The following is a 56,628-nucleotide window of genomic DNA, read 5'->3' on the forward strand; positions in this document are numbered from 1 at the left end:
GAGAAGCCTGCAACACAACACACAACACAATACATAATAAAATCACGGTACTTGAGGGTAAATGTATGAAGAAGACGGTTCTGGCTCTGTCTTTGCTGGTGGGGTTAAGTGCGGCGGCAGGTAGCTACGCAGCGCTTCCACAGACGGTTCGTATCGGTACAGACGCAACCTACGCGCCATTCTCTTCCAAGGATGCGAAAGGCGATTTCGTGGGGTTTGATATCGATCTGGGAAATGAAATGTGCAAACGTATGGAAGTGAAATGCACATGGGTGGGCAGCGACTTCGACGCGTTAATCCCGTCGCTGAAGGCAAAGAAAATCGACGCCATTATCTCTTCTCTCTCCATCACCGAAAAACGCCAGCAGGAGATTGCCTTCTCTGACAAGCTCTACGCTGCGGATTCGCGTCTGATTGCCGCGAAAGGTTCCCCGATCCAGCCGACCATCGACTCGCTGAAAGGCAAGCATGTGGGCGTGCTCCAGGGCTCGACCCAGGAAGGTTACGCGAATGCCAACTGGCGCGAGAAGGGCGTCGACGTGGTGGCTTACCAGAACCAGGATCTGATCTACTCTGACCTGGCGGCAGGCCGTCTGGATGCCGCGTTCCAGGATGAAGTCGCGGCGAGCGAAGGCTTCCTGAAGCAGCCGGCCGGTAAAGATTACGCCTTTGCGGGCCCGTCCGTGAAAGACAAAAAATACTTTGGTGATGGCACCGGCATCGGCCTGCGTAAGGACGATAAAGAGCTGAAAGCCGCCTTTGACAAAGCATTCACGGAGCTGCGCAAAGACGGTACCTACGACAAACTGGCGAAGAAATACTTCGACTTCAACGTCTACGGTGACTAACGCACCAGCGTGGTGCGTCGCGGGTGTGGATGATTCAATATGGTGCAATTTGCGCACCATATTGGGTCGCTACGTGCATACTTAAGCATTTATAATGCAAAAATTCCCGTCTGATAGGCATTATTCTTTGCCTGACAGCGTGGATTAATGGCACATTAACCCCACCCCGTCGTCGTAAAAAAACCGTATGAAGACAGTTTGTTGAGGACAAATATGAAAAAACTCGTGTTGTCATTATCTCTGGTACTGGCCTTTTCCAGCGCCACCGCGGCCTTCGCAGCCATTCCGCAGAAAATTCGTATTGGCACCGATCCAACCTACGCGCCGTTTGAATCGAAGAATTCAAAGGGTGAACTGGTGGGTTTTGACATCGATCTGGCCAATGAGCTGTGCAAACGCATCAAAGCACAGTGTACTTATGTAGAGAACCCGCTGGATGCGCTGATCCCTTCACTGAAAGCTAAAAAAATAGACGTGATTATGTCCTCGCTTTCCATCACCGAGAAACGTCAGCAAGAGATTGCCTTCACCGACAAGCTCTATGCGGCCGATTCACGTCTGGTAGTGGCTAAGTCTTCTGACATTCAACCGACCCTCGAGTCGCTGAAGGGGAAACGCGTAGGCGTGCTGCAGGGCACCACGCAGGAAACCTACGGTAACGAACACTGGGCGCCGAAGGGGATTGAAATCGTCTCCTATCAGGGCCAGGAAAATATTTACGCAGACCTGACGGCAGGCCGTATTGATGCGGCATTCCAGGATGAAGTCGCGGCAAGCGAAGGTTTCCTGAAAACGCCGGTGGGTAAAGATTACAAGTTCGGCGGTCCGTCCATTAAGGATGAGAAGCTCTTTGGCGTGGGTACCGGTATGGGCCTGCGTAAGGAAGACAACGAACTGCGTGAGGCGCTGAACAAAGCGTTTGCTGAAATGCGCGCTGACGGTACCTACGATAAGCTGGCGAAAAAGTACTTCGATTTCAATGTGTACGGCGGCTAATCGCTCCGTCAAATAACGTGCGGCCCCTCCCGCTGGGGGAGGGGATAAGACACGGTTTACCACTCACGATACGACAGGGCTCGCGGTATGCTGTACGGATTTTCTGGCGTTATTTTACAGGGCGCGCTTGTCACCCTTGAGCTGGCTATCAGCTCCGTGGTGCTGGCGGTGCTGATAGGTCTGGCGGGCGCAGGGGCGAAGCTTTCGGCTAACAAACCGCTGGCGCTCATTTTCGAAGGCTATACCACGCTCATTCGCGGCGTACCCGATCTGGTGCTGATGCTGCTTATTTTTTACGGCCTGCAGATTGCCCTGAACAGCGTGACGGATGCGATGGGCATGGGACAAATTGATATCGACCCGATGGTGGCCGGTATTATCACCCTCGGTTTTATCTACGGTGCCTACTTCACGGAAACCTTCCGTGGCGCTTATATGGCGGTTCCCAGAGGACACATTGAAGCGGCAACCGCATTTGGTTTTACCTCTTCACAAACGTTTCGCCGGATTATGTTCCCGGCCATGATGCGCTATGCGCTGCCGGGCATCGGTAACAACTGGCAGGTTATCCTCAAAGCGACGGCGCTGGTCTCGCTGCTCGGTCTGGAAGACGTCGTGAAAGCGACTCAGCTGGCGGGCAAGAGCACCTGGGAGCCGTTCTACTTTGCGGTGGTCTGCGGCGCGATCTATCTGGTCTTTACGACCGTCTCCAATGGTGTGCTGCTTCTGCTCGAGCGTCGCTACTCCGTGGGTGTGAAGAGGGCTGACCTGTGATTGAGATTATTCAGGAATACTGGAAATCCCTGCTGTGGACGGATGGCTACCGCTTTACCGGCGTGGCGATCACGCTCTGGCTGCTGATTTCTTCCGTGGTGATGGGCGGCATTCTGGCGGTGTTTCTCGCCATCGGTCGCGTGTCGAACAATAAATTTATTCAGTTCCCGATTTGGCTGTTTACCTATGTGTTTCGCGGCACGCCGCTGTACGTGCAGCTGCTGGTGTTCTATTCGGGGATGTATACGCTGGAGATCGTAAAAGGCACGGAAATGCTGAATGCGTTCTTCCGCAGTGGCTTGAACTGTACGGTGCTGGCGCTAACGCTCAATACCTGCGCCTATACCACCGAGATTTTCGCCGGGGCCATTCGTTCCGTGCCGCACGGTGAGATCGAGGCCGCGCGCGCGTACGGCTTCTCCTCGGTGAAGCTTTACCGCTGCATTATTCTGCCGTCGGCGCTGCGCATTGCGCTACCGGCCTACAGCAACGAAGTGATTTTGATGCTGCACTCCACCGCGCTCGCCTTTACCGCCACGGTGCCGGACCTGCTCAAAATCGCGCGCGATATCAACTCCGCGACCTATCAGCCGTTTACCGCGTTTGGCATTGCGGCGGTGCTCTATTTAATTATCTCTTATGTTCTGATTAGCCTGTTCCGTAAGGCTGAAAAACGCTGGTTGCAGCATATAAAACCTTCTTCGACGCACTGAGAAAGATGATGGCTGAGAACAAATTAAACGTTATTGATTTGCACAAACGCTACGGCGAACATGAAGTGCTGAAAGGGGTGTCGCTGCAGGCTAACGCAGGCGACGTAATCAGTATCATCGGTTCATCCGGCTCGGGTAAAAGTACCTTCCTGCGCTGCATTAACTTCCTCGAAAAGCCGAGCGAAGGCTCGATTGTGGTGAGCGGGCAGAACATCAACCTGGTGCGTGACAAAGACGGCCAGCTGAAGGTGGCGGATAAGAATCAGCTGCGCCTGCTGCGTACGCGCCTGACGATGGTGTTCCAGCATTTCAACCTCTGGAGCCACATGACGGTGCTGGAGAACGTGATGGAAGCGCCGGTTCAGGTGCTCGGCCTAAGCAAGCAGGAAGCCCGGGAACGCGCGGTGAAATACCTGGCGAAAGTGGGGATCGATGAGCGCCAGCAGATGAAGTATCCGGTACACCTCTCCGGCGGCCAGCAGCAGCGTGTCTCCATCGCCCGCGCGCTGGCGATGGAGCCGGAAGTGCTGCTGTTCGACGAACCGACCTCCGCGCTGGACCCGGAACTCGTAGGCGAAGTGCTGCGCATCATGCAGAAGCTGGCCGAAGAGGGCAAAACGATGGTGGTGGTGACGCACGAGATGGGCTTCGCCCGTAACGTCTCGAACCACGTGATTTTCCTGCATCAGGGGAAAATTGAAGAGCAGGGGCACCCTGACGAGGTGCTGGCAAACCCGCAGAGCCCGCGTTTGCAGCAGTTCCTTAAAGGCTCCCTGAAGTAACGGGAGTTCTCCCTCTCCCTGTGGGAGAGGGGTGGGGTGAGGGCAATCAGATCGCAGTATAGCCCAATCGCCCGGTGGCGCTTCGCTTACCGGGCCTACGGGCCGGGTGAGGGCATCAGGCCGCACCACACTCCAGCCGATAGACCCAGTCGTCATAGCGCACGCCGTCAATCTCATACGCCTTTTCCAGCACCTGCGTACGCACAAACCCGGCTTTCTCCAGCACGCGCACCGACCCGCCGTTGTCCGCCAGTACGTACGCGTTAATCGCCTTCACGCCGGTCTGGTTGAACGCATAATCACACACCGCGCGCAGCGCCTCGCTGGCAATCCCTTTTCCCTGCGCGGCGGGCACAACCGTATAACCGATGTCCGCCTCTTCACGATTCTCAGGACTGATTTGCAGGCCGATATCGCCGAGTGGCGTATCTTCATTCAGAAAGCGGATCACGAAGACATGCTCCGCCATCAGGCGTGCGGCAAACACGCGTCGGGTCTCTTTCTCAGGCGCAATCGCGGCCATATAGCGCATAATATCGCGGTTTTCGCGCAGCGAGCGGAAGAACGCCCAGTCAGAGGGTTCGAAAGGGGTGAGGTGAAGCCGGGGAGTGGTGATGGTTGCCATTGTTACGCCATTTCATCGGAACATGGCGTATCACTGTAACATATTCAGCGTACCACATCCCCCAGCGCCTCTTCTAAGTCATACCAGCGAAACGCAAACCCCGCCGCTTCCAGCCGTTTTGGCAGCGCGCGCTGACCGCCCAGCACTAGCACGGACGCTTCGCCCATCAACAGGCGAATTGCCGTCGCAGGCACGCGCAATATCGCCGGGCGATGCAGGGCATGGCCCAGCGCGTGGGCAAACTGTTCATTTCGCACCGGATACGGCGCAACCATGTTAAACGGCCCGCGCAGATCGTTATCCAGCAGCCAGATAATGCCGTTCACCATATCGTCGATATGGATCCAGGCCAGGTACTGTCGCCCGTTGCCGATCGGCCCGCCGAGCCCCAGCCTGAAGGGCGGAAGCATTTTACCCAGAATGCCGCCTTTCGGCGCAAGCACCACGCCGGTACGCAGCAGGCAGACGCGGGTATTATCGCTTTGCGCCGCGCAGGCGATGCGCTCCCACTGGGCGCAGAGTTTATGGGTGAACTCGTTGTGGGGCGGCTCTTCCTCGGTCACCACCACTTCGCCGAGATCGCCGTAATAGCCCGTCGCAGAGCCTGAAATCAGCACCGACGGCGGGGTCTGGCTGTTGCGAATCAGCTCAACCAGCTTCTCGGTGATGTTCCAGCGGCTGCTGCACAACCGCTGTTTCTGCTCTTCGGTCCAGCGCTTATCGGCGATGGGTTCACCCGCAAGGTTGATGACGGCGTCGAAGCCGTCCAGATTCTGCCGATCGGCCAGCCCTTTCCAGATATCGACCCCCGCGCCCAGCACCTGGCGCGCTTTCTCCGGGCTGCGGGTCACTACGGTAATGTCATGATGCAGCGCCTCCAAACGCGCAATGAGATGGCGCCCAATCAGGCCAGTACCGCCGGTCAGCAGAATCTTCATACAACCTCCAGGTTTACGCCTGGCGTCGCCAGCTTAACGTCATGGAGACGGAGTCGGCATAGCGCAGGGCGTGAAGTTTATCGATCTCTACTTCAGCATAAGTGACCCAGTGATGATCGCGTGCGATATCGAGCACATCCTGGGTTAATTTTTCCAGCAGAGAGAAGCGGTTGTTTTCCACGTACTGGATGATGTTTTTAGTGATCGTGCGATAGTTCAGCGCGTCATTGATGTCTTCACTGGCCCGCGCTTTGTCTGCCGGGTAGTGAATCACCACATTAATGACAATATCCTGACGGTTGGCAATCTCTTCCTCTTTGATACCAATGAACGTGCGCAAGCGTAAATTTTTTATACGAATAATAGCGTCTGGCTGTGACATTGCAGGTCTTCTCCGTGTCAGTATTTCCCGCCCATAATACATGAGAGCCTCTCAGCCACCCAGCCTCATAGGTGATTAAACCTGCTGGATTTTTTGCATTGCGCGTTCGGTGGCCGGGCGGGTCCGGATACGCTCAAACCAGTTGTTCACCGCCGGGTAAGACGCTAAGTCAATCCGGTGTTTATCATGCGTATTTACCCACGGCCAGCAGGCGATATCGGCAATGCTGTAATGGTCGCCCCCGAGCCACGGCGTTTTCTCCAGCCGCTGGTTCAGAACGCCGTAAAGACGCTGGGTTTCAACCTGATATCGCTCAATGGCGTAAGGAATGGTCTGCGGCGCGAAGGCGGTGAAGTGGTGGTTCTGCCCCAGCATCGGCCCAAAGCCGCTTGACTGCCAGAAAAGCCACTGCAGAGTGTGGTGACGCTCGCGCAGTTCACCGCTCAGCAGCTTGCCGGTTTTCTCTGCCAGATAAAGCAAAATTTCACCGGATTCAAACAGGCTCAACGGCCTGCCTCCGTCCGCCGGCTGGCTATCAATAATGGCCGGAATTTTATTGTTGGGCGAAATAGCCAAAAACACAGGGTTGAACTGTTCGCCTTTGCTGATATCCACGCGGATGATTCTGTAATCCAGTTCGGCTTCTTCGAGAAAGAGGGTGATCTTGTGGCCGTTTGGGGTAGGGGCGTAATAAAGGTCAATCATTCTCAACTCCTGTCCATGCGAATAGTGGTGCCATGACAAATGAGTATAGGTGCTTGTTGTAAATCGTGAGTTTTCATCAAGTGACAGCGAAGCAAAGAGATTATATGTTGAGTAAAAACCGATCAGCCGATGAGGATGTTATGAACCAGCCCGTAATTACGTTGTGGTCCGATGCAAATTTCTTTTCTCCCTATGTTATGAGCGTTTACGTCGCGCTGGCCGAAAAGGGGCTCTCTTTTACGCTGAAGACCGTCGATCTCGACGGTGGTGAACACCTCAAACCCCAGTGGCAGGGTTACGACCTGACGCGACGCGTGCCGGTGCTGGAACTGGATGGTTTTGCACTGAGCGAATCCTCGGCGATCGATGAATATCTGGAAGATCGTTTTGCGCCGCCGGAGTGGGAGCGCATCTATCCTCACGATCTGCAAAAGCGCGCCCGCGCCCGGCAGATCCAGGCGTGGCTGCGTAGCGACCTGGTGCCGATTCGCGTCGAGCGCTCCACGGATGTCGTGTTTGCCGGTGTGAAAAAGCCAGCGCTCAGCGCAGAAGGCGTCGACAGCGCGCAAAAGCTGATTGAAACTGCAGCCTCGCTGCTCGCTCACGGCAACCCGAACCTGTTCGGTGAATGGTGTATTGCCGATACCGATCTGGCGCTGATGCTGAACCGTTTGATCCTCAACGGCGATGAGGTCCCTCAACTGCTGGTGGACTATGCGGCGTTCCAGTGGCAGCGAGCCTCCGTACAGCGCTATGTGGCACTCTCCGCTAAGCGCGCGGGCTGATAAGCCCTGACGCTTCAGGTATGATAAGGGGAGTTTTTTTACCAGGGAGTGACGGATGAAACTGATGTTTGCGTCAGATATCCATGGATCGCTGCCCGCGACCGAGCGAGTGCTTTCTCTGTTTTCGCAAAGCGGGGCCCAATGGCTGGTGATTCTGGGGGATGTGTTAAATCATGGTCCGCGTAATGCGCTGCCGGAAGGCTATGCCCCGGCGCAGGTGGCGGAAAAGCTTAACCCGTTTGCCTCGCGCATTATCGCCGTTCGCGGTAATTGCGACAGCGAAGTCGACCAGATGCTGCTGCATTTTCCCCTTACCGCGCCATGGCAACAGGTTCTGCTGGAAAACAGCCGCCTGTTTCTGACCCACGGACACCTTTTCGGCCCGGATAATCTCCCGGCGCTCGCGGCTGGCGATGTCCTGGTTTACGGCCATACTCATATTCCGGTGGCTGAAAAACGCGGTGAGATTTATCACTTTAATCCGGGGTCGGTCAGCATCCCGAAAGGCGGATATCCTGCGAGCTATGGCCTGCTGGATGGAAATACCCTGAGCGTTATCGCACTTAATGATCAGCAAGTTATTGCGCAGGTAGCGATTAATCCGTAAGTTACACCACAACTGCAAACGCGCCGAAAGAGCGCTTAGACGAGAAGGTTTCCCGATGGTGGAGCAGAATCATTTGGCAAGTACTGAATGGGTTGACATTGTCAGCGAAGAAAATGAAGTGATCGCGCAGGCGAGCCGCGAACAAATGCGTGCAGAGCGCCTGCGTCACCGTGCAACGTACATCGTTGTGCATGACGGCATGGGCAAGATTCTGGTCCAGCGCCGCACGGACACCAAAGATTTTCTTCCGGGCATGCTTGATGCCACCGCAGGCGGCGTCGTGCAGGCCGATGAAGTGCTGCTGGATTCCGCACGTCGTGAAGCGGAAGAAGAGTTAGGTATCGCCGGGGTGCCGTTTGCCGAGCACGGGCAGTTCTATTTCGAAGACGAACATTGCCGCGTCTGGGGTGGACTGTTTAGCTGCGTTTCCCATGGGCCTTTCGCCCTGCAGGAAGAGGAAGTGAGCGAAGTCTGCTGGATGACGCCGGAAGAGATTACCGCCCGCTGCGACGAGTTCACGCCGGATTCGTTAAAAGCGCTGGCGCTGTGGATGACCCGCAACGCCAAAAACGAATCCGCTAAGCCGGAAAACAAAGCGGAAAAAGAGGAAGAGGCTGAGTAAGCCTTAACAGCTTTCCCGCAGGCACAGGCTGGACGCGATGGGTTTTTGGTCGCGCCAGTCTCCGTCATTCAGACGTTCCAGTAGCGCTTTACCTGCCTCAATCCCAATCTTTCGATGCGGTACCGCCATCGTCGTCAGCGGCGGCTGGCAGACGCGGCTCACGTCGCTATCGCCAAAGCCCACGACAGCCAGATCGTCCGGCACTTTAATGCGTCGACGCTGACACTCATACAGCGCGCCGCAGGCCAGCTCGTCTGATACGCACACCAGCGCATCCAGCTCCGGCCACGCCAGCAAGAACTCTGGCAGCTGTGCCGCGCCAGTCGAGAAGCTCGGCGGCATCGCCGCGTTAATCACCCGGTTTGGCGACAGATGATGGCGCAGCATCGCCTTGTACCAGCCCTGCAAATGCTGCTGGAAAATCCACTGCTCCTGGTTGGCGCACAGCAGGCCGATATTCTGGTAGCCGCGCCTAATCACCATTTCTGTCAGCTCGTACATGGCCGCCACGTTATCGATCCCGATATTCATATCGATCGGATCGGCGCGCATCGCACCCATCTCCATTACCGGAATCGAGGCGTTTTTCAGCCAGTGGCGAACAGTGTCGGTGTGCTCGACGCTGAGCAAAATCGCGGCGGCGATATTTGACGCCAGCAGGGTCTCAAGCAGCTTCTCTTCCTGCTCAAGCCGATGCTGGGACTCTGCCAGCATGATCTGGTATCCGGCGGGCTGCAGCACCTGCTGTAGGCCCGCAAACATTTCAGAGCAACCGGCTTCGGAAAGGTTGGGAACAACCATCGCAATCGTCCATGAGGACGCGGATGCCAGTGCGCTGGCGGCGAGATTGGGCATATAACCCAGCTCCTGCACCGCAGCTTCAATTTTTTCACGCAGTTTATCGGAAACCTGTTCGGGCGTGCGGAGCGCACGGGAGACGGTCATCGTGCCGACTCCGGCAAGCTGCGCGACATCAGCGAGCGTGACTTTTCCGGTACTGCGCCGTTTTCGGGTTAAAGACATACACCTTCCTGCTGACCAGACGCGTTCTTTTTTCCTTCATTTCAGGTGACAGGCAGTATACGCCTTAAATCCCTTTTTTTGCTGTGATTTCACACCATGATTACATTTTGATAGCGCTATCACATTTCTGCATGTTGGTAATTGGTAGCGCTATCTTTGTGATCGCGATCGCAGTCAATGATTGATGGGTTGAATAAAGTTTGCCCATCTTTAGCGTTTGGCGGGAGGGAAAATGCTCAAAAAGTGGATATATGATACAACCATCACGCTGCAGGATAGCGTGGAAAGCTGGCCACAGGCGCTGGAGATATGCGCGAAACCGCTGCTGGATCTGCAGGTGATTGCACCGGAGTACGTGACGGCAATCATTCAGCAGCACCATACGTTAGGACCCTATTATGTGCTGGCACCAGGGCTAGCCATGCCGCATGCGCGGCCGGAGGAAGGCGCCAAAGGACTGGGCTTGTCATTACTAAAACTAAAACAGGGCGTCTCTTTTGGTGCCGGAGAGTTTGACCCTGTCGATCTGATTATTATGCTTGCGGCACCGGATAAACATAGCCATATCGAAATGATATCCGCGCTCGCTGAATTATTTTCCAGCGACGAAGATATGGAGAAATTACATCAGGCGAATACCCTGGAGGACATTAAAACCATTATTGACCGCTTCTGATTTAATTTTTTAATCCGATTATTCACAACATTACGCGCCAGCGTGATGGGGCGTGCTCTACTCAAAATAAGGGGACAACAATGAAAATCATGGCTATTTGCGGTTCTGGCCTGGGCAGCAGTTTTATGGTCGAAATGAACATTAAAAAAGTGCTTAAAAAGCTGGACATTGAGGCCGAGGTTGAACACTCCGATCTCTCCTCCGCCACGCCGGGCGCGGCGGACCTGTTCGTGATGGCGAAAGACATTGCGGCCAGCGCCAGCGTGCCGGAAAGCCAGCTGGTGGTGATCAACAACATCATTGATATCAACGAACTCGAAGCGCAGCTGCGCGCCTGGTTCGACAGACAATAACCCTGATAAGGCGAGGTGGATATGTTTATCCTTGAAACGCTGAATTTCGTTGTCGATATTTTAAAAGTCCCTTCGGTGCTGGTGGGTTTAATTGCGTTAATTGGTCTGGTCGCGCAGAAAAAAGCGTTTTCTGATGTCGTAAAAGGCACAATTAAAACGATTCTCGGCTTTATTGTACTGGGCGGTGGCGCCACGGTGCTGGTGGGGTCGTTAAACCCGTTAGGCGGTATGTTTGAGCACGCTTTTAATATCCAGGGCATTATTCCAAACAATGAAGCGATTGTGTCGATCGCGCTGGAAAAATACGGTGCCTCGACCGCGCTGATCATGGCCTTCGGCATGGTGGCGAACATTGTCGTCGCGCGCTTTACCCGCCTGAAGTACATCTTCCTGACCGGGCACCACACCTTCTACATGGCGTGCATGATTGGCGTGATCCTGACGGTCGCAGGCTTCGAGGGAGTAGGGCTGGTATTTACCGGTTCGCTGATCCTCGGCCTGATTATGGCCTTTTTCCCGGCGATTGCGCAGCGCTATATGAAGCGTATTACCGGCAACGATGAGATCGCCTTCGGTCATTTCGGTACGCTGGGCTACGTGCTGTCCGGCTGGATTGGCAGCAGGGTCGGCAAAGGCTCGCGCTCCACCGAAGAGATGAACCTGCCGAAAAACCTCAGCTTCCTGCGCGACAGTTCGATCTCCATCTCCCTGACCATGATGATTATCTACCTGATCATGGCGGTAAGCGCCGGGCGTGAGTACGTGGAGTCCACCTTCAGCGGCGGGCAAAACTACCTGGTCTACGCCATCATCATGGCGATCACCTTCGCGGCGGGCGTGTTCATCATCCTGCAGGGCGTGCGCCTGATTCTGGCGGAAATCGTCCCGGCCTTTACCGGCTTCTCAGAAAAACTGGTGCCGAACGCGCGTCCGGCGCTGGACTGCCCGGTGGTCTACCCGTATGCGCCAAACGCGGTGCTGATTGGCTTCCTGTTCAGCTTCCTCGGGGGAATTGTGGGGTTGTTGATCTGCGGTCAGTTTAGCTGGGTGCTGATCCTGCCGGGCGTAGTGCCGCACTTCTTCACCGGCGCAACGGCGGGCGTGTTCGGTAACGCCACCGGTGGACGCCGCGGGGCAATGATAGGCGCCTTTGCTAACGGCCTGCTGATTACCTTCCTCCCGGTCCTGCTGCTGCCGGTACTGGGTGCGATTGGCTTTGCTAACACCACCTTCTCGGACGCCGACTTCGGCGCGGTCGGGATTGTGCTGGGCAACCTGGCGCGCTTCCTGTCACCGCTTGCCATCACCGGGCTGGTTGTGGCGCTGTTCGCGCTGCTGGTGGCCTACAACATCTTCGCGAAAAACAAACCTGCGGGTAGTAACGCGCAGGAAAATACCGGAGCCAAATCATGAATGAGAACAAGATAACCGAACTGGCGCGTCAGATCCGTCTTGAAACCCTCAAATCCCTGACGCAGCTGGGCTTTGGGCACTACGGCGGCAGCATGTCGGTGGTGGAAACCCTGGCGGTGCTGTACGGCGCCGTGATGAAGATCGACCCGGCGGATCCGGACTGGCCTGAGCGCGATTACTTTGTGCTGTCGAAAGGTCATGCAGGCCCGGCGCTCTACAGCACCCTGGCGATTAAGGGCTACTTCCCGGTTGAAGAGTTGAGCACGCTGAACCAGAACGGCACGCGTCTGCCCAGCCACCCGGACCGCCTGAAAACGCGCGGCGTGGATGCCACCACCGGCTCGCTGGGGCAGGGGATCTCCATTGCGGGCGGTATGGCACTCTCGCACAGGCTGGCCGGGCGACCGAATCGGGTCTTCTGCATCGTTGGCGACGGCGAGCTGAACGAAGGCCAGTGCTGGGAAGCGTTCCAGTTTATCGCTCACCATCGTCTGAACAACCTGACCGTGTTCGTGGACTGGAACAAACAGCAGCTCGACGGCGAACTGGACGAAATCATCTGTGCCTTCGACCTGGAGGGCAAATTCCGCGCCTTTGGCTTTGACGTGGTGACGGTCAAAGGGGATGACATTCCGGCACTGCTGAAGGTGACTTCAAGGGTACCGGAGGCCGATGCGCGTCCGCGGGTGGTGATCCTCGACAGCATCAAAGGGCAGGGCGTGCCTTACCTGGAACAGCTCAGCAACTCGCACCACCTGCGATTGACCGCGGAGAGCAAAGCGGCCCTCAATGAGACGATTCGCCAACTGGAGGCTTCACATGATTAAGGTTGCACCGGCAGGACAGAAAGACGCCGTTGAGATGCGCAAGGTCTACGCGGGCTTTGTGGCAAAGCAGATTGAGGCCGGCAGCGAGATTATCGCCCTGGAAGCGGACCTGATGAGTTCAATGGCGATGGACGGCGTAGCGCGCGATTATCCGCAGCACGTGATTAACTGCGGCATTATGGAGGCCAACGTCATCGGCACTGCGGCGGGGCTGTCGCTCACCGGCCGTAAGCCGTTCGTGCACACTTTCACCGCGTTTGCCAGCCGCCGCTGCTTCGACCAGCTGTTTATGTCCCTGGACTACCAGCGCAACAACGTGAAGGTGATTGCCTCGGATGCGGGCGTGACGGCCTGCCACAACGGTGGGACGCACATGTCCTTCGAGGATATGGGCATCGTGCGCGGTCTGGCGCATTCGGTGGTGCTGGAAGTTACCGATGCGGTGATGTTCGAGGATGTGCTGCGTCAGCTTATCGATCTCGAAGGCTTCTACTGGGTGCGCACCATCCGCAAGCAGGCGCCGAGCGTCTATGCGCCGGGCTCAACCTTCACCATTGGCAAAGGCAACGTGTTGCGCGAGGGAAGCGATATCACGCTGATTGCCAACGGCGTCATGGTGGCGGAAGCGCTGGAGGCGGCGCGCCAGCTGGAACAGGAGGGGGTAAGCGCAGCGGTCATCGACATGTTTACCCTGAAGCCCATCGATCGGATGCTGGTGAAAAACTATGCCGAGAAAACCGGGCGTATTGTGACCTGCGAAAACCACAGTATTCACAACGGTCTCGGGTCAGCGGTGGCGGAAGTGCTGGTGGAGACCTGCCCGGTGCCGATGCGTCGCGTGGGCGTGAAGGAGCGTTACGGCCAGGTGGGCACACAGGACTTCCTGCAAAAAGAGTATGGCCTGACGGCGCATGACATTGTGTCGGCGGCGCGGGAGCTGCTGTAATAAAAAAAGGCGACCGTGTGGTCGCCTTTTTGTTGCCCGGTGGCGCTGGCGCTTACCGGGTCTACGGTCCTGTAGGCCGGATAAGCGAAGCGCCATCCGGCAAAACATTACTGCTGCTGCGAAGACTGAATCGCCGTCAGCGCGATGGTGTAGACGATATCGTCAACCAGCGCACCGCGGGACAGGTCGTTCACAGGCTTGCGCATGCCCTGCAGCATTGGCCCGATGGAGATCAGGTCGGCAGAACGCTGTACCGCTTTGTAGGTGGTGTTACCGGTGTTCAGATCCGGGAAGATGAACACGGTAGCGCGACCGGCAACCGGCGAGTTCGGCGCTTTGGATTTCGCCACGTCAGCCATTACCGCGGCGTCGTACTGCAGCGGGCCGTCGATCATCAGGTCTGGACGTTTTTCCTGCGCAATACGGGTCGCTTCACGGACTTTCTCTACGTCGCTACCTGCACCAGAGGTGCCGGTGGAGTAGGAGAGCATTGCTACGCGCGGCTCGATACCGAAAGCGGTCGCGGAGTCCGCAGACTGGATAGCGATTTCTGCCAGCTGTTCTGCGGTAGGATCCGGGTTGATCGCGCAGTCGCCGTAAACGTAAACCTGTTCAGGCAGCAGCATGAAGAACACGGAGGAGACCAGCGAGCTGCCCGGTGCGGTTTTGATCAGCTGCAACGGTGGACGGATGGTGTTCGCGGTGGTGTGAACCGCACCGGAAACCAGACCGTCAACTTCGTCCTGCTCCAGCATCAGTGTGCCCAGCACGACGTTGTCTTCCAGCTGCTCGCGCGCAACCGCTTCGGTCATGCCCTTGTTCTTACGCAGCTCAACCAGACGGGCAACGTAGCTTTCGCGAACCACTTCCGGGTCAACGATTTCGATGCCTGTGCCCAGCTCAACGCCCTGAGACGCCGCAACGCGGTTGATCTCATCCGGGTTACCCAGCAGCACGCAGGTCGCGATGCCGCGCTCTGCACAGATAGCCGCCGCTTTAACGGTACGTGGCTCGTCGCCTTCTGGCAGAACCACGCGTTTGCCCGCTTTACGCGCCAGCTCGGTCAGCTGGTAGCGGAAGGCTGGAGGAGACAGACGGCGGCTGCGCTCGGAGGTCGCGGTCAGGGATTCGATCCAGTCCGCGTTGATGTAGCCCGCAACGTATTCCTGAACTTTCTCGATACGCTCGTGGTCATCAACCGGCACTTCCAGGTTGAAGCTTTGCAGGCTCAGAGAGGTCTGCCAGGTGTTGGTGTTGACCATGAAGACTGGCAGGCCGGTAGCGAACGCTCGTTCGCACAGCTTGCTGATGCGCGCGTCCATTTCGTAGCCGCCGGTCAGCAGGATTGCACCGATTTCCACGCCGTTCATCGCCGCCAGGCAGGCAGCAACCAGCACGTCCGGACGGTCTGCGGAGGTCACCAGCAGGGAACCTGCGCGGAAGTGCTCCAGCATGTGCGGAATGCTGCGCGCACAGAAGGTCACGGACTTCACGCGGCGGGTGTTGATATCGCCTTCGTTAACGATGGTCGCGTTCAGGTGACGCGCCATATCGATTGCACGGGTGGCAATCAGATCGAAGCTCCATGGCACTGCGCCGAGTACAGGCAGCGGGCTGGATTCCTGCAGCTTTGCCGGATCAACCTTGATGACTTTCGCTTTGGAAGAGTCGTCGAAGATTTCGGACAGGTCAGGACGCGTACGGCCCTGTTCATCAACCGGTGCGTTCAGTTTGTTAACGATCACGCCGGTGATGCTGGTGTTTTTCGCGCCGCCGAAGCTGCTGCGCGTCAGTTCGATACGCTCTTTCAGCTGCTCTGGGGTATCAGTCCCCTGAGACATCACGAAAACGATCTCTGCGTTCAGGGTTTTCGCGATTTCAAAGTTCAGGGACTGGGCAAACTGGTGTTTGCGGGTCGGGACCAGGCCTTCAACCAGCACCACTTCCGCGTCCTGCGCGTTAGCGTGGTAGTTGGCGATGATCTCTTCCATCAGCACGTCTTTCTGGTTGCTGGAGAGCAGAGACTCAACGTGGCTCATCTTCAGCGGTTCAGCCGCAGGTAGATTGGAATTCTTACGCACGATGGTGGTGGTCTGGTCTGGCGCATCGCCACCGGCACGAGGCTGGGCAATAGGCTTAAAGACGCTCAGACGAACGCCTTTGCGTTCCATAGCGCGGATCACGCCGAGGCTGACGCTGGTCAGGCCGACGCTGGTTCCGGTAGGGATCAGCATAATAGTACGGGACACGGTTTATCCTCTTTCGTTACCGCCGCGTTGGGCGGGTTACAAAACAGCACCGCCAGCATTGCTGGCGGTGTGGAATCAGGCAGTCAGGCGGCACGCGTCTTGCGCGATGACCAGCTCTTCGTTAGTTGGGATAACGATAGCCGGGCGGGTGCCTTCTTTGTTGATGAAGCCAGACTTGCCGAAGCGGGCAGCCAGGTTACGCTCGTGATCGACTTCGAAGCCCAGTACGCCCAGTTTGCCCAGGGACAGTTCACGTACCATTGCCGCGTTCTCACCGATGCCGCCGGTGAAGATAACCGCGTCCAGACGACCATCCATCAGCGCGGTGTAAGAACCGATGTACTTCGCCAGACGGTGGCAGTAAACGTCCATTGCACGCTTCGCGTCTTCTTTGCTGTCGTAGTTGTCTTCAACGTAACGGCAGTCGCTGGTGACTTCGGTCAGACCCAGCAGGCCAGACTCTTTGGTCAGCATTTTGTTGATGTCGTCAACGCTCATGCCCAGAGTGTCGTGCAGGTGGAAGATGATCGCCGGGTCGATGTCACCGGAACGGGTACCCATCACCAGACCTTCCAGCGGGGTCAGACCCATAGAGGTATCAACACATTTACCGTTGCGGATAGCAGAAACAGAACCACCGTTGCCCAGGTGGCAGGTGATGATGTTGACTTCTTCAACCGGCTTGTTCAGGACTTTTGCGGCTTCCTGAGTCACATAGAAGTGGCTGGTGCCGTGCGCGCCGTAGCGACGAACGCCGTGCTCTTTGTACAGGCTGTACGGCAGGGCATAGAGGTAAGACTCTTCCGGCATGGTCTGATGGAACGCGGTGTCAAACACGGCCACGTTTTTGTCTTTCAGATTCGGGAAGGACTTCAGCGCTTCAGCGATACCGATCAGGTGCGCCGGGTTATGCAGCGGAGCAAAAGAGGCAGAGTCTTTGATGCCCTGGATAACAGAGTCGTCGATGACAACGGAGCTGGTGTATTTTTCGCCGCCGTGGACGATACGGTGACCAATCGCAGTCAGCTGAGCAGACAGTTCTGGTTTTTGTGCCAGAATAGTGTTAACGATAAAGTTCAGCGCTTCACTGTGAGCGGCGCCTGCACCTAAAGCCGCTTCTTGTTTGCTGCCGTCCATCTTCCACTTGATACGTGCTTCAGGCAGATGGAAACATTCGGCCAAACCAGAGAGGTACTCGTCACCGTTGAGCGCATCGATGATGGCGAATTTCAGTGAAGAGCTACCGCAGTTCAGAACCAGTACTAACTTACTCGACATGGAAGTACCTATAATTGATACGTGGCTAAAAAAACGTCAATGAGCCTAAAAGCGTAACGCAAGCTGACCCAGACGTTTATGATTAACATCATGCCAAACGAACATTCTGGCAGGATGGAAGAAATACCTATGATTTTAAGCCATTTTGAACATTTTTCAGACAATGGCATAATATGCGATAATTTGACGAGTTAACGCTTCTCGTCTACGGCCCTATCAGGCTGGCACAGAATACCCGATACGGGGTAGCGATGACAAAATATTTTGAACGTTGTCATAGCCTGTTGTGGTTTTGCACAAAAATTTTAATTTTTATATGTGAAGTTGAGGTACAGCCATGTCGACACCCGAAATCCCGTCCGTGAGCTTTTTCAGTCTGTTTCGTCGGGGACAGCATTACGCAAAGACGTGGCCAATGGAAAAGCGCCTTGCGCCAATGTTTATTGAGAATCGCACGATCCGCGCCACGCGCTATGCGATTCGCTTTATGCCTCCGGTCGCTATCTTTACTCTGTGCTGGCAAATCGCCCTCGGTGGACAGCTAGGTCCTGCCGTCGCAACGGCGCTCTTCGCGTTAAGTCTGCCGATGCAGGGGCTGTGGTGGTTAGGCAAACGCTCCATAACGCCGCTTCCGCCTTCTATTTTACACTGGTTTTATGAAGTGCGTGGAAAACTGGAGGAGGCCGGGCAGGCGCTGGCCCCGGTTGAAGGCAAGCCGGATTACCAGGCGCTGGCGGACACGTTAAAGCGTGCTTTTAAGCAGCTGGATAAAACATTCCTCGATGACTTGTGATTGATCATCGAAACGACTAACAAAAGAAGGCACAGTAACACACCGTTACCGTGTCTTTTTTTTACAGTGCAATGCGCTACAGGAGTCGAAAGATGGAAATGACCCATGCTCAACGTCTGATTTTGTCTAACCAGTACAAGATGATGACTATGCTTGATCCCGATAACGCTGCGCGCTACAGCCGCCTGCAAACCATCGTCGAACGCGGTTTTGGTTTGCAAATGCGCGAACTGGACCGCGAGTTTGGCGAGCTGAAAGAAGAAACCTGCCGCATCGTGATCGACATTATGGAGATGTATCACGCTCTGCACGTCTCCTGGACGAACCTCAAAGACCAGCAGACCATTGACGAACGTCGCGTGACCTTCTTAGGCTTTGATGCCGCGACGGAAGCGCGCTATCTGAGCTATGTTCGCTTTATGGTGAACACCGAAGGGCGCTACACCCATTTTGATGCGGGAACGCACGGCTTCAACGCCCAAACCCCCATGTGGGATAAATATCAACGTATGCTGAGCGCGTGGCACGCCTGCCCGCGTCAGTACCATTTAAGCAGCAACGAAATTCAACAAATCATTAATGCCTGACGGAGGTGCGTGTGCAGTGTAAAGGTTTTCTGTTTGATCTGGACGGTACGCTGGTGGATTCGCTGCCGGTGGTGGAACGCTCGTGGTGCCACTGGGCCGACCGGCACGGCATCGACCACCAGGACGTGCTGAATTTTATCCATGGCAAACAGGCCATTACCTCATTGCGGCACTTTTTAGCGGGGCGTTCTGAGGAAGAGATCCAGGCGGAGTTCAAATACCTGGAGCAGATTGAGGCCACCGACACCGAGGGCATTACCGCGCTGCCCGGGGCGCGCGAACTGCTTGAGCATCTGAATGAAGCGCAGATCCCGTGGGCTATCGTCACCTCCGGCTCTGTTCCGGTCGCGCATGCCCGCCATAAGGCGGCCGGTTTACCGAAGCCAGAGGTGTTCATTACGGCTGAGCGCGTTAAACGCGGCAAGCCGGAGCCGGATGCGTTTCTGCTTGGTGCAGAAATGCTGGGCTTCGCGCCTGCAGAGTGTGTGGTGGTGGAAGATGCGGCCGCTGGCGTGCTGGCCGGGCTGAACGCCGGGAGCCACGTCATTGCCGTTAACGTTCCGGCTGGATCTCCACGCCTGGACGAGGCGGACTTTGTGATTCATTCCCTGACGGCGCTGGCGGTGTCAAAAGCGCCCGACGGAGTTGTAACCGTCTCGCTAAAAATGTAATCCCATGATATAGCCCCACGCTGCTGGGGCTTTTTTATGGCAAAATTTCTCATCTTCCACTGACAAGGATAGGTTGTGAACGGTGAACTGATCTGGGTTCTGAGCCTGCTTTTAATCGCCATTATTCTCTTCGCCACAGGCAAGGTGCGCATGGATGCCGTCGCCCTGTTTGTCATCGTCGCGTTTGTGCTGAGCGGCACGCTCACGCTACCGGAAGCCTTCTCCGGGTTCAGCGACCCCAACGTTATCCTTATAGCTGCCCTGTTTATCATCGGCGACGGCCTTGTTCGCACCGGCGTGGCGACCATCATGGGCGCGTGGTTGGTTAAGGTGGCCGGCAGCAGTGAAACCAAAATGCTGATCTACCTGATGCTGACGGTCGCCGGACTGGGGGCGTTTATGAGCTCAACGGGCGTGGTCGCTATTTTTATTCCGGTGGTGCTGAGCGTTTCAATGCGGATGCAGAGCTCGCCGTCGCGCCTGATGATGCCCCTGAGCTTTGCCGGTTTGATCAGCGGAATGATGACGCTGGTGGCGACGCCGCCGAACCTGGTTGTCAACAGCGAGCTGATTCGTGAAGGGTTTCAGGGCTTCAGCTTTTTCAGCGTTACCCCGCTTGGGCTGGTGATTCTGGCGATGGGCGTGGTCTACATGCTGCTGACCCGTTTTGCCCTCAAAGGCGACAAACAGGATAAGAATAAAGAGGGGTGGAAGCGACGTACCTTCCGCGATCTGATCAAAGAGTACCGCCTCACCGGGCGGGCGCGCCGTCTGGCCATTCGCCCCGGCTCGCCGATGGTCGGCCAGCGGCTCGACGACCTTAAGCTGCGCGAGCGTTATGGCGCGAACGTGATCGGGGTTGAGCGCTGGCGTCGTTTTCGCCGGGTGATCGTTAACGTGAACGGGGTATCAGAGTTCCGCGCGCGTGACGTCCTGCTGATTGATATGTCAACGGCGGACGTGGATCTGCGAGAGTTCTGTAGCGAGCAGCTGCTGGAGCCGATGGTGCTACGCGGCGAGTATTTCTCCGACCAGGCGCTGGATGTGGGGATGGCCGAAGTGTCGCTGATACCGGAATCGGAACTGCTGGGTAAAACCGTGCGTGAAATGGGGTTCCGTACCCGCTATGGCCTGAACGTAGTGGGGCTGAAGCGTGATGGCGTGGCGATGGAAGGGGCCGTCGTCGATGAGCCGATCCTGCTGGGCGATATCTTTCTCGTGGTCGGCAACTGGAAGCTGATAAGCCAGCTCGGGCAAAAAGGGCGTGATTTTGTGGTGCTCAACATGCCGGTCGAGGAGAGCGATGCCTCCCCGGCGCACAGCCAGGCGCCCCATGCGATTTTCTGTCTGGTGCTGATGGTGGCGCTGATGCTGACCGATGAAATCCCTAATCCGGTCGCGGCCATTATCGCCTGCCTGCTGATGGGGAAATTCCGCTGCATTGACGCCGAAAGCGCGTATAAAGCCATTCACTGGCCGAGCATTATTCTTATCGTCGGGATGATGCCCTTTGCCCTGGCACTGCAAAAAACCGGCGGGGTAGATCTGATCGTAAAAGGCTTGATGGACGTGGGCGGCGGGTATGGACCGTACATGATGATGGTCTGTCTGTTTGTCATGTGCGCCACGATAGGGTTATTTATCTCGAATACCGCGACGGCGGTGCTGATGGCGCCCATTGCGCTGGCGATGGCGAAATCCATGGGGGTGTCGCCGTACCCGTTTGCGATGATGGTCGCGATGGCGGCATCCGCGGCGTTTATGACGCCGGTTTCATCGCCGGTGAACACGCTGGTGCTGGGGCCGGGGAATTATAAGTTCAGCGATTTCGTGAAGCTGGGCGTGCCGTTCACCGTGCTGGTGATGGTGGTGTGCGTGGTGTTAATTCCGGTTTTATTCCCGTTTTAGCGTGAGCGCAGAAACGTAGGCCGGGTAAGGCGAAGCCGCCACCCGGCTAAAATTACAACGGTGAATCCTGGCTAATCTCGTCCAGCGATAGATGGAAGCTCGGCACAAATACCTGCATGAAGTAGTCCATCTCTTCGCTGCGGCGGGATTCCAGCGTTTTTTCCAGACGCGTTTTTGCCAGTAAAAACTCATTATTGCCCGCAGACAGCTCTTCCAGACACTTCAGATAGGCGCACAGCGCGTCGGCCTGTTTGACCAGCGACTTTTCATCTTCCGTATACTGATGCTCGTCGATGAGCGGTTCAAAGATATCGCGCAGCTCTTCGGGCACCATCTCGATAAGCTTCTGCTGGGCAATCTTCTCGATAGCCTTATATTCCTGAGCAATCTGAGAATTGAAATATTTCACTGGCGTAGGCAGGTCGCCGGTCAGCACCTCTGATGCGTCGTGGTACATCGCCAGCAAAGCGATGCGCTCGGCATTCACCTGCCCGTTAAATTTGCGATTCTTAATGGCAGCCAGCGCATGAGCAACCATAGCAACCTGCAGGCTATGCTCAGACACGTTCTCTGTACGCACGTTGCGCATCAGCGGCCAGCGGTTGATCAGTTTCAGGCGGGAGAGGTGGGCAAAGAAATGGCTCTGACTCATAGGTTACCTTTTGTCTTCACTGCGACAGGACTTCATTGTGCGGGGAGGGGAGGGAAGATGCAAATCAGGCTACCGAAGTAGCCTGATTTTAAGATTACTGATGGTATCCAGAGAGGAATCGCCCGAAGCGGCTGATAGCCATTTCGAGATCGTCTTCACGTGGCAGGGTCACGATACGCACGTGGTCCGGCCACGGCCAGTTAAACGCCGTTCCCTGAACCAGCAGCACTTTTTCCTGCAACAGGAAATCGAGCACCATTTTCTGATCGTCGTGGATATTGAAGCGCTTCGCGTCAATTTTCGGGAACATATACAGCGCCCCGTTCGGCTTCACGCAGGAGACGCCCGGGATATCGTTGATCAGTTCCCATGCGCGGTTACGCTGTTCGTACAGGCGACCGCCAGGGACGATAAACTCGCTGATGCTCTGGTAGCCGCCCAGCGCCGTCTGGATCGCGTGCTGAGCAGGCACGTTGGCGCAAAGACGCATCGACGCCAGCATCTCAAGCCCTTCAATATAGCCTTTTGCGTGCTTTTTCGGGCCGTTCAGCACCATCCAGCCCTGACGGAAACCGGCCACGCGGTAGGTTTTAGACAGTCCGTTAAAGGTGACGGTCAGCAGGTCGGGTGCCAGCGCGGCGATAGAGTGGTGCTGCGCCGCGTCGTACAGGATCTTGTCGTAGATTTCGTCAGCGAAGATGATCAGGTTGTGCTGGCGGGCAATCTCCACGATCTCCATCAGCAGCTCTTTTGAATAGACCGCGCCCGTCGGGTTGTTCGGGTTGATGATCACAATCCCACGCGTGCGAGGCGTGATTTTCGCGCGAATGTCATCCAGATCCGGGAACCAGTCAGAGGATTCGTCGCAAAGATAATGTACCGCTTTACCGCTGGAGAGCGATACGGCAGCGGTCCACAGCGGATAGTCCGGCGCGGGAACCAGCATTTCGTCACCGCTGTTCAGCAGCGCCTGCATGGCCTGAACAATAAGTTCGGAGACGCCGTTGCCGATATAGATATCTTCGACGGTAACGTCACGCATACTGCGCGCCTGGTAGTGCTGCATAATGGCTTTACGGGCGGAGTAAAGTCCCTTTGAGTCACAATAGCCTTGTGCCGTAGGCAGGTTGCGGATCACATCAACCAGAATTTCATCCGGCGCTTCAAAACCAAATGGCGCGGGGTTGCCGATGTTGAGCTTCAGAACCTTGTTGCCTTCTTCTTCAAGGCGTTTTGCCTCTTTCAGAACCGGGCCACGGATGTCATAACAGACGTTATCTAGCTTGCTGGATTTTTCGATAGGGGACATGAACCTTTAACCTTTTCGCTATTATTGCCACTCCCTGCCGTGGAAGTCAGCACGGAATAATGTACTCCCCCCACGCTTCGTTTTGAAGGGTGTGCAGAAGAAGATTTTGTGCTCATAGCGAAATTGTGATGAATCTTTTTAACTATTGACTGACGCTTTCACTGCCTTAACGTCATGTACAAACCATAAATAAAGGTTGATTGTGCTACTGATTTATGTGAATTATGTATATTGTTCTGATGGAAAATAAAAAATGTGCAGACAACAAGCAGAAGTTACGCTGGGTGACATTTCGTAAAACCTGAGTGTTGAAGGGACCTTGCAGTAATAGCCCGAAGCGGCTAAAAGTTAATCATGTGAAATTAATGTTAAGTGTTATTAATGAATGACCATAATCTAAATTAAAATTTATTTATTATTAACCAACAAAATGCAACTTTAGTTAATTCTAATAAAATTAGTTTAGAAGCTTAACAAACCTCTTTAATCCCGAATATTGCAATAAGACTTATAAATAAAGTGGATTTGGGTTAAGATGTCTATACGGAAAGCAGTAGAAAGATGCAGTGGTTTTGCATTTTTGAAACTGATTTTCCGATTTAATTGATTGTTATTGTTGGAGTTATCTCTGGCTGGAATGTGTCAAACATCTCCTGCTACGTTGACAGCGCTGCGAAAAAGATGGCAGAAAAAGTGTTACGCCTTTAATGTAATTTACATAACCCTGCGAACATCTAAATATCCTGAACGTTTAAGAGAATAAAAATAACGTCATGAAACGTGCTTTCTGACTGTTGATATAAAGCAGCACAATAACTATCTGTCAGGCAGTCTGCCGGGCCGGGATGCGAGGGAAAACCTTCAGAAGGAATTGCTTAACTGTTACACACAGCTTCAACCCGGGCAGCTCCGCACGAGCAACCTGAAAGTGAATAGATATGATAAATGCAAATCGTCCGATAATGAATCTCGACCTCGATCTGCTGAGAACGTTTGTTGCGGTCGCCGATCTCAACACTTTTGCAGCAGCTGCTGCCGCCGTCTGCCGAACTCAGTCCGCCGTTAGCCAGCAAATGCAGCGGCTGGAGCAACTGGTTGGGAAAGAGCTTTTTGCCCGTCACGGGCGTAATAAGCTCTTAACGGAACACGGTATTCAGCTACTGGGTTATGCCAGGAAAATTCTTCGCTTTAATGATGAAGCATGTATGTCATTAATGTTTAGCAACCTTCAGGGGGTGTTAACCTTAGGGGCATCTGATGAGTCAGCGGATACAATATTGCCGTTTCTTCTCAACCGAATTAGCTCGGTTTATCCGAAGCTTGCGCTGGATGTAAGCGTAAAGCGTAATGCCTTTATGGTTGAGATGTTAAATGAGAACAAGGTCGACCTGGTGGTCACGACGCATCGTCCCGGACAGTTTGATTGTCTGACCTTGCGCACATCGCCAACGCACTGGTATTGCGCAGCGGAATACGTGTTGCAAAAAGGGGAACCCGTACCGCTGGTTTTACTGGACGATCCGAGTCCTTTCCGGGATATGGTGCTTACGGCGTTAAATGAAGCCAACATTCCGTGGCGTCTGGCCTATGTAGCGTCCACGCTGCCCGCGGTGCGTGCCGCCGTGAAAGCGGGTCTTGGCGTAACGGCCCGTCCGGTAGAGATGATGAGCCCCGATCTGCGCGTTCTCGGTAAATCTGATGGTCTCCCAGCACTGCCGGATACCGAGTATCTGCTTTGCCATAACGCGTCCAGTCATAACGAGCTGGCGAAGGTGGTGTTTGAGGCGATGGAAAATTACCATAACCCATGGCAGTTCGAGCATGTTACCTCCGAAGGGGGGGATGATTCCCTCATCGTTGAAGGTGACTTTGAGTGATCAAAAGCTCAAAATTCTGGTAACAAATTGTAAGTGTAAAAAAAAGCCACTCGTGCCGTTTTCGCACGCAGTGGCTTTTTTTTGCCATTATTATCCTCTTTCGTTACAGGGTTTTCATAATTAAAACATACATATCAAGGGAATAAATGCTTCTGCTTAAATCTTGTTCACTTTCCGTTCTTACTTCATCCATAACCCCTTGATGTTAAAAAAGCAGCAAATATGTTGCCGGTTTTTTGGGTGAATTAACAAAAGCGTGTCTCAGATCAAGAAAATACTCCTATTTGGGGGGAGGAATCGTTGGCAAATCCTGTCAAAATAGGAGGGTTATTTTTTTTACTTCCAAAACGGACACGATTCAACAACATGCATTTGACGAAAAGTCAGGTAACCACCAGGGTTAAAGGGCACCAAATGTTAATGAGAATCGCTCGATGTAATTTAATGTGAAGAAACCTTTGTTAAAGTTGACAATAGGTTATAGAAAGGAGTAAAAAACCCCATCATTTTGCTGTCTACGTCTCATTTCAGACAGTTAGTGTAAGGTTATTTGTTCCTCCCCATGAATCGATGTGATGCCCATCTGCCAGCAAGAGCAGTGTCGTCGGTATCACTTTTGATGAGTAAGCAATGAGTATGTCAACATCCACAGAAGTCATCGCTCATCACTGGGCATTCGCAATCTTTCTTATTGTAGCCATTGGCCTGTGCTGCCTGATGTTAGTCGGCGGCTGGTTCCTGGGCGGTCGCGCCCGTGCAAGGCACAAAAACACACCTTTCGAATCAGGTATTGATTCAGTAGGTTCCGCTCGCTTACGCCTGTCTGCCAAGTTCTATCTGGTAGCGATGTTCTTCGTCATCTTTGACGTGGAAGCGCTCTACCTGTTCGCATGGTCGACCTCCATTCGCGAAAGTGGTTGGGTGGGCTTTGTCGAGGCCGCAATTTTCATTTTAGTGCTACTGGCCGGTCTGGTTTATCTGGTGCGTATTGGCGCGCTTGACTGGACGCCTGCGCGTTCACGTCGTGAACACATCAACCCGGAAAACAGTATCTCTAATCGTCAGCAGTAACAGCGAGGCAATAAGATGGATTATACGCTCACCCGCATAGATCCTAACGGTGAGAATGACCGTTACCCCCTGCAAAAACAGGAGATCGTAACCGACCCCCTGGAGCAAGAAGTCAACAAAAGCGTGTACATGGGCAAACTCGAACATGCCATGCACGATATGGTCAACTGGGGTCGTAAGAACTCCATCTGGCCATACAACTTTGGCCTTTCTTGCTGCTACGTTGAAATGGTGACGTCATTCACTGCGGTGCATGACGTTGCGCGTTTTGGGGCCGAGGTACTGCGTGCTTCCCCACGTCAGGCTGACCTGATGGTGGTGGCCGGTACCTGCTTTACCAAAATGGCACCTGTTATTCAGCGTCTGTATGACCAGATGCTGGAGCCAAAATGGGTTATTTCCATGGGCGCATGTGCAAACTCCGGCGGTATGTACGACATTTATTCCGTTGTACAGGGCGTTGATAAGTTCATTCCGGTGGATGTTTACATCCCGGGCTGCCCGCCGCGCCCAGAAGCCTATATGCAGGCGCTGATGCTGCTGCAGGAGTCTATCGGTAAAGAACGTCGCCCACTCTCATGGGTTGTTGGCGATCAGGGTGTCTATCGCGCGAACATGCAGTCCGAGCGCGAGCGTAAACGCGGTGAACGTATTGCCGTCACCAACCTGCGTACGCCTGACGAAATTTAATTTGCGCCTGTAGGCCTGGAGAAAACCTTCGCATATCACTACTCAAATAGCGCGAAGCCAGGCTTAACAGTCACCACGGACCATTTGCAATGGTGAACAATATGACCGACTTAACCGCGCAAGAAGCCGCCTGGCAGACCCGGGATCATCTTGATGACCCCGTTATTGGCGAACTGCGCAACCGTTTTGGGCCGGATGCCTTTACCGTTCAGGCGACCCGCACCGGGGTACCCGTTGTTTGGGTGAAGCGTGAACAATTGCTGGAAGTTGTCGATTTCCTCAAGAAATTGCCAAAACCTTACGTCATGCTGTTTGACTTACACGGCATGGACGAACGTCTGAGAACGCACCGCCAGGGTCTCCCTGCTGCGGATTTTTCCGTTTTCTACCACCTGATCTCAATAGACCGCAACACGGATATCATGCTCAAGGTGGCATTGTCTGAAAACGACATGCATCTGCCGACGATCACCAAACTTTTCCCGAACGCTAACTGGTATGAGCGTGAAACCTGGGAAATGTTCGGCATGACCTTCGACGGCCACCCGCACCTGACGCGCATCATGATGCCGCAGACCTGGACCGGCCACCCGCTGCGTAAAGACTACCCGGCACGTGCGACCGAATTCGATCCGTTTGAGCTGACCAAAGCCAAGCAGGATCTGGAGATGGAAGCGCTGACCTTCAAGCCGGAAGACTGGGGCATGAAGCGCGGTACTGAAAACGAGGACTTCATGTTCCTCAACCTCGGTCCGAACCACCCGTCTGCGCACGGTGCATTCCGTATTATTCTTCAGCTTGATGGCGAAGAGATTGTCGACTGCGTCCCTGACATCGGCTACCACCACCGCGGTGCTGAGAAGATGGGCGAGCGTCAGTCCTGGCACAGCTACATTCCGTATACCGACCGTATTGAGTACCTCGGCGGCTGCGTAAACGAAATGCCATACGTGCTGGCCGTTGAGAAACTGGCAGGCATCACCGTACCGGATCGCGTTAACGTGATTCGCGTTATGCTGTCAGAACTGTTCCGCATCAACAGCCACCTGCTGTACATCTCCACGTTCATTCAGGACGTGGGCGCGATGACCCCGGTCTTCTTCGCCTTTACCGATCGTCAGAAAATCTACGATCTGGTGGAAGCGATTACCGGCTTCCGTATGCACCCGGCCTGGTTCCGTATTGGCGGTGTGGCGCACGATCTGCCGCGCGGCTGGGACCGCCTGCTGCGTGAATTCCTCGACTGGATGCCGAAGCGTCTGGCGTCTTACGAGAAAGCCGCGCTGCGCAACACCATCCTGAAAGGCCGTTCCCAGGGCGTTGCTGCCTATGGCGCGAAAGAAGCGCTGGAGTGGGGGACCACAGGTGCTGGCCTGCGCGCGACCGGTATTGATTTCGACGTGCGTAAAGCCCGTCCTTACTCTGGCTACGAGAACTTCGACTTTGAAGTGCCGGTTGGCGGCGGTGTTTCCGACTGCTACACCCGCGTGATGCTGAAAGTGGAAGAGCTGCGCCAGAGTCTGCGCATCCTCGAGCAGTGCCTCAACAACATGCCGGAAGGCCCGTTCAAGGCGGATCACCCGCTGACGACGCCGCCGCCGAAAGAGCGCACGCTGCAGCATATCGAAACCCTGATCACCCACTTCCTGCAGGTTTCCTGGGGCCCGGTCATGCCGGCGCAAGAATCCTTCCAGATGATTGAAGCGACCAAGGGTATTAACAGTTACTACCTGACCAGCGACGGCAGCACCATGAGCTACCGTACCCGCGTACGTACGCCGAGCTTTGCGCACCTGCAGCAGATCCCGTCCGCCATCCGCGGCAGTCTGGTCTCTGACCTGATTGTGTATCTGGGTAGTATCGATTTTGTTATGTCAGATGTGGACCGCTAATTATGCACGAGAATCAACAACCACAAACCGAGGCTTTTGAGCTGAGTGAAGCAGAGCGTGCCGCCATTGAGCACGAGATGCACCACTACGAAGACCCGCGTGCGGCGTCCATTGAAGCGCTGAAAATCGTACAGAAACAGCGTGGTTGGGTGCCGGATGGGGCGATTTACGAGATCGCAAAAGTGCTGGGCATTCCGGCAAGTGACGTAGAGGGCGTAGCCACGTTCTACAGCCAGATCTTCCGTCAGCCGGTTGGCCGCCATGTGATCCGCTACTGTGACAGCGTCGTCTGCCACATTACCGGCTATCAGGGCATTCAGGCTGCGATTGAGAAAAAGCTCAATATTAAGCCGGGCCAGACCACGTTCGATGGACGCTTTACTCTGCTGCCAACCTGCTGCCTGGGTAACTGCGACAAGGGGCCGACCATGATGATTGATGAGGACACTCACAGCCATCTGACGCCGGAAGCGATTCCTGACCTGCTGGAGCAGTACAAATGAAAACTGTAATTCGTACTGCTGAGACGCATCCGCTGACCTGGCGTCTGCGCGATGACAAACAGCCGGTATGGCTCGACGAATACCAGAGCAAAAACGGCTATGCCGGTGCGCGTAAAGCCCTCGGCGGCATGGCGCCGGACGACATCGTTAATGCGGTGAAAGATTCCGGCCTGAAAGGCCGCGGCGGTGCGGGCTTCTCCACTGGTCTGAAGTGGAGCCTGATGCCAAAAGACGAATCCATGAACATCCGTTACCTGCTGTGTAACGCCGATGAAATGGAGCCAGGCACCTATAAAGACCGCCTGCTGATGGAGCAGCTGCCGCACCTGCTGGTGGAAGGCATGCTGATCTCCGCGTTTGCGCTGAAAGCGTACCGTGGCTACATCTTCCTGCGCGGTGAGTACATCGAAGCGGCAGAAAACCTGCGTCGCGCGATTGCCGAAGCCACCGAAGCCGGCCTTCTGGGTAAAAACATCCTGGGTACCGGGTTTGACTTCGAACTGTTCGTGCACACCGGTGCCGGGCGTTACATCTGCGGTGAAGAAACTGCGCTGATTAACTCCCTGGAAGGCCGCCGTGCGAACCCGCGTTCCAAGCCACCGTTCCCGGCAAGCTCCGGCGTGTGGGGTAAACCGACCTGCGTAAACAACGTCGAAACCCTGTGTAACGTCCCGGCTATCCTCGCCAACGGCGTGGAGTGGTATCAGGGCATCTCCTCAAGCAAAGATGCCGGTACCAAGCTGATGGGCTTCTCCGGTCGCGTTAAAAACCCTGGCGTCTGGGAACTGCCGTTCGGTACCACCGCACGCGAAATTCTTGAAGACTACGCCGGCGGCATGCGCGATGGCCTGAAATTTAAAGCCTGGCAGCCGGGCGGGGCAGGGACGGACTTCCTGACCGAAGCCCACCTTGACCTGCCGATGGAATTCGAAAGCATTGGTAAAGCAGGCAGCCGTCTGGGTACGGCGCTGGCGATGGCCGTCGACCACGAGATCGGCATGGTCTCGCTGGTACGTAACCTGGAAGAGTTCTTTGCCCGTGAGTCCTGCGGCTGGTGTACACCGTGCCGTGACGGTCTGCCGTGGAGCGTGAAGATCCTGCGCGCCATCGAGCGCGGCGAAGGCCAGCCGGGCGATATCGAGACGCTTGAGCAACTGTGTCGATTCTTAGGGCCAGGTAAAACCTTCTGCGCCCACGCACCGGGTGCCGTCGAGCCGCTGCAGAGCGCGATTAAATATTTCCGCGACGAATTCGAAGCAGGCATCAAGCAGCCGTTCAGCAATACCCATTCGATCAATGGTATTCAGCCGAACCTGCTGAAAGCGCGCTGGTAACGACAAGAATTTTGATTAACGCTCGGTTTCGACTGAGCCAACTGGAAGCATGCTAATGGCTACGATTCATGTAGACGGCAAAGAATACGAAGTCAACGGGGCGGACAACCTGCTGGAAGCTTGTCTGTCTCTTGGCCTCGATATTCCGTACTTTTGCTGGCATCCGGCGCTGGGCAGCGTCGGTGCTTGCCGCCAGTGTGCGGTGAAGCAATATCAAAACGCGGAAGACACGCGTGGTCGCCTGGTGATGTCCTGTATGACGCCAGCCGCCGAAGGCACCTTTATTTCGATTGATGACGAAGAAGCCAAACAGTTCCGCGAAAGCGTGGTGGAGTGGTTGATGACCAACCACCCGCACGACTGTCCGGTTTGTGAAGAGGGCGGTAACTGCCACCTTCAGGATATGACCGTGATGACCGGTCACAGCTTCCGTCGCTATCGCTTTACCAAGCGTACCCACCGTAACCAGGATCTGGGGCCGTTCATCTCTCACGAAATGAACCGCTGCATCGCCTGCTACCGCTGCGTGCGTTACTACAAAGACTACGCGGACGGTCAGGATCTGGGCGTCTATGGCGCGCACGACAACGTCTACTTCGGCCGTCCGGAAGACGGCGTGCTGGAGAGCGAATTCTCCGGTAACCTGGTAGAAATCTGTCCGACCGGCGTATTCACGGATAAAACCCACTCCGAGCGTTACAACCGTAAATGGGACATGCAGTTTGCGCCAAGCATCTGCCAGCAGTGTTCCCTCGGCTGTAACACCAGTCCGGGTGAGCGCTACGGCGAACTGCGTCGTATCGAAAACCGTTACAACGGTACCGTTAACCACTACTTCCTGTGCGACCGCGGTCGTTTCGGCTATGGCTATGTGAACCTGAAAGACCGTCCGCGTCAGCCGGTTCAGCGCCGTGGCGACGACGTCATTACCCTGAACGCTGAACAGGCGATGCAGGGCGCGGCAGATATTCTGCGCCAGTCGAAGAAAGTGATCGGTATCGGCTCCCCGCGCGCCAGCATCGAAAGCAACTTCGCGCTGCGCGAGCTGGTCGGGGCGGAAAACTTCTATACCGGTATCGCCCAGGGCGAACAGGAACGTCTTCAGCTTGTACTGAAAGTGCTGCGTGAAGGCGGTATCCATACCCCTGCGCTGCGCGAAATTGAATCCTATGATGCGGTTCTGGTGCTGGGTGAAGACCTGACGCAGACCGGCGCCCGCGCGGCCCTGGCGGTTCGTCAGGCGGTGAAGGGTAAAGCACGTGAAATGGCAGCTGCGCAGAAAGTGGCTGACTGGCAGATTGCGGCGATCCTCAACATCGGTCAGCGCGCGAAGCATCCTCTGTTTGTGACCAACGTCGACAATACCCGTCTGGACGATATCGCGGCGTGGACCTACTGCGCGCCGGTTGAAGACCAGGCGCGTCTTGGCTTTGCCATTGCCCACGCGCTGGACAACAGCTCACCGGCCGTTGAGCTGGATCGCGACCTGCAAAACAAGGTCGACGTGATTGTTCAGGCCCTCGCAGGTGCGAAGAAACCGCTGATTATCTCCGGAACCAACGCCGGAAGCGCGGAGATCATTCAGGCCGCCGCGAACGTTGCCAAAGCCTTGAAAGGCCGCGGTGCAGATGTCGGCGTGACCATGATTGCCCGTGCGGTAAACAGCATCGGTCTCGGCATGATTGGCGGCGGCTCGCTGGAAGAAGCGTTAAGCGAACTGGAATCCGGTGCCGCTGACGCCGTGGTGGTGCTGGAAAACGATCTGCATCGTCATGCGTCTGCCGCTCGCGTTGACGCCGCGCTCTCCAAAGCGCCGCTGGTGATGGTGATTGACCATCAGCGCACCGCGATCATGGACAAAGCGCACCTGGTGCTCTCTGCGGCAAGTTTCGCAGAAAGCGACGGTACCGTTATCAACAACGAAGGCCGCGCCCAGCGTTTCTTCCAGGTTTATGACCCGGCGTACTACGACAGCAACACCGTGATGCTGGAAAGCTGGCGCTGGTTGCACTCCCTGCACAGCACCGTGCAGAGCCGTGAAGTGGACTGGACGCAGCTCGACCACGTTATCGACGCGGTAGTCGAAAAACTGCCTCAGCTGGCAGGCATTAAAGATGCCGCACCTGAAGCAAGCTTCCGCATCCGCGGCCAGAAGCTGGCGCGTGAACCGCACCGCTACAGCGGCCGTACCGCCATGCGCGCCAATATCAGCGTGCACGAACCGCGCCAGCCGCAGGATAAAGACACCATGTTCGCCTTCTCCATGGAAGGGAACAACCAGCCGTCTGCCCCGCGTTCGCAAATCCCGTTCGCATGGGCTCCGGGCTGGAACTCCCCGCAGGCGTGGAACAAGTTCCAGGCTGAAGTGGGCGGATCCCTGCGCCACGGCGATCCGGGCGTGCGTCTGATTGAAGCTTCCGAAACCGGTCTGGACTTCTTCACCACCGTACCGGCGAGCTTCCAGGCGCAGGACGGTAGCTGGCGTATTGCCCCGTACTACCATCTGTTCGGTAGCGACGAGCTGTCCCAGCGTTCACCGGTCTTCCAGACCCGTATGCCGCAGCCGTACATCAAGCTCAACCCGGCGGATGCTGCGAAGCTTGGCGTGAACGCGGGTGCGAACATCGCCTTTAGCTATGACGGCCAGACCATCAGCCTGCCGCTGATTATTTCTGAAAATCTGACAGCAGGGCAGGTCGGTCTGCCGATGGGTATGCCTGGCATCGCGCCGGTTCTGGCGGGTGCGCGTCTTGATAATCTGCAGGAGGCAAAAGCATGAGTTGGTTAACGCCGGATCTTATCGACATCCTGCTGAGCATTCTGAAAGCGATTGTGATCCTGCTGGTGGTGGTCACCTGCGGCGCGTTCATGAGCTTTGGTGAACGTCGTCTTCTCGGTCTGTTCCAGAACCGTTACGGACCGAACCGCGTGGGCTGGGGTGGTTCACTCCAGCTGGTCGCGGACATGATCAAGATGTTCTTTAAAGAGGACTGGATCCCGCGCTTCTCTGATCGCGTGATCTTTACTCTGGCACCGATGATCGCCTTCACCTCGCTGCTGCTGGCGTTTGCTATCGTTCCGGTCAGCCCGACCTGGGTGGTCGCTGACCTGAACATCGGCATTCTGTTCTTCCTGATGATGGCTGGTCTCGCGGTTTACGCGGTCCTGTTCGCAGGCTGGTCCAGTAACAACAAATACTCGCTGCTGGGTGCGATGCGTGCTTCCGCGCAGACGCTGAGCTACGAAGTGTTCCTGGGGCTCTCCCTGATGGGCGTGGTGGCGCAGGCCGGTTCATTCAACATGACCGACATCGTCAACAATCAGGCCGACATCTGGAACGTGATTCCGCAGTTCTTTGGGTTTATTACCTTTGCTATCGCGGGCGTGGCCGTGTGTCACCGTCACCCGTTTGACCAGCCGGAAGCCGAACAGGAACTGGCCGACGGTTACCACATTGAATATTCCGGCATGAAGTTCGGTCTGTTCTTTGTGGGCGAGTACATCGGTATCGTCACCATTTCCGCGTTGATGGTAACGCTGTTCTTTGGTGGCTGGCATGGCCCGTTCTTACCGCCGTTCATCTGGTTCGCGCTGAAAACCGCGTTCTTCATGATGATGTTCATTTTGATTCGCGCAGCGTTACCGCGTCCACGTTATGACCAGGTAATGTCCTTCGGCTGGAAAGTGTGCCTGCCGCTGACGCTCGTCAACTTGTTGGTAACGGCAGCTGTCATTCTCTGGCAGCAGCCATAAGGGGCTATAGACCATGACCTTAAAAGAATTACTGGTAGGTTTCGGTACCCAGGTACGCAGTATCTGGATGATCGGCCTGCACGCGTTTGCTAAACGCGAAACCCGGATGTACCCGGAAGAGCCGGTATATCTGCCGCCGCGCTACCGTGGCCGTATCGTGCTGACGCGCGACCCGGACGGTTCCGAGCGCTGCGTTGCCTGTAACCTGTGTGCGGTAGCGTGTCCGGTCGGCTGTATCTCTCTGCAGAAAGCCGAGACGGTAGACGGCCGCTGGTACCCTGAGTTCTTCCGCATCAACTTCTCACGCTGCATCTTCTGCGGTCTGTGTGAAGAAGCGTGCCCAACCACGGCGATTCAGCTGACTCCAGACTTCGAGTTGGGTGAGTACAAGCGTCAGGACCTGGTGTACGAGAAAGAGGATCTGCTGATTTCCGGTCCGGGCAAATACCCGGAATATAACTTCTACCGGATGGCGGGTATGGCAATCGACGGCAAAGATAAGGGCGAAGCAGAGAACGAAGCTAAGCCTATCGACGTCAAGAGCCTGTTACCGTAAGGAGAGGGCAATGGAATTCGCTTTTTATATCTGTGGCCTTATCGCCATCCTGGCTACGCTGCGAGTGATTACGCACACCAATCCGGTGCATGCGCTGCTGTACTTAATCATTTCGCTGCTGGCTATTTCCGGGGTGTTCTTCGCACTGGGCGCGCACTTCGCCGGTGCGCTGGAGATCATCGTTTACGCCGGGGCCATCATGGTGCTGTTCGTGTTCGTCGTGATGATGCTGAACCTGGGCGGCTCTGAAATTGAGCAGGAACGTCAGTGGTTAAAACCGCAGGTGTGGATTGGCCCGGCAATTTTGTCGGCCATCATGCTGGTGGTGATCGTTTACGCCATTCTGGGCGTGAACGATCAGGGCATCGACGGCACGCCAATTGGTGCGAAAGAGGTGGGTATCACGCTCTTTGGCCCATACGTTCTGGCGGTGGAACTGGCCTCAATGCTGCTGCTGGCAGGCCTGGTTGTGGCTTTCCACGTTGGCCGCGAAGAGCGTGCTGGCGAGGTGCTGAGCAACCGCACTGACGACCGCGCGAAAAGAAAAACGGAGGAGCGCGCATGATCCCCTTAACACATGGACTGATCCTCGCTGCGATTTTATTCGTTCTGGGTCTGACCGGTCTGGTTATCCGCCGCAATCTGCTGTTTATGCTGATCGGCCTGGAAATCATGATTAACGCCTCCGCGCTGGCCTTCGTGGTCGCCGGAAGCTACTGGGGCCAGACCGATGGTCAGGTGATGTACATTCTCGCCATCAGCCTCGCGGCTGCTGAAGCGAGTATTGGCCTGGCGCTGTTGCTGCAGCTCCATCGTCGCCGCCAGAATCTGAACATCGATTCAGTAAGTGAGTTGCGTGGATGAACATGCTTGCCTTAACCATTATTTTTCCGCTGATTGGCTTCGTGCTGCTGGCGTTTTCTCGCGGCCGCTGGTCTGAGAATCTGTCCGCGACCGTTGGCATGGGCTCTGTCGGCCTGGCCGCGCTGGTCACAGCGTATGCGGGTATCGACTTCTTTAACAACGGACGCCAGCCTTTCAGCGTGCCGCTGTGGACCTGGATGTCGGTCGGTGATTTCAACATCGGTTTCAACCTGGTGCTGGACGGTCTCTCGCTGACCATGCTCTCCGTGGTCACCGGCGTCGGCTTCCTGATCCACATGTTTGCCTCCTGGTATATGCGCGGTGAAGAGGGTTACTCCCGCTTCTTCGCCTACACCAACCTGTTTATTGCCAGCATGGTCGTTCTGGTGCTGGCCGATAACCTGCTGCTGATGTATCTGGGCTGGGAAGGCGTGGGCCTGTGCTCTTACCTGCTGATCGGTTTCTACTATACCGATCCGAAGAATGGCGCAGCGGCCATGAAAGCGTTCGTCGTGACCCGCGTGGGTGACGTGTTCCTCGCTTTCGCGCTGTTCATTCTCTACAACGAACTGGGCACGCTGAACTTCCGCGAAATGGTGGAACTGGCGCCAGCACACTTCGCCGCAGGCAACAACATGCTGTGGTGGGCAACGCTGATGCTGCTGGGTGGTGCCGTGGGTAAATCCGCGCAGCTGCCGCTGCAGACATGGCTGGCCGACGCGATGGCGGGTCCAACCCCTGTCTCCGCGCTGATCCACGCTGCGACCATGGTAACCGCCGGTGTTTACCTGATTGCGCGTACCCATGGCCTGTTCCTGATGACCCCGGAAATTCTGCATCTGGTGGGTATCGTCGGTGCGGTCACGCTGGTGCTGGCAGGCTTTGCCGCGCTGGTTCAGACCGACATCAAGCGCGTTCTCGCGTACTCCACCATGAGCCAGATTGGTTACATGTTCCTGGCGCTGGGTGTTCAGGCGTGGGACGCGGCCATTTTCCACCTGATGACGCACGCGTTCTTCAAAGCGCTGCTATTCCTCTCATCCGGTTCGGTGATTCTGGCCTGCCATCACGAGCAGAACATCTTCAAGATGGGCGGACTGCGTAAGTCCATCCCGCTGGTCTACGTCTGCTTCCTGGTGGGCGGCGCGGCGCTGGCGGCACTGCCGCTGATCACCGCGGGCTTCTTCAGTAAGGACGAAATCCTTGCGGGTGCCATGGCGAATGGTCATATCAATCTGATGGTTGCGGGTCTGGTCGGTGCGTTCATGACCTCCCTGTATACCTTCCGTATGATTTTCATCGTATTCCACGGTAAAGAACAAATTCACGCTCACGCAGGGAAGGGGATTACCCACCACCTGCCGTTGATTGTGCTGCTGGTACTCTCCACCTTCGTTGGCGCGATGATTGTGCCACCGCTGCAGGGCGTACTGCCGGCGACAACCGAGCTTGAGCACGGTCGCGTTCTGACGCTTGAAATCACCTCCGGTGTGGTCGCTATCGCGGGTATCCTGATTGCAGCATGGCTGTGGCTGGGCAAACGTACGCTGGTCACTGCCGTGGCCAACAGTGCGCCGGGCCGCCTGCTGGGCACCTGGTGGTACAACGCGTGGGGCTTCGACTGGCTGTACGACATGATCTTCGTTAAGCCGTTCCTGGGCGTTGCGTGGCTGCTGAAGCGCGACCCGCTGAACAGCCTGATGAACATCCCGGCGATCCTCTCCCGCTTTGCAGGTAAAGGCCTGCTATACAGCGAGAACGGTTACCTGCGCTGGTATGTGGCGTCCATGAGCATCGGTGCGGTTGTCGTGCTGGCGCTGCTGATGGTATTGCGTTGATCGTTAAGTGAATTTTATTCGAATTCGTTGAAAATCAGGCCCCTGCTGGGGGCCTTAAAAAGGAATGTAAATCGCCATGTTACTACCCTGGCTAATATTAATTCCCTTCATCGGCGGCTTCCTGTGCTGGCAAACCGAACGCTTTGGCGTGAAGATGCCGCGCTGGATCGCGCTGATCACCATGGGATTGACGCTCGCGCTTGGCCTGCAACTGTGGTTGCAGGGCGGTTACTCACTGACCCAGTCTGCGGGCATTCCGCAGTGGCAGTCTGAGTTCATCCTGCCGTGGATCCCGCGTTTCGGCATTACGATCCACCTGGCGATTGACGGTCTGTCGCTGCTGATGGTGGTGCTGACCGGTCTGCTCGGCGTTCTGGCGGTACTCTGCTCCTGGCGAGAAATCGAAAAATACCAGGGCTTCTTCCACCTGAACCTGATGTGGATCCTGGGCGGCGTGATCGGCGTGTTCCTTGCCATCGACATGTTCCTGTTCTTCTTCTTCTGGGAGATGATGCTGGTGCCGATGTACTTCCTGATCGCGCTGTGGGGCCACAAGGCGTCCGACGGTAAAACGCGTATCACGGCGGCAACCAAGTTCTTCATCTATACCCAGGCGAGCGGTCTGGTAATGCTGATTGCCATTCTGGCGCTGGTGTTCGTTCATCACAACGCAACCGGCACCTGGACCTTCAACTACGAAGACCTGCTGAAGACCCCGATGTCACACGGCGTTGAATACCTGCTGATGCTGGGCTTCTTCATTGCCTTCGCGGTGAAAATGCCGGTGGTTCCTCTGCACGGCTGGCTGCCAGACGCGCACTCCCAGGCACCAACGGCGGGTTCCGTTGACCTGGCGGGCATCCTGCTGAAAACGGCGGCCTACGGTCTGCTGCGTTTCGCACTGCCGCTGTTCCCGAATGCCTCCGCGGAGTTCGCACCGATTGCCATGTGGCTGGGTGTGATCGGTATCTTCTACGGTGCCTGGATGGCCTTCACGCAATACGACATCAAGCGTCTGATTGCTTATACCTCCGTTTCCCACATGGGCTTCGTGCTGATTGCTATCTACACCGGCAGCCAGCTGGCGTACCAGGGCGCGGTGATCCAGATGATTGCGCACGGTCTGTCCGCAGCCGGTCTCTTCATCCTGTGCGGCCAGCTGTACGAACGTCTGCATACCCGCGACATGCGTATGATGGGCGGTCTGTGGAGCAAAATTAAATGGCTGCCAGCGCTCTCCATGTTCTTCGCGGTGGCTACCCTGGGGATGCCGGGCACCGGTAACTTCGTCGGCGAATTCATGATTCTGTTCGGCAGCTTCAAAGTGGTACCGGTGATTACCGTGATCTCCACCTTTGGTCTGGTGTTTGCTTCCGTGTACTCGCTGGCGATGCTGCACCGCGCTTACTTCGGTAAAGCGAAGAGCGAAATTGCTGCACAAGAACTGCCGGGGATGTCGCTGCGTGAGCTGTTCATCATCCTGCTGCTGGTCGTACTGCTGGTGCTGTTGGGCTTCTTCCCACAGCCGATTCTGGATACCTCGCACAGCGCGATGGGCAATATCCAGCAGTGGTTTGTTAATTCTGTTTCTACTACAAGGCCGTAATTCGCCATGACAATAACTCCACAACAACTGATCGCGCTGCTACCGCTGCTGATCGTCGGATTGACGGTGGTGGTTGTGATGCTCTCCATTGCGTGGCGACGCAATCACTTCCTGAATGCCACGCTGTCGGTCATCGGCCTGAATGCCGCGTTAGTCTCACTCTGGTTTGTTGGCCAGGGCGGGGCGATGGACGTCACGCCGCTGATGCGCGTTGACGGTTACGCCATGCTCTACACCGGGCTGGTGCTGCTGGCGAGCCTGGCAACCTGTACCTTTGCTTACCCGTGGCTTGAAGGCTACAACGACAACAAAGAAGAGTTTTACCTGCTGGTTCTGATTGCCGCGCTGGGCGGTATTCTGCTGGCGAATGCCAACCATCTTGCCGCGCTGTTCCTCGGTATTGAGCTGATCTCTCTGCCGCTGTTCGGCCTGATTGGTTACGCCTTCCGTCAGAAGCGCTCTCTGGAAGCGAGCATCAAGTACACCATTCTGTCTGCTGCCGCGTCGTCCTTCCTGCTGTTTGGTATTGCGCTGCTGTACGCACAGTCCGGTAACCTCTCCTTCATGGCGCTCGGCAAGAGCCTCGGCGACGGCATGCTGCATGAGCCGCTGCTGCTGGCGGGTCTGGGCATGATGATCGTTGGCCTCGGCTTCAAGCTCTCTCTGGTTCCGTTCCACCTGTGGACGCCAGACGTATACCAGGGGGCGCCTGCTCCGGTGTCGACCTTCCTGGCGACGGCGAGCAAGATCGCTATCTTCGGTGTGGTCATGCGTCTGTTCCTGTACGCGCCGGTGGGTGATAGTGAAGCCGTTCGCGTGGTGCTGGGCATCATCGCGTTCGTCTCCATCATCTTCGGTAACCTGATGGCGCTGAGCCAGACCAACATCAAGCGTCTGCTGGGCTACTCGTCTATCTCTCATCTGGGCTACCTGCTGGTGGCGCTGATTGCGCTGCAGAGCGGTGAGATGTCGATGGAAGCCGTAGGCGTGTATCTGGCCGGTTACCTGTTCAGCAGCCTCGGCGCCTTCGGTGTGGTGAGCCTGATGTCCAGCCCGTACCGTGGTCCGGATGCCGATTCACTGTTCTCCTACCGTGGTCTGTTCTGGCACCGTCCAATTCTGTCCGCGGTAATGACCGTGATGATGCTCTCTCTGGCGGGTATCCCGATGACGCTGGGCTTTATCGGTAAGTTCTACGTGCTGGCCGTCGGTGTGCAGGCGCACCTGTGGTGGCTGACTGCCGGTGTCGTTATCGGCTCCGCGATTGGTCTGTACTACTACCTGCGTGTGGCCGTGAGCCTGTACCTGAGCGCGCCTCAGCAGCTCAACCGTGATGCTCCAGGCAACTGGCAGTACAGCGCCGGTGGTATCGTAGTGCTTATCTCCGCGCTGCTGGTGCTGATCTTCGGTATCTATCCGCAGCCGCTGATTGATATCGTGCAGCGAGCGATGCCATTAATGTAAAAACAAAAAACCCGCCTCGGCGGGTTTTTTATGGTTTGCGCCCTCTCCCTGTGGGAGAGGGATGGGGTGAGGGCACCAGCCCGCACAGGACCTAAGCCAGCTGCTTCCTGCTTATAAGCGGCCCGCCAATCTTCTTCATCGAACGATCCAGCACTTCCTCAATCACCGACGAGAGCTCGTTCAGCTCAAACTTCGCCACGTACCCGTCCGCCTTCACCTTGCGAATATGATCTTCGTTGGCGTTGCCGGAAAGGGAGGAGTGGATCACCACCGGAATATCTTTCAGAACCGGGTCGGTTTTGATTTTGCGCGTCAGCGTAAATCCGTCCATCTCCGGCATTTCGAGGTCGGTCAGCACCAGCGCGATCTTATCGGTGATCGGCACGCCCTCAGCCTGCGCCTGTGCGGCCAGGACGCCAATTTTTTCCCACGCGTCTTTGCCGGTGATGTGCAGCTGCGCTGGGATCTCCATCGCCTGCAGACCTTTCTCCAGCATCGAACGCGCCACTTTGGAATCTTCCGCCACAATCGCGACTGCGCCCGGCTTGATGTTGAACTTGGTGGTTTTCAGATTGGTGGCGTGCAGATCGTGGTTGGCTGGGGTGATGTCATAGAGGATCTGCTCAACGTCCAGCACCATCGCCAGATCGTTGGTATCCGTTTTCTCATCCAGGCAGGCAATGCTGGTGATATAGCGGCCGCTGACGGCGGTCTCCGCCGCGTGCACCTGCTTCCAGTCCAGACGCATGATGTTTTCAACCGACTCCACGGCAAAGGCCTGCACGCTGCGGGCATATTCGGTGATAAGCAGGATGTTCAGCCCGGTGGTAGGCTTACAGCCCGCCACGGCGGCCAGGTCGATCACCGGGATCACCTGATCGCGAATATTCACCATCCCCATCAGCGGTGATTTCATCCCGGCGGGTTTTGTGAATTCCGGCATCGGCACAATTTCACGCAGCTTAAAGACGTTAATGCCAAACAGCTCGGATTTATTTTCGTTCAGAGAGGTGCCAAGACGGAACAGCAACAATTCAAAACGGTTCGACAGGGTGAGATTCGCCCTGTCATCAATATCTTTCTGGAAATTATCCATTCTACCCTCGAGAGAAATGCTGACCTTTTAATCGTTATCGGCATTCTGAGAGAAAAATGAAGGGCTAAACGCTGACCTTAGCGAAATCTTCGGCCAGCTCGCACGCCGGGAACACCGCCAGGCACTCTGCCAGCAGGCTTGCACACCCCCGCGCGTCGTAGCGGGAACTGACGTGAGTGACGATCAGCCTCCCGACGCCTGCGTAGCGGGCAAGCTGCGCCGCCTGACGCGTTGAGCTATGGCCGCGGCCGTTGGCTTTCTCTTCCATCGCCGTTTCCAGCGTGGCTTCGTGCACCATCACGTCAACGCCCCGGGCAAGCTGAAGGGCGGCAGGGCACGGGGCCGTGTCGCCAAAGATAGCCAGCTTCTTGCCCGGCTCGGGCGCGGCGAGATAATCCTGACCGTTGATGACGCGACCGCCCTCCAGCGTGACGGTCTCGCCGTGCTTCAGGCGCTGGAACAGCGGTCCGGGTTTTACGCCAGCGGCCATCAGCGCGGCGGCGTCCAGCGCGCCGGGTTTGTCATGCGCTTCAATGCGATAGCCATAGCACTCAACGGGATGATTCAGCGGCTGCGCGCTAACCTTATAATCACCGTCATCGAAAACCAGGCCTTCGCTAATCTCAACGATCTCCAGCGGATAATCCGTCCATGATCCGCTCAGGCGCAGCGCGGTTTCAACAAATTCACGCACACCCGCAGGCCCGTAAATCGTCAGCGGATTGGCGTTGCCGGCCATGGAGCGGCTGCACAGCAGGCCCGGCAGGCCAAACAGATGGTCGCCGTGCAGGTGAGTAATAAAAATTTTATCCAGCTTGCCGGGGTGATACGCGGTGTGCAGCAGCTGATGCTGCGTCCCTTCACCGCAGTCAAACAGCCACAGCCCGCCGCGGGTGGGGTGCTTAAGATCCAGCAGAATTGCCGTCACGTTTCGTGAGCGGGTTGGCACGCCAGCGGACGTACCCAGAAAAATCAGTTCCATAACGCAATCAGCCCTTTGCCGAACGGGGAGGGGTTTAGTATAACGTGGTGAACCCCAGGAAGGAGAAAGAGATGATCCAGTGGCAAGATTTACATCATAGTGAGCTCACCGTTCATTCGCTCTACGCGCTGCTTAAACTGCGCTGCGAAGTGTTTGTGGTTGAACAGACGTGCCCGTATCAGGACATCGACGGCGATGACCTCGTTGGCGAAAACCGCCATATCCTCGGCTGGAAGGATAACGAGCTGGTGGCGTATGCGAGGATTCTGAAAAGCGAGGACGATGTCGAGCCCGTGGTGATAGGCCGCGTCATTATCAGCGGTCACGCGCGGGGTGAAAAACTGGGCTATCAGCTGATGGAAAAAACGCTGGAGTCATGCCAGAAACAGTGGCCGGACAAGGCGTTATACCTGGGCGCGCAGGCGCACCTGCAATCCTTCTACGGTCATTTCGGTTTTATGCCGGTCACCGACATCTACGTCGAAGACGGTATTCCGCACATCGGCATGGCGCGGGAAGCGAAACAGGCGTAATGGCGCGTCGTTGTCTATAGTTAGCGGACTGGTGTACTAACATGGAGAAAAATATGTCATTTCAATCCTGGGATACCCGTATCGACGACGACCTGACCTTACTGAGCGAAACGCTGGAAGAGGTGTTACGTTCCTCGGGCGACCCTGCCGATCAGAAATATATCGAGCTGAAAGCCCGTGCCGAGCAGGCGCTCCACGACGTTAAAAACCGCGTCAGCCATGCGTCTGATACATACTACTACCGCGCCAAAAAAGCGGTTTATCGTGCCGATGATTACGTCCATGAAAAACCGTGGCAGGGCATTGGGGTGGGCGCAGCCGTAGGGCTGGTGCTGGGGCTGCTGCTGGCCCGTCGTTAAGCCGTTTAACCACTCCCTATACGTGGGTACTGATATTTCTTATGGTACCCCGTATAATATGAGGTTTTAACAGGGAGAGGTTCGCGTGAATTCGATTTTCCTCGCGCTGGAACAATTGCGTAGCCATCTTTCGCAAGCGTTACCTGCCACATCCGGCCTGCGTCATTTCGACGTCTCTTTCCCGTTAAACGATGCCTTCGATCCCCTTGCCTGGCTGGGCGAGCAGCAGTGCTATCCCCAGTTTTATTGGCAACAGCGTAACGGCGATGAAGAGCTGGCCGCGCTGGGAGCGGTCGTCCAATTCTCCTCTCTGGCGTTAGCCTCGCAGTTTTTAAGTGCGCAACACGGCCCTGAAGATACCCGAATCTGCGGCCTGAACGCGTTTAACCCGGAGCAGGGCAGCCTCTTTTTACCGCGTCTGCTGTGGCGACGTACCGCTGGCAACGCCACGTTGCGTCTGCAGCTGTGGAGCGACAGCTCGCTTGAGGACGATGCCGACACCGCGCGGGCGTTCTTACAGCAACTGCTTCCCGCCAGACCGATCCGTCCGCTCTCCGTGCAGGTTGAGCGCGAAACCCATCACCCGGAAAAACCGCAATGGCTTAGCCTTATCGGCAAAGCGACAGAGACGATTGCACGAGGTGATTTCGAAAAGGTCGTTCTCGCCCGAGCCACCGACCTGCAGTGTAAACAGCGCGTTAACCCCGTCGCGCTGATGGCCGCCAGCCGCGCCCTGAATTTAAACTGCTATCATTTCTGCATGATATTCGACGCCACCAACGCGTTTCTCGGCTCCACGCCCGAGCGTCTCTGGCGGCGGCGCGGTAAGCTGCTGCGCACCGAAGCGCTGGCGGGCACCGTCGCCAGCCATACTGACGATAAACAGGCGCAGCGTCTGGGCGAGTGGCTGTTGAATGACGATAAAAACCAGCGCGAAAATATGCTGGTGGTGGAAGATATCTGCCAGCGTCTTCAACACCATACGCAGACGCTTGAGGTGTTGCCGGCTCAGGTCGTCCGCCTGCGCAAAGTGCAGCACTTACGCCGCTGTATCTGGACCGAGCTCAAGCAGGCCGACGATGAGCTGTGCCTGCACGTGCTACAGCCGACGGCGGCGGTTGCCGGGCTTCCGCGACAGCCAGCGCGCGAGTTTATTCAGCACGTTGAACCTTTTAACCGCGAGTGGTACGCCGGTTCGGCCGGGTATTTATCCCCCGAACAAAGCGAATTCTGCGTGGCGCTGCGCTCGGCGCGCGTACAGGAAGACGCTCTGCGGCTTTACGCCGGAGCGGGCATTGTCAGCGGCTCTGACCCGGAGCAGGAGTGGCAGGAGATCGAAAACAAAGCCGCCGGATTGCGCTCTCTGCTCCTAAGGGATTAATACTGATTCGCGCAATCCCGATTCATATCAAAATTCCAATTTTTTCTATTATTTATACTGTGTCGCATTCTTGATACCGGACAATCTCATGTCAGTAAGTTCTTTTAACCGACGCTGGGCGGCGGTGATCCTTGAAGCCCTGACGCGCCATGGCGTCAGGCACGTGTGTATTGCACCGGGTTCTCGCTCAACGCCGCTGACGCTGGCGGCGGCTGAAAACCGGGCGTTTGTTCACCACACCCACTTTGACGAGCGAGGTTTGGGACATCTCGCGCTCGGGCTGGCGAAGGTCAGCAAAGAACCCGTGGCGGTGATTGTCACTTCCGGTACCGCCGTGGCGAACCTCTATCCGGCCCTGATTGAAGCCGGGTTAACCGGTGAAAAACTGATCCTGCTGACGGCCGACCGTCCGCCTGAGCTAATCGACTGCGGCGCCAATCAGGCCATTCGCCAGCCCGGACTTTTTTCTACGCACCCTTCGCAGACGGTTTCGTTACCGCGTCCCACCCAGGATATTCCTGCAAGCTGGCTGGTCTCCACCGTCGATCACGCCATGGCGACATTGCGCAGCGGGGCGCTGCATATCAACTGCCCGTTTGCCGAGCCGCTGTACGGCGAGCTGGACGATACCGGCCTTGACTGGCAGCGGTCGCTCGGCGAATGGTGGCAGAGCGAAAAGCCGTGGCTGCGCGAGCAGACGCATCTTGAGAGCGTGAAACAGCGCGACTGGTTCTTCTGGCGGCAGAAGCGAGGCGTGGTCATCGCCGGGCGCATGAGCGCCGCCGAAGGCAGGCTGGTCGCCGAATGGGCGCAAACCCTCGGCTGGCCGCTGATTGGCGACGTGCTTTCCCAGACCGGCCAGCCGCTGCCGTGCGCCGATCTCTGGCTGGGTAACGCGAAAGCGGTTACTGAGCTTTCGCAGGCGCAGATTGTGGTCCAGATCGGCGCAAGCCTGACCGGAAAACGTCTGCTGCAGTGGCAGGCGACCTGCACGCCGGAAGAGTACTGGGTGGTGGACGCGCTGGAAGGGCGGCTCGACCCGGCGCACCATCGCGGCCGTCGTCTGGTGAGCAAAATTGATAGCTGGCTGGAACTGCACCCGGCGGAAAAACGTCAGCCATGGGCGATGGCGATCCCTGAGCTGTCGCGTCAGGCGTGGGAAATCACCAAAGCGCGCTGTGAGACATTCAGCGAGGCCGGGCTGGCGCACCGTATTCGCCAATACCTGCCAGAACAGGGGCAGCTGTTTGTCGGCAATAGCCTGGTCGTGCGGCTGATCGATGCCTTTTCGAAGCTGCCGGTGGGCTACCCGGTGTACAGCAACCGCGGTGCCAGCGGCATCGACGGGCTGATCTCGACGGCGGCGGGGGTGCAGCGCGCCAGCGCGAAATCGACGCTGGCGATCGTGGGCGATCTCTCCGCGCTCTACGATCTCAACGCGCTGGTGCTACTGCGTCAGGCGTCCGCGCCGTTTGTGCTGATTGTGGTCAACAACAACGGTGGGCAGATTTTCTCCCTGTTACCAACGCCCCAGAGCGAGCGCGAGCGCTTCTACCTGATGCCGCAGAACGTGCAGTTTGAACACGCCGCGGCGATGTTCAGCCTGAAATACCATCGCCCGGAAAGCTGGGAACAGCTGGAAGCGGCGTTAAGCACCGCCTGGAAGCAGCCGGGCGCGACGCTGATTGAGCTGGTGGTGAACGAGGCCGACGGCGCGCAGACCCTGCAAAGCCTGCTGGCGCAGGTGAGCCAGCTGTGATCCTCTCGGGCGTGCAGCAGGCCGGAAAACCAGGCTATCCCTGGCTGGTCTTTTTGCACGGTTTTTCCGGCGACTGCCGCGAGTGGCAGGCTGTCGGGAAGCAACTCGGCGAGTATTCCCGGCTCTATCTTGACCTGCCGGGCCACGGTGCGTCCGGGGATATTGCCGTGACGGGGTTCGACGAAATGAGCACGTTACTTACCCGAACTCTGCTTAGTTACAACATACTGAACTACTGGCTGGTGGGGTACTCCCTCGGCGGCCGCATTGCGATGTTTCATGCCTGCCAGCAGCCAAAGGGGCTGCTGGGGGTGATCGTTGAAGGTGGACATCCGGGCCTTCCGGTTGAGGATGAGCGTCACGCGCGGTGGACATCCGACCGCCGCTGGGCGACGCGTTTTCGCACCGAACCGCTGGAAAAGGTCTTTACCGACTGGTATCAACAGCCGGTATTTGCTTCCCTCACTGACCACCAGCGCAAGGCGCTTATTGCCCTGCGCAGCCAGAACAACGGCGCGACGCTGGCGAAGATGCTCGAAGCAACGTCGCTGGCCGTGCAGCCCGATTTGCGTGCCGCGATTAGCGTATGCAATTTCCCTTTTGACTATATCTACGGTGAACGTGACCAGAAGTTCGCGGCCCTGGCCGCTGAACTGGACGCCGTTCGCCATGCGATTCCAAACGCCGGACACAACGCCCACCGGGAAAACCCCGACGCGGTTGCCGCGAGTCTGGCTCAGATACTGCGTCTTCGAATAAAGGACACTCTATGATCTATCCTGATGAACATATGCTTTATGCGCCGGTTGAATGGCAGGACTGCTCCGAAGGCTACACCGACATTCGTTACCACAAATCCGCCGACGGCATTGCCAAGATCACCATCAACCGTCCGCAGGTGCGTAACGCCTTCCGTCCGCTGACCGTCAAAGAGATGATTCAGGCCCTGGCGGATGCGCGCTATGACGACAGTATCGGCGTGATCGTGCTGACCGGTGAAGGCGAGAAGGCCTTCTGCTCCGGTGGCGATCAGAAGGTGCGCGGCGACTACGGCGGATACCAGGATGATGCGGGCACGCACCACCTGAACGTCCTCGATTTCCAGCGCCAGATCCGCACCTGCCCGAAACCGGTGGTGGCGATGGTGGCGGGCTACTCCATCGGCGGCGGCCACGTGCTGCACATGATGTGCGACCTGACCATCGCTGCTGAAAACGCCATCTTCGGCCAGACCGGCCCGAAAGTGGGCTCCTTCGATGGCGGCTGGGGTGCCTCTTACATGGCGCGCATCGTCGGGCAGAAAAAAGCCCGCGAAATCTGGTTCCTGTGCCGCCAGTACAACGCACAGGAAGCGCTGGATATGGGCCTGGTGAATACCGTGGTGCCGCTTGCCGATCTCGAAAAAGAGACCGTGCGCTGGTGCCGCGAGATGCTGCAAAACAGCCCGATGGCGCTGCGTTGCCTGAAAGCGGCACTTAATGCCGACTGTGACGGTCAGGCGGGTCTGCAGGAGTTGGCGGGTAACGCCACCATGCTGTTCTACATGACCGAAGAGGGTCAGGAAGGACGCAACGCGTTTAACGAAAAACGCCAGCCGGACTTCAGCAAATACAAACGGAACCCGTAATGCGTCGCGCGCAGGTTTACCGCTGGCAGATACCGATGGACGCGGGCGTGGTGCTGCGTGAACGGCGTTTAAAAACCCGTGACGGCTTCTTCGTGCATTTGCAGCAGGGCGAGCGGGAAGGCTGGGGCGAGATTTCGCCTCTGCCGGGCTTTAGCCTGGAGTCGCTGGATGAGGCGCAGTCTGCATTGCTGACGTGGGTAAAGGCGTGGCGTGAGGGCGCAAACCCGGCATTACCGGACGCGCGTTCCGCCGCCTTTGGCATCAGCTGCGCGCTGGCGGAGCTGGACGGTAGCCTGCCGGAAGAGGCTAACTATCGCGCGGCACCGCTCTGCACGGGCGACCCGGACGAGCTGTTCGCGCTGCTCGCCGCCATGCCGGGCGAGAAAGTGGCGAAAATCAAAGTCGGTCTCTACGAAGCGGTGCGTGACGGCATGGTCGCCAACCTGCTGCTGGAAGCAATCCCCGATCTGCACCTGCGTCTGGATGCCAACCGCGCGTGGACGCCGCTTAAGGCGCTGCAGTTCGCGAAGTACGTCAACCCGGCGTACCGCAGCCGCATTGCCTTCCTCGAAGAACCGTGCAAAACCCGTGATGATTCGCGCGCCTTTGCCCGCGAAACGGGGATCGCCATCGCCTGGGATGAAAGCCTGCGCGAGGACGATTTTGAATTTGTCGCCGAGCCCGGCGTCAGCGCGGTGGTGATTAAGCCGACGCTAACCGGCAGCCTGGCGAAGGTGCGCGAGCAGGTCTCGGCGGCGCACGCGCTGGGGCTGACGGCGGTGATCAGCTCGTCGATAGAGTCCAGCCTGGGGCTGACCCAGCTGGCGCGCATTGCCGCCTGGTTAACACCGGACACGGTTCCCGGCCTCGACACGCTGAACCTGATGCAGGCTCAGCTTCTCCGCGAGTGGCCTGCCAGCACGCTGCCGTGCCTCGACGCAGAGGCGCTGGAGCCGTTGCTATGAGTTTTACCGACTGGCCCTGGCGTCACTGGCGCGCGCTTTTTGCCGATAAACCGGCCCTGCGGCTGAATGATGAAGCGCTCACCTGGCAGCAGTTGTGCGTGCGCGTCGACCGCCTTGCGGCAGGGTTTCACCAGAAGGGCGTGGCGGAGGGCGACGGCGTACTGCTGCTGGCCTATAACCACCCGCAAACGCTGCTGGCATGGCTGGCGCTGCTTCAGTGCGGGGCACGTATTCTTCCCGTTAATCCGCAGCTGCCGCGCCCGCTGCTCGACGTGCTGATCCCGCAGATGACGCTGCGCTTTGCGCTGGTGCTGGACGGCAGCTACGACGGCCTTCACGGCCTGAGCATGTGCGAGCCAGCGGATGCGTACTGCGCTGCGTGGCAGCCGGCGCGGCTGGCCACCATGACGCTCACCTCCGGCTCCACCGGGCTGCCGAAGGCGGCGGTGCATACCTGCGCCGCCCATCTTGCCAGCGCCCGCGGCGTGCTGTCGCTGATGCCCTACGGGGATAATGACGACTGGCTGCTTTCGCTGCCGCTGTTTCACGTTTCCGGCCAGGGGATTTTATGGCGCTGGCTGCAGGCCGGTGCGCGCTTAACCGTGCGCGAGAAGCAGCCGCTGGAGCAGGCGCTACGCGGCTGCACCCACGCCTCGCTGGTGCCGACCCAGCTCTGGCGTCTCCTGAATAGCGAAAGCCACATCGCACTGAAAGCGGTGCTGCTCGGCGGGGCGGCCATTCCCGTGACGCTGACGCAAAAGGCCCGGGAACTGGGCGTTCGGACGTACTGCGGCTACGGCCTCACCGAGTTTGCCTCTACCGTCTGCGCAAAAGAGGCTGACGGCGATCCGGACGTGGGCCGTGCACTGCCGGGCAGAGAGGTGCAGGTCGTTAACGGTGAAGTCTGGATCAAAGCGCAGAACATGGCTTCCGGCTACTGGCGGGACGGCGCGCTGATACCGCTGACCAACGCGCAGGGCTGGTTTGCCACTCGCGATCGCGGGGAATGGCATGGCGACCGTCTGACGATTTTAGGCCGCATGGACAATCTCTTTTTCAGCGGTGGAGAGGGGATCCAGCCGGAATCGCTGGAGCTCGTTATCGCCGCGCATCCGCAGATTAACCAGGTGTTTATCGTCCCGCTGGATGACGCCGAGTTTGGACAGCGTCCGGTGGCGGTGGTGGAGTGCGAGCCGGGAACGGATATCACCCGTTTCCCGACCTGGGTACAGGGCAGGCTGGCGCGCTTTGAGCAGCCCGTTCACTGGCTGGTGCTGCCGGCTGAGCTAAAAAATGGCGGGATTAAGATCTCCCGCCAGGCGTTAAAGCAGTGGGTCAATGCCCAGCTGTCCGTATAGTTAGCCGATATCCGGCTCCGGTTTGCGCTGGCGACGACGCAGCAGGCGCAACACCGGCGGCACCACAATCACCATGACCGCGAGCGCTAACAGAACCTTCGCGACGCTGCTGTCCCACAGTATCGACACATTACCGTTGCTGATGGACAGGGCGCGGCGCAGGTTCTGCTCCAGCATCTCACCCAGCACAAAGCCCAAAATCAGCGGAGACATTGGGAAGTGCATTTTTCGCAAGATGTAGCCGAACACGCCGAGGACCACCATCAGCACTAGGTCAAACGTGGTGCTGTGCACCGCGTAAACCCCCACCGCAGAGACGGCGGCAATGGCGGGCACCAGGAACCACAGCGGAATCGTCAGCATGCGGGTGAACAGCCCAATCAGCGGGATATTCATCACCAGTAGCATGACGTTGGCGATCAGCAGCGCGGCAATCAGCCCCCAGACAATATCAGGCTGCTCGGTAAACATCGCCGGGCCGGGCGTAATGTTATAGAGCGTCAGCGCGCCCATCATCACCGCCGTGGTGCCGGATCCCGGCACGCCCAGGGTCAGCATCGGGATAAACGAGCCGCAGGCCGAGGCGTTATTGGCCGCCTCAGGCGCGGCGACGCCGCGAATATCGCCTTTTCCAAAGCTGTCGCTATTGCCGCTGAGCTTCTTCTCGGTCATGTAGGTGATGGCGCTGGCGATAGTGGCCCCGGCGCCCGGCAGGATGCCGACGAAGAAGCCAATCACCGACGAGCGCAGCGTGGCGCCGATGCACTGCGCGCCCTCTTTAGCGCTAAAGAGCATCCGGCCGGTTTTGCGCACCAGCGTCTGCCCGCTGCTGGTATGCTCCAGCATCAGTAAGATCTCAGAGACAGAGAACAGGCCGATCACGACGACAATGAACTGCACGCCATCGGACAGGTGAACGCTGTCGAAGGTAAAGCGATAGACCCCGGTGTTGGCATCCACGCCGACGGTGGCTAACCCTAATCCAATCAGCGCGGATAAAAACGACTTCAGCGGATTTTGCGCCATCATGCTGCCGAGGCAGGCAATGGCGAACACCATCAGGGCAAAATATTCTGCCGGACCAAACGCCAGCGACCACTGGGCCAGCGCAGGAGCGAACAGAATGATGCCGCCAATGGCAATCAGTGAGCCAAAGAATGAACTGACCGCAGAGATGGAGAGCGCCACGCCGCCGCGTCCCTGCCGCGCCATTGGGTAGCCGTCCAGCGCGGTCATGATCGCCGCCGCATCCCCCGGCACGTTAAGCAGGATCGACGAAATGCGTCCGCCATATTCACAGCCGATGTAGACCGTTGCCAGCAGGATCAGCGCCGATTCCGCAGGCAGATGCAGGGCAAACGCCAGCGGGAGTAAAATCGCCACGCCGTTGATCGGCCCAAGGCCCGGCAGCAGGCCGACAATCGTGCCCACGAAACAGCCGATCAGGGCGATCACCAGGTTTTCCGGGGTCATCGCCACGGCGAACCCCTGCGAGAGGTAAATCCAGGTATCCATAGCGTGCTCCGTTAATTAAGCCAGGCGCCGAGCGGTAACGTCACGTCCAGCAGGCGGTCAAAGGCGTACCACAGTAAAATCCCCATCACCACGCCTGAGATCCCCGCCGCGGGGAGGGTGGCGTTAAACAGCATGCCGATGACCATCGTCAGAATGGCGGTCGCCACCGGGAAGCCGAGCCACTCAAAGCCCCAGGCATACATCAGCAGGACAATCACCATCACCAGCAGACGCTGCAGAATGCGACGCGGCGGCCAGTCGACGGTATCCGGGTGGCGAAGCAGCAGCGCCACCGAGCAGAGCAGCATCAGGCCGACGATGCCCATCGGGAAGGGGCGGGGTCCCACGGGTTCATAGCTGTATTCGCTGTGGATCTGCCAGGCGACAAACATCCCGCCAACGCAGAGCAGCAGCCATATCCCGGCAAAAATACGATCGCTCATAGCGCCTCCGGTTATTTCGCCAGGCCAAAGGCTTTCGCCTGTTCGCGGTAGTCATTCACCTGTTTTTTGACGTACTCATCCAGTGGCTTACCGGTCAGGTTGAACTCAAACAGTCCGCGCAGATCGCGCTGTTTCTTAAACTCTTCGGTCTGCTGGAGCTTGTTGAACGCGTCGACCCACCACTGGTACTCGGCGTCGGTCACTTTTGGCCCGACGAAGAAGCCGCGGATGATCGGCCAGACCAGGTTATAACCCTGTTCTTTGGCGGTCGGGACGTTCGCCAGCTGGCCCGGCAGACGGTTTTCCGAGAAGACCGCCAGCACGCGGATTTTATCCCCGCTCAGGTACGGCACCATCTCGCTGAGATCGCCGGAAACGGCCTGAACGTGGTTGCCCATCAGCGCCGTGACCGGTTCGCCGCCGCCCTCAAAGGCCACGTAGCGCATCTTGTGCGGGTCAACCTTCGCCTGCTGGGCGAGAAGGGCCGCTTTCATCCAGTCCTGGCTGCCGATAGACGCCCCTGCGCCAATCACCACGCTGTTCGGATCTTTTTCCATAGCGGTCAGCAGATCTTTCAGGGATTTCCACGGGGAATCGGCACGCACGGCAATCATTCCGTAGTCGGTGCCGACGGTCGCCAGCCAGCGCACGTCGTCCACACCGTAGCGGCCAAACTTGCCCTGCGACAGGTTCAGCAGCGAGCCGCCGGAGAAGGCCACCACCGTTCCCGCTTCCGCCGGACGTTGCGCGACAATCGCGTTATAGGCCACCGCGCCCACGCCGCCTGGCATGTAGGTGACGCGCATCGGTTTCTCAATGGCCTTCGTCTCCAGCAGGCTGACCTGAATAAGCTTGCAGGTGAGATCGAAACCGCCGCCCGGTTTGGCCGGGGCGATACATTCGGTACGGGACGGAGCGTCCTGGGCCTGAACGACAGAGGTACTCAACAGCAATACGCTTGCAGCAAGGGTAGAAAGTAATTGTTTTTTCATCGTTTATCCTCACGCCGGGGGTACGGGGCTTTTTTTCTGATTATGTGAACCACCTTGTAGCGGTTCCGTTGCGTGATTGTTAAAACAATAACCTTTCATTTACCTTTCAACGGGACACCAACTTTACAGGATGTGACATGCGTCTCTTACTAGCAGAAGATAATCGTGAGCTGGCTCACTGGCTGGAGAAAGCGCTGGTGCAGGAAGGCTTTGCCGTGGACTGCGTCTCCGACGGACGTGCCGCCGACCATCTGCTGCAGGGTGAAAACTACGCGGTCGCTATTCTGGACATCGGCATGCCCGGTTTTGACGGCCTGGAAGTGGTCCACCGCCTCAGAAAACGGGGGCAAACGCTGCCGGTGCTGTTTCTTACCGCCCGCAGCAACGTGGCGGATCGGGTGAAGGGACTGAACGCCGGGGCAGATGACTATCTGCCAAAACCGTTTGAGCTGGAGGAGCTTGACGCGCGTCTGCGCGCCCTGTTGCGCCGAAGCGAGGGTCGAACGCAGGAGCGCCAGCGCCTTGGGGAGCTGGAGTATGACGACGAGGGCTTTTTCCTGCTGCGCGATGAACCGCTTTCCCTGACGCCGCGGGAGCTCTCCCTGCTGAAAGTGCTGATGCACCGCCGGACCCGTCCGGTTTCACGACAGCAGCTTTTCGATCAGGTGTTCAGCCTGAACGACGACGTCAGCCCTGAAAGCATCGATCTCTATATTCACCGGCTGCGTAAGAAGCTGACCGGCAGCGGCGTGCGGATCACCACCCTTCGGGGGCTTGGGTACGTGCTGGAGTGCGGCGATGAGGTGGGTTAAGCCGCAGTCGCTCTATCTGCAGCTGTTGCTTTTCCTGGGTCTGCCGCTGCTGCTGCTGTGGGGATTGTCGGCCTTTAACAGCTACGTTAGCGCACTGCAGGCGGCCACGCAGGCCTACGATCGCACGCTGTTATCCTCTGCCCGCACCATCTCCGAGCGGCTGGAGGTGCGCAACAGCAGGCTGGCGGTGGACGTGCCCTGGGTGGTGCTCGACAGCTTTGAGCTCAACATGAACGACCGGCTCTACTATAAGGTGGTCGACCCCGAAGGCCGGGTGATCTCCGGCTATGACGATCTGCCGAAGATGCCGCCTGCGACGTCGCGCACCACGCTCTATCCGGCGCTGGCCTGGTTTTACCACACCGAATATCGCGGCCAGGCGATTCGGGTGGCGCGCCTGCTGCAGCCCGTAAATGAAGATAATGTTTTTGGCATGGCGGAGATTTACGTCGCCGAGACGCTCCAGTCCCGCCGCTATCTCGCCAGCCAGCTGCTCTTTTCATCCTGGGTTTCACAGGGGCTGCTGGTGCTGCTGACGCTGGTGCTGACCGCATGGCTGCTGCGCCGCGTGCTGCGCCCAATGCGCCAGCTTTCGTCACTGATGGTGCGGCGCGAGCCGGGCCTGCTCGCACCGCTGCCGGAGCTGCTGCCCTGGTCCGAGACCCGGCTGCTGATAGTCGCCTTTAACCGCTATATCGACCGGCTGCGCGGCGTGCTTTCGCGTCAGGAACGCTTTAACGCGGATGCGTCGCACCAGCTCAAAACGCCGCTGGCGGTGCTTAAAACCCAGGTCTCCGTCGCCCTCGCGCGTCAGGATCCCGCCCTGTGGCAGGAGAGCCTGCGGGCAATGAATGTCACCCTGGACGACACTATCGTGCTCACCGAGCGGCTGCTGCAGCTTTCAGCGGTGAAGGGAAAAGAGCAGGGGGATCGTCATTTTACGCCTGTGGATCTGGTTCAGGTGGTGCAGAACTGCTGCTTTTCCCGGCTGGCGCAGGCGCGGAGCAAGGCGATTGATTTAGGATATGACGGTGTACAGCAGCCGGTCACGATCGAAGGCGATGACGTTCTGCTGGGCGAGCTGTGCGCCAACCTGCTGGAGAACGCGATTAAATATACGCCTGCAGGCGGGACCGTGACCGTATTCCTGCGCGTGGATGGCGGCGCCGTTGAGCTGAGCGTTGAGGACAGCGGCCCCGGCATTGAAGAGGATCAGATCTACCAGGCGATGCAGCCTTTCCACCGTCTGGACAACGTCGGGAACGCCGCCGGTTCCGGGATTGGGCTGGCGCTGGCGGGGGATATCGCCCGGCTGCACCGCAGCCATTTGCAGCTGACTCGCAGCGAAACGCTGGGTGGCCTTTGCGTCAAAATGCGCTTTCTGCTGCTTACGTAAAAAAGCCGGGGTTTCAAATCGTTACAATCTTCCTGTCCGCCGCACGCAGAGTGCTTGATCCCCCGCAGACTCAGGTTAAAATCTCGCGGTTTTGGGGACTTCTCTATAATTATGCAGGATCGCGACAATGAAAAAAGTGGCATTACTGGGCCTCGGCCTGATGGTTGTATCTGCGGCGGCTAACGCCATTAGCATTAATGGTTCGGCGGGTCAGGACTATACTCACCTCGGTTTTGGCATGGGTACTGACACCTCCGGTCTGGCAATGACCGGCGGCTGGACGCACAACGATGACGACGGCGACGCGGCAAGCCTCGGCCTCGGTCTGAATATTCCTCTTGGCCCATTCCTGGCCACCGTTGGCGGTAAAGGTATCTACACCAACCCAAATGACGGTGATGAAGGGTATGCGGCGGCTGTGGGCGGCGGCCTGCAGTGGAAAATTGGCGACAGCTTCGGCCTGTTTGGCGAGTACTACTACTCTCCGGATTCCCTCTCCA

General features: G+C 57.1%; 56 protein-coding genes (1 of these 56 only partly in view). 42 read left to right on the plus strand and 14 right to left on the minus strand.

Going from position 1 to position 56,628, the window contains the following annotated elements; all coding sequences use genetic code 11:
* Positions 1-65: 65 nt before the first annotated feature.
* From argT to hisP, 5 genes are all read left to right on the plus strand, one after another.
* On the plus strand, positions 66-848 hold the full coding sequence (gene argT, locus INF77_RS09590) for a lysine/arginine/ornithine ABC transporter substrate-binding protein ArgT (RefSeq protein WP_028013956.1): 783 nt from the start codon (positions 66-68) through the stop codon (positions 846-848).
* 213 nt (positions 849-1,061) lie between these two features.
* A complete protein-coding gene (gene hisJ, locus INF77_RS09595) occupies positions 1,062-1,844 on the plus strand; it encodes a histidine ABC transporter substrate-binding protein HisJ (protein ID WP_028013955.1) in 783 nt (260 codons plus the stop codon).
* 87 nt (positions 1,845-1,931) lie between these two features.
* Positions 1,932-2,618, plus strand: a complete 687-nt coding sequence (locus tag INF77_RS09600; RefSeq protein WP_028013954.1) for a histidine ABC transporter permease HisQ — start codon at positions 1,932-1,934, stop codon at positions 2,616-2,618.
* Entirely contained in the window at positions 2,615-3,331 is a 717-nt protein-coding gene (locus tag INF77_RS09605; protein ID WP_028013953.1) for an ABC transporter permease, read from the plus strand. The genes INF77_RS09600 and INF77_RS09605 overlap by 4 nt, the downstream gene beginning before the upstream one ends.
* 8 nt (positions 3,332-3,339) lie before the next feature.
* Complete coding sequence (gene hisP / locus INF77_RS09610; protein ID WP_028016220.1) at positions 3,340-4,113, plus strand: histidine ABC transporter ATP-binding protein HisP; 774 nt, start codon at positions 3,340-3,342, stop codon at positions 4,111-4,113.
* A 115-nt stretch (positions 4,114-4,228) separates the two neighbouring features.
* Here hisP and INF77_RS09615 read toward each other — a convergent pair whose 3' ends face one another.
* From INF77_RS09615 to yfcG, 4 genes are all read right to left on the minus strand, one after another.
* Positions 4,229-4,738 carry a GNAT family N-acetyltransferase gene (locus INF77_RS09615; protein WP_047367996.1) on the minus strand — a complete coding sequence of 170 codons (510 nt, stop codon included), beginning with the start codon at positions 4,736-4,738 and terminating at the stop codon, positions 4,229-4,231.
* 44 nt (positions 4,739-4,782) lie between these two features.
* The gene (locus INF77_RS09620; RefSeq protein ID WP_193532304.1) at positions 4,783-5,676 is read right to left on the minus strand and encodes a TIGR01777 family oxidoreductase; all 894 of its coding nucleotides are present in this window, start codon (positions 5,674-5,676) and stop codon (positions 4,783-4,785) included.
* 13 nt (positions 5,677-5,689) lie between these two features.
* Positions 5,690-6,058: a dihydroneopterin triphosphate 2'-epimerase gene (gene folX, locus INF77_RS09625; RefSeq protein WP_028013950.1), complete on the minus strand. Its 369-nt coding sequence runs from the start codon at positions 6,056-6,058 to the stop codon at positions 5,690-5,692.
* Between the two features lie 75 nt (positions 6,059-6,133).
* The gene (gene yfcG, locus INF77_RS09630) at positions 6,134-6,763 is read right to left on the minus strand and encodes a GSH-dependent disulfide bond oxidoreductase (RefSeq protein WP_028013949.1); all 630 of its coding nucleotides are present in this window, start codon (positions 6,761-6,763) and stop codon (positions 6,134-6,136) included.
* 140 nt (positions 6,764-6,903) lie between these two features.
* Here yfcG and yfcF point away from each other — a divergent pair, with 140 nt between their 5' ends.
* The 3 genes from yfcF to yfcD are packed head-to-tail and all read left to right on the plus strand — an operon-like array spanning position 6,904 to position 8,777.
* Positions 6,904-7,548 carry a glutathione transferase gene (gene yfcF / locus INF77_RS09635; RefSeq protein ID WP_047367994.1) on the plus strand — a complete coding sequence of 215 codons (645 nt, stop codon included), beginning with the start codon at positions 6,904-6,906 and terminating at the stop codon, positions 7,546-7,548.
* Between the two features lie 55 nt (positions 7,549-7,603).
* Positions 7,604-8,155, plus strand: coding sequence for a phosphodiesterase (yfcE, locus tag INF77_RS09640; protein ID WP_028013947.1), 552 nt, complete (start codon positions 7,604-7,606; stop codon positions 8,153-8,155).
* A 55-nt stretch (positions 8,156-8,210) separates the two neighbouring features.
* Positions 8,211-8,777 carry an NUDIX hydrolase YfcD gene (yfcD, locus tag INF77_RS09645; RefSeq protein WP_006811396.1) on the plus strand — a complete coding sequence of 189 codons (567 nt, stop codon included), beginning with the start codon at positions 8,211-8,213 and terminating at the stop codon, positions 8,775-8,777.
* Positions 8,778-8,780: 3 nt separating this feature from the next.
* On the opposite strand, the gene INF77_RS09650 is transcribed toward yfcD, so the two are convergent.
* Positions 8,781-9,800, minus strand: a complete 1,020-nt coding sequence (locus tag INF77_RS09650) for a LacI family DNA-binding transcriptional regulator (protein ID WP_041908911.1) — start codon at positions 9,798-9,800, stop codon at positions 8,781-8,783.
* Positions 9,801-10,032: 232 nt separating this feature from the next.
* Between INF77_RS09650 and INF77_RS09655 the strand changes: the two genes are divergently transcribed.
* The 5 genes from INF77_RS09655 to INF77_RS09675 all read left to right on the plus strand — a co-directional run bounded on the left by INF77_RS09655 (position 10,033) and on the right by INF77_RS09675 (position 14,015).
* Positions 10,033-10,476 (plus strand): PTS sugar transporter subunit IIA, encoded by a 444-nt coding sequence (locus INF77_RS09655; protein WP_047367993.1) that lies wholly within the window; start codon positions 10,033-10,035, stop codon positions 10,474-10,476.
* 80 nt (positions 10,477-10,556) lie between these two features.
* Positions 10,557-10,829: a PTS sugar transporter subunit IIB gene (locus INF77_RS09660; protein WP_041908914.1), complete on the plus strand. Its 273-nt coding sequence runs from the start codon at positions 10,557-10,559 to the stop codon at positions 10,827-10,829.
* A gap of 21 nt (positions 10,830-10,850) precedes the next feature.
* Entirely contained in the window at positions 10,851-12,242 is a 1,392-nt protein-coding gene (locus tag INF77_RS09665; RefSeq protein WP_045631476.1) for a PTS ascorbate transporter subunit IIC, read from the plus strand.
* Positions 12,239-13,069 carry a transketolase gene (locus INF77_RS09670; RefSeq protein ID WP_193532305.1) on the plus strand — a complete coding sequence of 277 codons (831 nt, stop codon included), beginning with the start codon at positions 12,239-12,241 and terminating at the stop codon, positions 13,067-13,069. Before INF77_RS09665 ends, INF77_RS09670 begins: the two co-directional genes overlap by 4 nt.
* Positions 13,062-14,015, plus strand: a complete 954-nt coding sequence (locus INF77_RS09675) for a transketolase family protein (protein WP_193532306.1) — start codon at positions 13,062-13,064, stop codon at positions 14,013-14,015. Before INF77_RS09670 ends, INF77_RS09675 begins: the two co-directional genes overlap by 8 nt.
* A gap of 107 nt (positions 14,016-14,122) precedes the next feature.
* Here INF77_RS09675 and pta read toward each other — a convergent pair whose 3' ends face one another.
* Both pta and ackA read right to left on the minus strand, forming a co-directional pair.
* On the minus strand, positions 14,123-16,264 hold the full coding sequence (gene pta / locus INF77_RS09680) for a phosphate acetyltransferase (protein WP_045259692.1): 2,142 nt from the start codon (positions 16,262-16,264) through the stop codon (positions 14,123-14,125).
* Positions 16,265-16,339: 75 nt separating this feature from the next.
* Complete coding sequence (ackA, locus tag INF77_RS09685) at positions 16,340-17,542, minus strand: acetate kinase (protein WP_041908924.1); 1,203 nt, start codon at positions 17,540-17,542, stop codon at positions 16,340-16,342.
* Between the two features lie 337 nt (positions 17,543-17,879).
* Here ackA and yfbV point away from each other — a divergent pair, with 337 nt between their 5' ends.
* From yfbV to INF77_RS09705, 4 genes are all read left to right on the plus strand, one after another.
* Positions 17,880-18,335: a terminus macrodomain insulation protein YfbV gene (gene yfbV, locus INF77_RS09690; RefSeq protein WP_028013938.1), complete on the plus strand. Its 456-nt coding sequence runs from the start codon at positions 17,880-17,882 to the stop codon at positions 18,333-18,335.
* 92 nt (positions 18,336-18,427) lie between these two features.
* Positions 18,428-18,922: a YfbU family protein gene (locus tag INF77_RS09695; protein ID WP_003861461.1), complete on the plus strand. Its 495-nt coding sequence runs from the start codon at positions 18,428-18,430 to the stop codon at positions 18,920-18,922.
* Between the two features lie 11 nt (positions 18,923-18,933).
* Positions 18,934-19,593, plus strand: a complete 660-nt coding sequence (locus tag INF77_RS09700) for a sugar phosphatase (protein ID WP_041908926.1) — start codon at positions 18,934-18,936, stop codon at positions 19,591-19,593.
* A gap of 75 nt (positions 19,594-19,668) precedes the next feature.
* The gene (locus INF77_RS09705) at positions 19,669-21,501 is read left to right on the plus strand and encodes an SLC13 family permease (protein ID WP_028013936.1); all 1,833 of its coding nucleotides are present in this window, start codon (positions 19,669-19,671) and stop codon (positions 21,499-21,501) included.
* A gap of 52 nt (positions 21,502-21,553) precedes the next feature.
* On the opposite strand, the gene yfbR is transcribed toward INF77_RS09705, so the two are convergent.
* On the minus strand, positions 21,554-22,153 hold the full coding sequence (gene yfbR / locus INF77_RS09710) for a 5'-deoxynucleotidase (protein ID WP_028013935.1): 600 nt from the start codon (positions 22,151-22,153) through the stop codon (positions 21,554-21,556).
* Positions 22,154-22,247: 94 nt separating this feature from the next.
* Positions 22,248-23,462 (minus strand): alanine transaminase AlaA, encoded by a 1,215-nt coding sequence (alaA, locus tag INF77_RS09715; protein ID WP_193532307.1) that lies wholly within the window; start codon positions 23,460-23,462, stop codon positions 22,248-22,250.
* A 938-nt stretch (positions 23,463-24,400) separates the two neighbouring features.
* Here alaA and lrhA point away from each other — a divergent pair.
* From lrhA to nuoN, 14 genes are all read left to right on the plus strand, one after another.
* Positions 24,401-25,339 (plus strand): transcriptional regulator LrhA, encoded by a 939-nt coding sequence (lrhA, locus tag INF77_RS09720; RefSeq protein ID WP_028013934.1) that lies wholly within the window; start codon positions 24,401-24,403, stop codon positions 25,337-25,339.
* 630 nt (positions 25,340-25,969) lie between these two features.
* Positions 25,970-26,410, plus strand: a complete 441-nt coding sequence (gene nuoA / locus INF77_RS09725) for an NADH-quinone oxidoreductase subunit NuoA (RefSeq protein ID WP_014171000.1) — start codon at positions 25,970-25,972, stop codon at positions 26,408-26,410.
* A 15-nt stretch (positions 26,411-26,425) separates the two neighbouring features.
* Entirely contained in the window at positions 26,426-27,100 is a 675-nt protein-coding gene (nuoB, locus tag INF77_RS09730; RefSeq protein WP_003861482.1) for an NADH-quinone oxidoreductase subunit NuoB, read from the plus strand.
* A gap of 89 nt (positions 27,101-27,189) precedes the next feature.
* Positions 27,190-28,992, plus strand: coding sequence for an NADH-quinone oxidoreductase subunit C/D (gene nuoC, locus INF77_RS09735; protein ID WP_028013933.1), 1,803 nt, complete (start codon positions 27,190-27,192; stop codon positions 28,990-28,992).
* Between the two features lie 2 nt (positions 28,993-28,994).
* The gene (nuoE, locus tag INF77_RS09740) at positions 28,995-29,495 is read left to right on the plus strand and encodes an NADH-quinone oxidoreductase subunit NuoE (RefSeq protein WP_006176513.1); all 501 of its coding nucleotides are present in this window, start codon (positions 28,995-28,997) and stop codon (positions 29,493-29,495) included.
* Positions 29,492-30,829 (plus strand): NADH-quinone oxidoreductase subunit NuoF, encoded by a 1,338-nt coding sequence (gene nuoF / locus INF77_RS09745; protein ID WP_006811381.1) that lies wholly within the window; start codon positions 29,492-29,494, stop codon positions 30,827-30,829. The genes nuoE and nuoF overlap by 4 nt, the downstream gene beginning before the upstream one ends.
* A gap of 55 nt (positions 30,830-30,884) precedes the next feature.
* Positions 30,885-33,608: an NADH-quinone oxidoreductase subunit NuoG gene (gene nuoG, locus INF77_RS09750; protein ID WP_193532324.1), complete on the plus strand. Its 2,724-nt coding sequence runs from the start codon at positions 30,885-30,887 to the stop codon at positions 33,606-33,608.
* A complete protein-coding gene (gene nuoH / locus INF77_RS09755) occupies positions 33,605-34,582 on the plus strand; it encodes an NADH-quinone oxidoreductase subunit NuoH (RefSeq protein WP_008500211.1) in 978 nt (325 codons plus the stop codon). The genes nuoG and nuoH overlap by 4 nt, the downstream gene beginning before the upstream one ends.
* A gap of 13 nt (positions 34,583-34,595) precedes the next feature.
* On the plus strand, positions 34,596-35,138 hold the full coding sequence (gene nuoI / locus INF77_RS09760; RefSeq protein WP_003861491.1) for an NADH-quinone oxidoreductase subunit NuoI: 543 nt from the start codon (positions 34,596-34,598) through the stop codon (positions 35,136-35,138).
* Between the two features lie 10 nt (positions 35,139-35,148).
* A complete protein-coding gene (gene nuoJ / locus INF77_RS09765; RefSeq protein ID WP_008500212.1) occupies positions 35,149-35,703 on the plus strand; it encodes an NADH-quinone oxidoreductase subunit J in 555 nt (184 codons plus the stop codon).
* Positions 35,700-36,002: an NADH-quinone oxidoreductase subunit NuoK gene (gene nuoK, locus INF77_RS09770; protein ID WP_003861496.1), complete on the plus strand. Its 303-nt coding sequence runs from the start codon at positions 35,700-35,702 to the stop codon at positions 36,000-36,002. Before nuoJ ends, nuoK begins: the two co-directional genes overlap by 4 nt.
* Positions 35,999-37,840, plus strand: coding sequence for an NADH-quinone oxidoreductase subunit L (gene nuoL, locus INF77_RS09775; RefSeq protein WP_193532325.1), 1,842 nt, complete (start codon positions 35,999-36,001; stop codon positions 37,838-37,840). The genes nuoK and nuoL overlap by 4 nt, the downstream gene beginning before the upstream one ends.
* A 76-nt stretch (positions 37,841-37,916) precedes the next feature.
* Positions 37,917-39,446, plus strand: a complete 1,530-nt coding sequence (nuoM, locus tag INF77_RS09780) for an NADH-quinone oxidoreductase subunit M (RefSeq protein ID WP_008500214.1) — start codon at positions 37,917-37,919, stop codon at positions 39,444-39,446.
* A 6-nt stretch (positions 39,447-39,452) separates the two neighbouring features.
* Positions 39,453-40,910, plus strand: coding sequence for an NADH-quinone oxidoreductase subunit NuoN (gene nuoN, locus INF77_RS09785; protein ID WP_028013929.1), 1,458 nt, complete (start codon positions 39,453-39,455; stop codon positions 40,908-40,910).
* A 91-nt stretch (positions 40,911-41,001) separates the two neighbouring features.
* Here the strand turns inward: nuoN and INF77_RS09790 are convergent, their stop codons facing one another.
* Together INF77_RS09790 and rbn are read right to left on the minus strand one after the other, a co-directional pair.
* Positions 41,002-42,006, minus strand: a complete 1,005-nt coding sequence (locus tag INF77_RS09790; protein ID WP_028013927.1) for a chemotaxis protein — start codon at positions 42,004-42,006, stop codon at positions 41,002-41,004.
* Between the two features lie 64 nt (positions 42,007-42,070).
* Positions 42,071-42,988 (minus strand): ribonuclease BN, encoded by a 918-nt coding sequence (rbn, locus tag INF77_RS09795; protein ID WP_193532326.1) that lies wholly within the window; start codon positions 42,986-42,988, stop codon positions 42,071-42,073.
* A 71-nt stretch (positions 42,989-43,059) separates the two neighbouring features.
* Here rbn and INF77_RS09800 point away from each other — a divergent pair, with 71 nt between their 5' ends.
* The 8 genes from INF77_RS09800 to menE all read left to right on the plus strand — a co-directional run bounded on the left by INF77_RS09800 (position 43,060) and on the right by menE (position 50,970).
* On the plus strand, positions 43,060-43,521 hold the full coding sequence (locus INF77_RS09800; protein ID WP_193532327.1) for a GNAT family N-acetyltransferase: 462 nt from the start codon (positions 43,060-43,062) through the stop codon (positions 43,519-43,521).
* Between the two features lie 53 nt (positions 43,522-43,574).
* Positions 43,575-43,880: a stress response protein ElaB gene (elaB, locus tag INF77_RS09805; protein WP_028013924.1), complete on the plus strand. Its 306-nt coding sequence runs from the start codon at positions 43,575-43,577 to the stop codon at positions 43,878-43,880.
* Between the two features lie 85 nt (positions 43,881-43,965).
* Positions 43,966-45,261 (plus strand): isochorismate synthase MenF, encoded by a 1,296-nt coding sequence (gene menF / locus INF77_RS09810; protein ID WP_193532328.1) that lies wholly within the window; start codon positions 43,966-43,968, stop codon positions 45,259-45,261.
* Positions 45,262-45,349: 88 nt separating this feature from the next.
* On the plus strand, positions 45,350-47,020 hold the full coding sequence (menD, locus tag INF77_RS09815; RefSeq protein WP_193532329.1) for a 2-succinyl-5-enolpyruvyl-6-hydroxy-3-cyclohexene-1-carboxylic-acid synthase: 1,671 nt from the start codon (positions 45,350-45,352) through the stop codon (positions 47,018-47,020).
* Positions 47,017-47,793 (plus strand): 2-succinyl-6-hydroxy-2,4-cyclohexadiene-1-carboxylate synthase, encoded by a 777-nt coding sequence (gene menH / locus INF77_RS09820; RefSeq protein WP_193532330.1) that lies wholly within the window; start codon positions 47,017-47,019, stop codon positions 47,791-47,793. Before menD ends, menH begins: the two co-directional genes overlap by 4 nt.
* On the plus strand, positions 47,790-48,647 hold the full coding sequence (gene menB, locus INF77_RS09825) for a 1,4-dihydroxy-2-naphthoyl-CoA synthase (RefSeq protein WP_028013920.1): 858 nt from the start codon (positions 47,790-47,792) through the stop codon (positions 48,645-48,647). Before menH ends, menB begins: the two co-directional genes overlap by 4 nt.
* Positions 48,647-49,612, plus strand: a complete 966-nt coding sequence (gene menC, locus INF77_RS09830; RefSeq protein WP_193532331.1) for an o-succinylbenzoate synthase — start codon at positions 48,647-48,649, stop codon at positions 49,610-49,612. Before menB ends, menC begins: the two co-directional genes overlap by 1 nt.
* Entirely contained in the window at positions 49,609-50,970 is a 1,362-nt protein-coding gene (gene menE / locus INF77_RS09835) for an o-succinylbenzoate--CoA ligase (RefSeq protein WP_193532332.1), read from the plus strand. The genes menC and menE overlap by 4 nt, the downstream gene beginning before the upstream one ends.
* Here menE and INF77_RS09840 read toward each other — a convergent pair whose 3' ends face one another.
* Genes INF77_RS09840 through INF77_RS09850 form a run of 3 tightly spaced genes read right to left on the minus strand, consistent with a single transcriptional unit; the run spans position 50,971 to position 53,920 of the window.
* Entirely contained in the window at positions 50,971-52,485 is a 1,515-nt protein-coding gene (locus INF77_RS09840) for a tripartite tricarboxylate transporter permease (RefSeq protein WP_041908947.1), read from the minus strand.
* Positions 52,486-52,496: 11 nt separating this feature from the next.
* Entirely contained in the window at positions 52,497-52,928 is a 432-nt protein-coding gene (locus tag INF77_RS09845) for a tripartite tricarboxylate transporter TctB family protein (RefSeq protein WP_193532333.1), read from the minus strand.
* A gap of 11 nt (positions 52,929-52,939) precedes the next feature.
* The gene (locus INF77_RS09850) at positions 52,940-53,920 is read right to left on the minus strand and encodes a tripartite tricarboxylate transporter substrate binding protein (RefSeq protein ID WP_047363034.1); all 981 of its coding nucleotides are present in this window, start codon (positions 53,918-53,920) and stop codon (positions 52,940-52,942) included.
* A gap of 137 nt (positions 53,921-54,057) precedes the next feature.
* Between INF77_RS09850 and tctD the strand changes: the two genes are divergently transcribed.
* From tctD to INF77_RS09865, 3 genes are all read left to right on the plus strand, one after another.
* Positions 54,058-54,732, plus strand: a complete 675-nt coding sequence (gene tctD, locus INF77_RS09855) for a transcriptional regulator TctD (protein ID WP_028013915.1) — start codon at positions 54,058-54,060, stop codon at positions 54,730-54,732.
* Positions 54,719-56,128 carry a sensor histidine kinase gene (locus INF77_RS09860; protein WP_193532334.1) on the plus strand — a complete coding sequence of 470 codons (1,410 nt, stop codon included), beginning with the start codon at positions 54,719-54,721 and terminating at the stop codon, positions 56,126-56,128. Before tctD ends, INF77_RS09860 begins: the two co-directional genes overlap by 14 nt.
* 127 nt (positions 56,129-56,255) lie before the next feature.
* A protein-coding gene (locus INF77_RS09865) for a YfaZ family outer membrane protein (protein ID WP_028013913.1) crosses the window boundary here: on the plus strand, positions 56,256-56,628 show its 5' portion. The gene runs 167 nt beyond the window's last position; only the first 373 of its 540 coding nucleotides appear in the window; it begins with the start codon at positions 56,256-56,258; its stop codon lies beyond the right edge, outside the window.

The sequence above is a fragment of the Enterobacter cloacae complex sp. P1B genome (assembly GCF_014982345.1).
GTDB classification, from domain to species: Bacteria; Pseudomonadota; Gammaproteobacteria; order Enterobacterales; family Enterobacteriaceae; genus Enterobacter; species Enterobacter bugandensis.

Bases quoted from the DNA above. Each gene is read 5' to 3' on its own strand.
- argT (WP_028013956.1), top strand. From the start codon at position 66: ATGAAGAAGACGGTTCTGGCTCTGTCTTTGCTGGTGGGGTTAAGTGCG.
- hisJ (WP_028013955.1), top strand. From the start codon at position 1,062: ATGAAAAAACTCGTGTTGTCATTATCTCTGGTACTGGCCTTTTCCAGC.
- INF77_RS09600 (WP_028013954.1), top strand. From the start codon at position 1,932: ATGCTGTACGGATTTTCTGGCGTTATTTTACAGGGCGCGCTTGTCACC.
- hisP (WP_028016220.1), top strand. From the start codon at position 3,340: ATGGCTGAGAACAAATTAAACGTTATTGATTTGCACAAACGCTACGGC.
- INF77_RS09615 (WP_047367996.1), bottom strand. From the start codon at position 4,738: ATGGCAACCATCACCACTCCCCGGCTTCACCTCACCCCTTTCGAACCC.
- INF77_RS09620 (WP_193532304.1), bottom strand. From the start codon at position 5,676: ATGAAGATTCTGCTGACCGGCGGTACTGGCCTGATTGGGCGCCATCTC.
- folX (WP_028013950.1), bottom strand. From the start codon at position 6,058: ATGTCACAGCCAGACGCTATTATTCGTATAAAAAATTTACGCTTGCGC.
- yfcG (WP_028013949.1), bottom strand. From the start codon at position 6,763: ATGATTGACCTTTATTACGCCCCTACCCCAAACGGCCACAAGATCACC.
- yfcF (WP_047367994.1), top strand. From the start codon at position 6,904: ATGAACCAGCCCGTAATTACGTTGTGGTCCGATGCAAATTTCTTTTCT.
- yfcE (WP_028013947.1), top strand. From the start codon at position 7,604: ATGAAACTGATGTTTGCGTCAGATATCCATGGATCGCTGCCCGCGACC.
- yfcD (WP_006811396.1), top strand. From the start codon at position 8,211: ATGGTGGAGCAGAATCATTTGGCAAGTACTGAATGGGTTGACATTGTC.
- INF77_RS09650 (WP_041908911.1), bottom strand. From the start codon at position 9,800: ATGTCTTTAACCCGAAAACGGCGCAGTACCGGAAAAGTCACGCTCGCT.
- INF77_RS09655 (WP_047367993.1), top strand. From the start codon at position 10,033: ATGCTCAAAAAGTGGATATATGATACAACCATCACGCTGCAGGATAGC.
- INF77_RS09660 (WP_041908914.1), top strand. From the start codon at position 10,557: ATGAAAATCATGGCTATTTGCGGTTCTGGCCTGGGCAGCAGTTTTATG.
- INF77_RS09665 (WP_045631476.1), top strand. From the start codon at position 10,851: ATGTTTATCCTTGAAACGCTGAATTTCGTTGTCGATATTTTAAAAGTC.
- INF77_RS09670 (WP_193532305.1), top strand. From the start codon at position 12,239: ATGAATGAGAACAAGATAACCGAACTGGCGCGTCAGATCCGTCTTGAA.
- INF77_RS09675 (WP_193532306.1), top strand. From the start codon at position 13,062: ATGATTAAGGTTGCACCGGCAGGACAGAAAGACGCCGTTGAGATGCGC.
- ackA (WP_041908924.1), bottom strand. From the start codon at position 17,542: ATGTCGAGTAAGTTAGTACTGGTTCTGAACTGCGGTAGCTCTTCACTG.
- yfbV (WP_028013938.1), top strand. From the start codon at position 17,880: ATGTCGACACCCGAAATCCCGTCCGTGAGCTTTTTCAGTCTGTTTCGT.
- INF77_RS09695 (WP_003861461.1), top strand. From the start codon at position 18,428: ATGGAAATGACCCATGCTCAACGTCTGATTTTGTCTAACCAGTACAAG.
- yfbR (WP_028013935.1), bottom strand. From the start codon at position 22,153: ATGAGTCAGAGCCATTTCTTTGCCCACCTCTCCCGCCTGAAACTGATC.
- alaA (WP_193532307.1), bottom strand. From the start codon at position 23,462: ATGTCCCCTATCGAAAAATCCAGCAAGCTAGATAACGTCTGTTATGAC.
- lrhA (WP_028013934.1), top strand. From the start codon at position 24,401: ATGATAAATGCAAATCGTCCGATAATGAATCTCGACCTCGATCTGCTG.
- nuoA (WP_014171000.1), top strand. From the start codon at position 25,970: ATGAGTATGTCAACATCCACAGAAGTCATCGCTCATCACTGGGCATTC.
- nuoB (WP_003861482.1), top strand. From the start codon at position 26,426: ATGGATTATACGCTCACCCGCATAGATCCTAACGGTGAGAATGACCGT.
- nuoC (WP_028013933.1), top strand. From the start codon at position 27,190: ATGGTGAACAATATGACCGACTTAACCGCGCAAGAAGCCGCCTGGCAG.
- nuoE (WP_006176513.1), top strand. From the start codon at position 28,995: ATGCACGAGAATCAACAACCACAAACCGAGGCTTTTGAGCTGAGTGAA.
- nuoF (WP_006811381.1), top strand. From the start codon at position 29,492: ATGAAAACTGTAATTCGTACTGCTGAGACGCATCCGCTGACCTGGCGT.
- nuoG (WP_193532324.1), top strand. From the start codon at position 30,885: ATGGCTACGATTCATGTAGACGGCAAAGAATACGAAGTCAACGGGGCG.
- nuoH (WP_008500211.1), top strand. From the start codon at position 33,605: ATGAGTTGGTTAACGCCGGATCTTATCGACATCCTGCTGAGCATTCTG.
- nuoI (WP_003861491.1), top strand. From the start codon at position 34,596: ATGACCTTAAAAGAATTACTGGTAGGTTTCGGTACCCAGGTACGCAGT.
- nuoJ (WP_008500212.1), top strand. From the start codon at position 35,149: ATGGAATTCGCTTTTTATATCTGTGGCCTTATCGCCATCCTGGCTACG.
- nuoK (WP_003861496.1), top strand. From the start codon at position 35,700: ATGATCCCCTTAACACATGGACTGATCCTCGCTGCGATTTTATTCGTT.
- nuoL (WP_193532325.1), top strand. From the start codon at position 35,999: ATGAACATGCTTGCCTTAACCATTATTTTTCCGCTGATTGGCTTCGTG.
- nuoM (WP_008500214.1), top strand. From the start codon at position 37,917: ATGTTACTACCCTGGCTAATATTAATTCCCTTCATCGGCGGCTTCCTG.
- nuoN (WP_028013929.1), top strand. From the start codon at position 39,453: ATGACAATAACTCCACAACAACTGATCGCGCTGCTACCGCTGCTGATC.
- INF77_RS09790 (WP_028013927.1), bottom strand. From the start codon at position 42,006: ATGGATAATTTCCAGAAAGATATTGATGACAGGGCGAATCTCACCCTG.
- rbn (WP_193532326.1), bottom strand. From the start codon at position 42,988: ATGGAACTGATTTTTCTGGGTACGTCCGCTGGCGTGCCAACCCGCTCA.
- INF77_RS09800 (WP_193532327.1), top strand. From the start codon at position 43,060: ATGATCCAGTGGCAAGATTTACATCATAGTGAGCTCACCGTTCATTCG.
- elaB (WP_028013924.1), top strand. From the start codon at position 43,575: ATGTCATTTCAATCCTGGGATACCCGTATCGACGACGACCTGACCTTA.
- menD (WP_193532329.1), top strand. From the start codon at position 45,350: ATGTCAGTAAGTTCTTTTAACCGACGCTGGGCGGCGGTGATCCTTGAA.
- menB (WP_028013920.1), top strand. From the start codon at position 47,790: ATGATCTATCCTGATGAACATATGCTTTATGCGCCGGTTGAATGGCAG.
- menC (WP_193532331.1), top strand. From the start codon at position 48,647: ATGCGTCGCGCGCAGGTTTACCGCTGGCAGATACCGATGGACGCGGGC.
- menE (WP_193532332.1), top strand. From the start codon at position 49,609: ATGAGTTTTACCGACTGGCCCTGGCGTCACTGGCGCGCGCTTTTTGCC.
- INF77_RS09840 (WP_041908947.1), bottom strand. From the start codon at position 52,485: ATGGATACCTGGATTTACCTCTCGCAGGGGTTCGCCGTGGCGATGACC.
- INF77_RS09845 (WP_193532333.1), bottom strand. From the start codon at position 52,928: ATGAGCGATCGTATTTTTGCCGGGATATGGCTGCTGCTCTGCGTTGGC.
- INF77_RS09850 (WP_047363034.1), bottom strand. From the start codon at position 53,920: ATGAAAAAACAATTACTTTCTACCCTTGCTGCAAGCGTATTGCTGTTG.
- tctD (WP_028013915.1), top strand. From the start codon at position 54,058: ATGCGTCTCTTACTAGCAGAAGATAATCGTGAGCTGGCTCACTGGCTG.
- INF77_RS09860 (WP_193532334.1), top strand. From the start codon at position 54,719: ATGAGGTGGGTTAAGCCGCAGTCGCTCTATCTGCAGCTGTTGCTTTTC.